Annotated in this window: 42 protein-coding genes (1 of these 42 cut by a window edge); 35 read left to right on the top strand and 7 right to left on the bottom strand. The window is 33.7% G+C overall.

The features are described from left to right. The 9 genes from QL232_RS21500 to QL232_RS21460 form a co-directional block, all read left to right on the top strand. Nucleotides 1-812: the final stretch of a hypothetical protein gene (locus QL232_RS21500; protein WP_281615712.1), read on the top strand. It extends 1,624 nt beyond the left edge of the window; 812 of the gene's 2,436 nt are visible here — the last part of the coding sequence; its start codon lies beyond the left edge, outside the window; its stop codon occupies nucleotides 810-812. Continuing rightward, complete coding sequence (locus tag QL232_RS21495) at nucleotides 784-1,905, top strand: response regulator (RefSeq protein WP_168885143.1); 1,122 nt, start codon at nucleotides 784-786, stop codon at nucleotides 1,903-1,905. The genes QL232_RS21500 and QL232_RS21495 overlap by 29 nt, the downstream gene beginning before the upstream one ends. A 70-nt stretch (nucleotides 1,906-1,975) precedes the next feature. Further along, on the top strand, nucleotides 1,976-2,305 hold the full coding sequence (locus tag QL232_RS21490) for a hypothetical protein (RefSeq protein ID WP_168885142.1): 330 nt from the start codon (nucleotides 1,976-1,978) through the stop codon (nucleotides 2,303-2,305). A gap of 13 nt (nucleotides 2,306-2,318) precedes the next feature. Next, nucleotides 2,319-4,058 (top strand): hypothetical protein, encoded by a 1,740-nt coding sequence (locus QL232_RS21485; protein WP_281615711.1) that lies wholly within the window; start codon nucleotides 2,319-2,321, stop codon nucleotides 4,056-4,058. 138 nt (nucleotides 4,059-4,196) lie between these two features. Next, nucleotides 4,197-5,243, top strand: coding sequence for a glucosaminidase domain-containing protein (locus QL232_RS21480; RefSeq protein WP_281615710.1), 1,047 nt, complete (start codon nucleotides 4,197-4,199; stop codon nucleotides 5,241-5,243). A 91-nt stretch (nucleotides 5,244-5,334) separates the two neighbouring features. Further along, nucleotides 5,335-5,838 carry a hypothetical protein gene (locus QL232_RS21475; RefSeq protein ID WP_281615709.1) on the top strand — a complete coding sequence of 168 codons (504 nt, stop codon included), beginning with the start codon at nucleotides 5,335-5,337 and terminating at the stop codon, nucleotides 5,836-5,838. A 12-nt stretch (nucleotides 5,839-5,850) separates the two neighbouring features. Next, a complete protein-coding gene (locus QL232_RS21470) occupies nucleotides 5,851-6,669 on the top strand; it encodes a hypothetical protein (RefSeq protein WP_281615708.1) in 819 nt (272 codons plus the stop codon). Nucleotides 6,670-7,326: 657 nt separating this feature from the next. After that, nucleotides 7,327-10,827: a T9SS type A sorting domain-containing protein gene (locus tag QL232_RS21465; protein ID WP_281615707.1), complete on the top strand. Its 3,501-nt coding sequence runs from the start codon at nucleotides 7,327-7,329 to the stop codon at nucleotides 10,825-10,827. 222 nt (nucleotides 10,828-11,049) lie between these two features. Further along, entirely contained in the window at nucleotides 11,050-12,582 is a 1,533-nt protein-coding gene (locus QL232_RS21460; protein WP_281615706.1) for a caspase family protein, read from the top strand. Here the strand turns inward: QL232_RS21460 and QL232_RS21455 are convergent. After that, nucleotides 12,579-13,025: a hypothetical protein gene (locus QL232_RS21455; protein ID WP_281615705.1), complete on the bottom strand. Its 447-nt coding sequence runs from the start codon at nucleotides 13,023-13,025 to the stop codon at nucleotides 12,579-12,581. The genes QL232_RS21460 and QL232_RS21455 overlap by 4 nt on opposite strands. Before the next feature lie 265 nt (nucleotides 13,026-13,290). Between QL232_RS21455 and QL232_RS21450 the strand changes: the two genes are divergently transcribed. The 3 genes from QL232_RS21450 (at nucleotide 13,291) to QL232_RS21440 (ending at nucleotide 18,428) form a co-directional block, all read left to right on the top strand. Beyond that, entirely contained in the window at nucleotides 13,291-16,785 is a 3,495-nt protein-coding gene (locus QL232_RS21450; RefSeq protein WP_281615704.1) for a T9SS type A sorting domain-containing protein, read from the top strand. Nucleotides 16,786-16,951: 166 nt separating this feature from the next. Next, nucleotides 16,952-17,746, top strand: a complete 795-nt coding sequence (locus QL232_RS21445) for a DUF2071 domain-containing protein (RefSeq protein ID WP_281615703.1) — start codon at nucleotides 16,952-16,954, stop codon at nucleotides 17,744-17,746. 232 nt (nucleotides 17,747-17,978) lie between these two features. Next, nucleotides 17,979-18,428 (top strand): cold shock domain-containing protein, encoded by a 450-nt coding sequence (locus tag QL232_RS21440; RefSeq protein ID WP_168885132.1) that lies wholly within the window; start codon nucleotides 17,979-17,981, stop codon nucleotides 18,426-18,428. Nucleotides 18,429-18,468: 40 nt separating this feature from the next. Here QL232_RS21440 and QL232_RS21435 read toward each other — a convergent pair whose 3' ends face one another. After that, a complete protein-coding gene (locus tag QL232_RS21435) occupies nucleotides 18,469-19,419 on the bottom strand; it encodes an AraC family transcriptional regulator (protein WP_281615702.1) in 951 nt (316 codons plus the stop codon). A 221-nt stretch (nucleotides 19,420-19,640) separates the two neighbouring features. Between QL232_RS21435 and QL232_RS21430 the strand changes: the two genes are divergently transcribed. From QL232_RS21430 to QL232_RS21385, 10 genes are all read left to right on the top strand, one after another. Further along, entirely contained in the window at nucleotides 19,641-20,765 is a 1,125-nt protein-coding gene (locus QL232_RS21430) for an acyltransferase (protein ID WP_281615701.1), read from the top strand. Nucleotides 20,766-21,040: 275 nt separating this feature from the next. Continuing rightward, nucleotides 21,041-21,982 (top strand): AraC family transcriptional regulator, encoded by a 942-nt coding sequence (locus tag QL232_RS21425; RefSeq protein WP_281615700.1) that lies wholly within the window; start codon nucleotides 21,041-21,043, stop codon nucleotides 21,980-21,982. Between the two features lie 289 nt (nucleotides 21,983-22,271). Beyond that, nucleotides 22,272-24,566, top strand: a complete 2,295-nt coding sequence (locus QL232_RS21420; RefSeq protein WP_281615699.1) for a polysaccharide lyase 6 family protein — start codon at nucleotides 22,272-22,274, stop codon at nucleotides 24,564-24,566. A 50-nt stretch (nucleotides 24,567-24,616) separates the two neighbouring features. Further along, a complete protein-coding gene (locus tag QL232_RS21415; protein WP_168885127.1) occupies nucleotides 24,617-24,991 on the top strand; it encodes a cupin domain-containing protein in 375 nt (124 codons plus the stop codon). Between the two features lie 261 nt (nucleotides 24,992-25,252). Beyond that, entirely contained in the window at nucleotides 25,253-26,017 is a 765-nt protein-coding gene (locus tag QL232_RS21410) for an SDR family oxidoreductase (RefSeq protein WP_168885126.1), read from the top strand. Between the two features lie 89 nt (nucleotides 26,018-26,106). Continuing rightward, nucleotides 26,107-27,693, top strand: coding sequence for a polysaccharide lyase family 7 protein (locus QL232_RS21405; RefSeq protein WP_281615698.1), 1,587 nt, complete (start codon nucleotides 26,107-26,109; stop codon nucleotides 27,691-27,693). A gap of 461 nt (nucleotides 27,694-28,154) precedes the next feature. Then, nucleotides 28,155-31,304, top strand: coding sequence for a TonB-dependent receptor (locus QL232_RS21400; protein WP_168885124.1), 3,150 nt, complete (start codon nucleotides 28,155-28,157; stop codon nucleotides 31,302-31,304). A 14-nt stretch (nucleotides 31,305-31,318) separates the two neighbouring features. Then, on the top strand, nucleotides 31,319-32,686 hold the full coding sequence (locus QL232_RS21395) for a RagB/SusD family nutrient uptake outer membrane protein (RefSeq protein ID WP_281615697.1): 1,368 nt from the start codon (nucleotides 31,319-31,321) through the stop codon (nucleotides 32,684-32,686). A 61-nt stretch (nucleotides 32,687-32,747) separates the two neighbouring features. Continuing rightward, complete coding sequence (locus QL232_RS21390; RefSeq protein ID WP_281615696.1) at nucleotides 32,748-34,043, top strand: polysaccharide lyase family 7 protein; 1,296 nt, start codon at nucleotides 32,748-32,750, stop codon at nucleotides 34,041-34,043. Between the two features lie 30 nt (nucleotides 34,044-34,073). After that, a complete protein-coding gene (locus QL232_RS21385; RefSeq protein ID WP_281615695.1) occupies nucleotides 34,074-37,925 on the top strand; it encodes a fibronectin type III domain-containing protein in 3,852 nt (1,283 codons plus the stop codon). Between the two features lie 154 nt (nucleotides 37,926-38,079). Here the strand turns inward: QL232_RS21385 and QL232_RS21380 are convergent, their stop codons facing one another. After that, complete coding sequence (locus QL232_RS21380; protein ID WP_168885120.1) at nucleotides 38,080-38,784, bottom strand: FadR/GntR family transcriptional regulator; 705 nt, start codon at nucleotides 38,782-38,784, stop codon at nucleotides 38,080-38,082. Nucleotides 38,785-39,340: 556 nt separating this feature from the next. Here QL232_RS21380 and QL232_RS21375 point away from each other — a divergent pair. Beyond that, nucleotides 39,341-40,753 (top strand): DUF1214 domain-containing protein, encoded by a 1,413-nt coding sequence (locus QL232_RS21375; protein ID WP_281615694.1) that lies wholly within the window; start codon nucleotides 39,341-39,343, stop codon nucleotides 40,751-40,753. A 64-nt stretch (nucleotides 40,754-40,817) separates the two neighbouring features. Here QL232_RS21375 and QL232_RS21370 read toward each other — a convergent pair whose 3' ends face one another. Then, nucleotides 40,818-41,408: a hypothetical protein gene (locus QL232_RS21370; RefSeq protein WP_281615693.1), complete on the bottom strand. Its 591-nt coding sequence runs from the start codon at nucleotides 41,406-41,408 to the stop codon at nucleotides 40,818-40,820. A 260-nt stretch (nucleotides 41,409-41,668) separates the two neighbouring features. On the opposite strand from QL232_RS21370, the gene QL232_RS21365 reads away from it, so the two are divergent. After that, nucleotides 41,669-42,595, top strand: a complete 927-nt coding sequence (locus QL232_RS21365; protein ID WP_281615692.1) for an AraC family transcriptional regulator — start codon at nucleotides 41,669-41,671, stop codon at nucleotides 42,593-42,595. Between the two features lie 301 nt (nucleotides 42,596-42,896). Here the strand turns inward: QL232_RS21365 and QL232_RS21360 are convergent, their stop codons facing one another. Further along, the gene (locus QL232_RS21360) at nucleotides 42,897-43,718 is read right to left on the bottom strand and encodes an SDR family NAD(P)-dependent oxidoreductase (protein ID WP_281615691.1); all 822 of its coding nucleotides are present in this window, start codon (nucleotides 43,716-43,718) and stop codon (nucleotides 42,897-42,899) included. 520 nt (nucleotides 43,719-44,238) lie between these two features. Here QL232_RS21360 and QL232_RS21355 point away from each other — a divergent pair. The 5 genes from QL232_RS21355 to QL232_RS21335 all read left to right on the top strand — a co-directional run bounded on the left by QL232_RS21355 (nucleotide 44,239) and on the right by QL232_RS21335 (nucleotide 49,711). After that, the gene (locus tag QL232_RS21355) at nucleotides 44,239-44,754 is read left to right on the top strand and encodes a glycine zipper domain-containing protein (RefSeq protein WP_235958346.1); all 516 of its coding nucleotides are present in this window, start codon (nucleotides 44,239-44,241) and stop codon (nucleotides 44,752-44,754) included. Between the two features lie 115 nt (nucleotides 44,755-44,869). Next, nucleotides 44,870-45,502 (top strand): hypothetical protein, encoded by a 633-nt coding sequence (locus QL232_RS21350; RefSeq protein WP_281615690.1) that lies wholly within the window; start codon nucleotides 44,870-44,872, stop codon nucleotides 45,500-45,502. Between the two features lie 35 nt (nucleotides 45,503-45,537). Next, the gene (locus QL232_RS21345; protein ID WP_281615689.1) at nucleotides 45,538-47,139 is read left to right on the top strand and encodes a mechanosensitive ion channel family protein; all 1,602 of its coding nucleotides are present in this window, start codon (nucleotides 45,538-45,540) and stop codon (nucleotides 47,137-47,139) included. A gap of 150 nt (nucleotides 47,140-47,289) precedes the next feature. Beyond that, entirely contained in the window at nucleotides 47,290-48,408 is a 1,119-nt protein-coding gene (locus tag QL232_RS21340; protein ID WP_281615688.1) for a BamA/TamA family outer membrane protein, read from the top strand. Nucleotides 48,409-48,487: 79 nt separating this feature from the next. Continuing rightward, the gene (locus QL232_RS21335) at nucleotides 48,488-49,711 is read left to right on the top strand and encodes a TlpA disulfide reductase family protein (protein ID WP_281615687.1); all 1,224 of its coding nucleotides are present in this window, start codon (nucleotides 48,488-48,490) and stop codon (nucleotides 49,709-49,711) included. 97 nt (nucleotides 49,712-49,808) lie between these two features. On the opposite strand, the gene QL232_RS21330 is transcribed toward QL232_RS21335, so the two are convergent. Then, nucleotides 49,809-50,369 (bottom strand): outer membrane beta-barrel protein, encoded by a 561-nt coding sequence (locus QL232_RS21330; RefSeq protein WP_168885111.1) that lies wholly within the window; start codon nucleotides 50,367-50,369, stop codon nucleotides 49,809-49,811. 329 nt (nucleotides 50,370-50,698) lie between these two features. Here QL232_RS21330 and QL232_RS21325 point away from each other — a divergent pair, with 329 nt between their 5' ends. The 5 genes from QL232_RS21325 (at nucleotide 50,699) to QL232_RS21305 (ending at nucleotide 55,199) form a co-directional block, all read left to right on the top strand. Beyond that, on the top strand, nucleotides 50,699-51,073 hold the full coding sequence (locus tag QL232_RS21325) for a hypothetical protein (RefSeq protein ID WP_168885110.1): 375 nt from the start codon (nucleotides 50,699-50,701) through the stop codon (nucleotides 51,071-51,073). 160 nt (nucleotides 51,074-51,233) lie between these two features. Then, nucleotides 51,234-51,797, top strand: a complete 564-nt coding sequence (gene ahpC, locus QL232_RS21320) for an alkyl hydroperoxide reductase subunit C (RefSeq protein ID WP_281615686.1) — start codon at nucleotides 51,234-51,236, stop codon at nucleotides 51,795-51,797. Between the two features lie 239 nt (nucleotides 51,798-52,036). After that, complete coding sequence (gene ahpC / locus QL232_RS21315; protein ID WP_168885109.1) at nucleotides 52,037-52,600, top strand: alkyl hydroperoxide reductase subunit C; 564 nt, start codon at nucleotides 52,037-52,039, stop codon at nucleotides 52,598-52,600. A 126-nt stretch (nucleotides 52,601-52,726) separates the two neighbouring features. Then, nucleotides 52,727-54,307: an alkyl hydroperoxide reductase subunit F gene (gene ahpF / locus QL232_RS21310; protein ID WP_281615685.1), complete on the top strand. Its 1,581-nt coding sequence runs from the start codon at nucleotides 52,727-52,729 to the stop codon at nucleotides 54,305-54,307. A gap of 178 nt (nucleotides 54,308-54,485) precedes the next feature. Further along, on the top strand, nucleotides 54,486-55,199 hold the full coding sequence (locus QL232_RS21305) for a hypothetical protein (protein WP_281615684.1): 714 nt from the start codon (nucleotides 54,486-54,488) through the stop codon (nucleotides 55,197-55,199). Between the two features lie 55 nt (nucleotides 55,200-55,254). Here the strand turns inward: QL232_RS21305 and QL232_RS21300 are convergent, their stop codons facing one another. Beyond that, on the bottom strand, nucleotides 55,255-55,686 hold the full coding sequence (locus QL232_RS21300) for a PepSY-like domain-containing protein (RefSeq protein WP_281615683.1): 432 nt from the start codon (nucleotides 55,684-55,686) through the stop codon (nucleotides 55,255-55,257). Between the two features lie 291 nt (nucleotides 55,687-55,977). Here QL232_RS21300 and QL232_RS21295 point away from each other — a divergent pair, with 291 nt between their 5' ends. After that, nucleotides 55,978-57,546: a 7TM diverse intracellular signaling domain-containing protein gene (locus QL232_RS21295; RefSeq protein ID WP_168885105.1), complete on the top strand. Its 1,569-nt coding sequence runs from the start codon at nucleotides 55,978-55,980 to the stop codon at nucleotides 57,544-57,546. Nucleotides 57,547-57,671: the final 125 nt, after the last annotated feature.

Raw genomic sequence — 57,671 nt, 5'->3', positions numbered from 1 at the left:
GAGAGGCTTATGTACATTCAAAAGCAAAAGAAATTGGGTTGGAAAAAGCTAATCTAGCCTTGAAGGAAGACTTTTATAAAGAATATAGGTCTCTTCGTCATAATATTGGCCATTTACTTTCTACCATTCAATCGAGCATTGAGGTGATTGGAAATGTTCTTGAAAATGGGAATTATGATATTGACTTAGCTACTGTGATCAATAAAAAAAGACAGGTGACTTTTGGTGATCAAGTGAATAAAGTAAAGAAAAGTAGTGGCGATATTTATAATTGGCTGAAGAGCTTCGAGGATCAACTTCGACAAGATTATCCATTAGAAAAAGTACCGATACCGGAAGTGATTTCTTTTTTAGAGCGACGTTTCAAAGACCGTAAAGAATTTACATTTGAGTACGAGAAACCCAAAAAAGATATTGATATCAATATTTATCTCAACAAAGATGCTTTTGTAAAAGTGGTAGATAATGTTGTCCAAAATGCTATTCATCATGGGTTTGTGGATCGTACTAAAAGCTATGCTTTAAAAGCGGAGTTTAACCTAATTCAAAATCAAGAAGGAACGAACCTTTGCTTGGAAATTAGTAATAATGGAGAGCCATTTCCTGATGACTTTGATTTTAATGCTTTGATTGAAAGAGGACAAACGTCGAAACGAAATTCTAATACAGGTCTTGGAGGGAATGATATTTATAGAACAATGAAGGCCATGAAAGGAGAATTTGACTTATATTTAGATAGGAATAGCGAATATTCTGTATGCTATAAGTTATTTTTCTCTTGTGATGTTAGAAATAAAGGTACTATTAGTTGATGATCAACTGGATCAATTAGAATCGTTTATTGTAAATGCAGAAACGAAAGGTCTGGATATTTTCGAAGTAAAAAGCCTGGAAGAAGCCAAAGAAGTGATTTTAAATAAAAAGAATCACTTTGATGCTGTGATCTTGGATGTTCGTTTTTACCTCGAAAAAGGAAGTACTAAAGTAGGGCAAAAGGCCTATCAGGAAGCGGTGTCTTTTTTTACTACCCAAGAGATGAAGTTCTTTACCTTCACCGGTGTAAAAAATCTGGAATATGATGAATCTTTTAGAGAAACATATGGTTTCGATGAGGACGATAGTGAGTTTTTCTTAAAGGGAAAGGACGACAACCGCCTTATAGAACGAATAAAAACCTTTGTACAGGAAGAGGCGGTGAATTGGAAGATTCGCAATGAACATTACGAGCTTTTTAAACTTTGTTCTGATCAATACTTAGGGCAGCATACAGAAAAAGAATTGATCACATTATTATCCATTATTCAGGATGATAGTGAAGTGAATAACAACTTGGAAGTCTACCTATTCAATCCCATCCGAAAGTTATTGGAAGATCTCTTCAAAGTGTTGTATAGAAAAGATTTAATACCCTTGGCCTTAGTACCCAACGGACAAGTGAGGTTAGGACCTTCGAATAGATTTTGTGCAGGATTCGATGTAGACGGATTCGAGCTAAATCAACCTTATTTTCCAAGATTAATTGCGGATCAAGTGAAGTTTATTTTGGCCGTTACCCAGCCTGCTTCTCATCGATCGAGTTTGGATGGACACTTAGAGTTGAATACTCAAAACTATCTTCTTAAAGGCGTATTGTATCAGCTGTTTGATGTGCTATGTTGGTTTAAGTCTTTTATAGATACCCATCCACAAGCGAATAATTGGAAAGAAGTAGTTTCCCAAAATTATAAAGGGATTATAGAAAAAGATCAATTCGGAAATTACCATTGTGGTGAGTTTCTATTGAATAAACGCTTTGTCTATGATCACAATAAGGAAGGAGACGAAATAGAAGTAACGCAATTTGAAAAAAACACAAGTCCTACTACAAGGAAGAGGTATCCTTATTTTGTGAAGTATTATTTATAATTGAGATTTCACTTACTATGGATGCTATCTAAAACAGTAGGATGCATTAGTAACTGAAAATTCTCAACAAATGAAGCAAATTAAAACTTTATCATTCTTGCTATTAGTATTTGCTACACAATTTTTTTCATGTGGAGACTATTGTAGTAATGGAACTATCAGAATATATAATTATCACCACAAGGGAGGTAAAGTATATTTTGAGGGAGAAAAGGTAGGAGAAATAGAAGGAGCATTCAACGGTGAACCCGGGATGTTTATTTTAACTATTGAATCAATGGAAGGCTTTGAAATCTGTGGGCTCTTAGAAATAGATCGCAGAGGATTTTTTACTTCAGACTACGAGAAAGAAATTTGTCTTAGAGAGTGTGGAGGCTTTGAGCAAGTATTTACCTATTAACTGAATAATATTAATGTTACAGACCGTATCGAAGAAAGTGTTTTTTTTTAGTCTATTACTTTTTCTTGCTAATTATCAAACTTTCGCCCAATCTATCTATCATAAAACGTATGACTTTGGTGGCAATGTAGAGTCTGAAGGAAACCTTGTTCTCCATGAAGAAGTAGATACTGCTTCGCTCTCGATCACATTGTTTACATTTCGTCATGCTTACGATTCAAGTCAATATACATTGATAGGTTCTTGGAAGTTTTATGATGCTTATTCAGGTGACAAAGAATTAGAGGTGACTTTTCTAAATGATACTACACAGTACGAACAGCAATTTTATAATGGAGTCTTAGCAGAGGAAGGGTTGCTAGTCAATAATAATAAAGTAGGTATATGGAGAAAGTATGAAAAAGCTTATACCACATACGCTGACTATAAGGATGGAAACGAAGAGGTCATCGAGAATAAATCCTACTCAAAAAAGACATCCATCTTGGTCCGACATTATTTTTATAACCAAAAAATTTCAAGAAATGTAGGAGACGAAACTTCGTTTTATGATGATGGGTCTCTGAAATACAAAGCACATTATAACCAAGAAGGTAAAATATTAGGGAAAGCACTTTCTTACTATGAAGATGGAAAACTGAAAACGGAAAAATATACAGAAGGTACTATTCGATATGAGAAAACCTATGATAGGAAGGGACAACTGAACTATTTAGGAGAATTTAATTGGGAGAGTCATTGGGAAAAATCGACGGATTTCTATCAAGGCTCTGACAAAATTAAAGTGATTACAGAACGTAGTCCAGATTATAGAAATAAGGTTATATACTTATATAGCAAACAGTCTGAATTACTGAAAAAAGAAGTGGTATTAGATTCACTAATTTCGGTGACTTGGCGTGATGTGGAATATAACTATACTGATCATTCGAAGTATTATCAAATCTTTACTTCTGCTAATGGAAATAGATTATTTGTTATAAATCCACATTCAATTCCCGCATGTAGGCAATGTGACTTAAAAGTATATCTAATTGTTGATAAGAATAACAAAGTGATAGATCAGCATTATCAGGTAAATGATCAGATCCTTTTAAATGGGGATGATTTTTTGACAGCAGATCTTGATAAACACATTCTGGAAATAGAAACAAATGACAAAGGAGAGGTGAAAAGTGTGATGTATTCGAATAGAACGATGCTACGGTATTACTTTCATATTCAATTTTCAGACAATAAAATCAGTAGAGTTTATAAATCAGATTGGGATCATGTTGTACAATTTGAGCTGATTGTCAACCCTCGAAACAACAAGATCAGAAGAGATTATTATAATGAGGATTATAAATCGATCTACTGGAATTACACAGCTAAAAATCCAATCAAGTACTTTTATGTTGACTTTAAATGTTTGGTTCTCATGGACGAGTATATTCCTTCTAATCAATTTGAAGATTTGAAGAAACGCATTTTCTATGATGAGAAGGTGATTGACTTCGTGAAGAAAAATTTATACTGCTATAGGTTTCAAAATATGAGTGATCAAGAAAAGGAGACTTATTCTTCAATGCATGTAGTAGTATTCGATGATGACCCAAAAAAAATGAACTATGAAATAATTACATCTCCAACGAACCAACCATTGCCAATTCTAATTTTAGATGAAAAGGAACAGCCTATCTTTGGAATAAAGAACCTTAATTTTTCAGTAGATCAGTTTTTATATTTTTTAAACTCTATTGTTGGTGATTAATACTCAAATATTAATTATTTAAATTTATTATTGAGCTGATTTTTTAATAAAATATTGATTTTTATTGTGTTTTTCTGTTGGTATGCTTTGTGGATATTGTGTAAGTGAAAATAAATTATTTCACTAATCTCTTTAATCATGAAACTATTACTTTCACTAAGCACATTGCTCTTACTCTCATTGACTACAATAGGAGCTGAAATCGAATGGATCACTATTCAGGAAGCTGAAAAAAGAAATAAAACAGAAGCAAGGCCCATACTTATAGATATTTACACAGATTGGTGTGGCTGGTGTAAAGAATTAGATAAGAAAACGTATGCAGACCCAATTATTATTGATTATATCAATGAACATTATTGGGCGGTGAAATTTAACCCTGAAACCTCCGGAACTTTTACTTTCAACGGTGAAGAATACGGAAAGGATGAACTAGAAGGAACACCTTTTCATGAATTTGAAGTGTTTATTTCTGAAAAGCCTTTATCATACCCGACTACTGCATTTCTAACATCAGATAATCAACAATTTGCTTCATGGGGAGGGTTTTTAGAAAAAGATAAAATGCACTTATTACTGAGTGTTGTTCGCTTAGGGAAAGAAGCAAGCGAAGAAGATGTAGCAGCATTTCTAGAAAACTATTCATCTCCTTATCCTTCTGAAGAATCGGAATGGGAAGAGGCAGAGGAAGAAACAAATACAGTACAACTCTATGAAGGTGAAGAAATAAATGAGTTGGGTGTTATTCAGAATTTATCACACAAGAGGTATTTCAATCCGAAATTTGAAATGTATGCTCTTGCTGTAGAAGAAGAATACAGTCTTCCTGCTGAAATTATATTAGCGTTAGGTGCTTATTACTCAGATTTTGGTAATAATGATATGGCAAGATTTACGAATAATCATTTTAGCCTAACGATTTATAAAGATTGGGATTGGGGTACTTATAAAACTGCCGAAGGAACAGTCTACAGAGTATATCCATCCGTTGAGGAAAGCTATAACGACGTTGCTCAATACATTTTAAAAAACTATAGAATACCAAAGAAGTTTTTGAATGCCGATAAAAGCTATGAGGAGTGGACTCAGCTATTGGTAAAAGTGGGTTACATCAACCAAGACGAAATGGCCGAACTGAATGAGATTATTATAAAATATCAACTGGAAAATGTCCAAACAATGTGACATAGTTAGTTGGTGATTAACCGACTCTTTACCCCCAACCTGCCATATACGTTATGGCAGGTACTTCTTTCTTTTCACTCTAATGAATGATATGATGCGTACTCTGTTCTTTCTACTGTTTTTTACTGTTTCTGCTTACTCACAAAATATCGATGTTTACCCCATTAAAGTAACAAGAAACTTCTTAGCCACATGCGGAAATCAAATACCCAAAACAAGTCAAATGTTTTTAGAAAAACAGGTGAAGTTATCCTTGAAAAATAAAGATGGAGAATATCATGTAGAAGTATATCGATTATTGAACAATGGTCAGTATAGGAAGGTGTATGAACTGAAATACGGTAAACTCTTAACTAGTGAAGAGAAGGAATATTATACCCTTCATCAAGGAAAAGGAGCCTTTTTTACAAGCGATAATTACTTTGAAGGTTACCATGATTCTATTATCGAATTCACTATACATCAATTTAAACCAGGATATAGATGCGATTGTCTAGATGAGCCAGTTGTGTTGTTTACCTTTTCAATGTTTGGAAAGTCTATTGTGATGTATGTTAGACAGAAAGAGCTAGAGCAAAATAAATTCTTGATTTAATAAGTAGTGTTTATGAAGTCTTTTATGGTAATAGTATTATTGTCTTTCGTTTCAATCGATTCTTTTTGTTTGAGTTATGGATTTGAGCGCCCCATTAACTTTAATAATCCAGAAGAGGTATACTATTATAATTTTTGGAAAGAATTAGCTGAGGGTGAAAATCAATACATTTCAATTGAAGGACTATTTGATCTTCATCACAACAGAAAAGTAGATCATAAAGAAAGGGAATTTGAAGAGTTAACTTTTATGATTCCTGTATTGAGAAACAACAATGAACCTTACCCAGAATTTTCTACTACTTTTTTTAATCGAAAGACACAAAGAATTGGTATTACTTATAATAGTCAACTTCAAGGAACTGGTGAACCTTATTGGATGAAGGTCGATATCATTAATTTCAACCTAAATGAATCGAATACTTTATTAGGAATAGAGATAAACGAAACTGTATTTGATTTACAGCACACCTTTATAGTAAAAGAAATACAAGACTACACTTCATTAAATATTGATTATATCAAAAGTTGGGAAAAAGAACGTAAGGCAAAGCAAGCATTACCACCATTCATTCAATTTCTATTTTACAATATGTTAGAAACAGATAAAGATTATGTCTTGTCCTTTATCTACTGTACTGAGTGGGAGTTAAAACCAACTGAAGAAGATATCACATGGTATAAAAGATCATTTTCACTTTCAGATCATTTTAAAGTGATATCAAGGCAAGGAAAATCAGATCATTTTTATTTTGTTCAGATGAAAGTACCTAAACATCGGGTTCCAGACCTCCAAATGATTTATTTAGTAGATAGAACTATTGAATTATAATAAACTAAAGGAATTAAACTGATATTTTAATCGCATCAGTAGATTCCTTTTTTTTACACTTTAAATATCAATTTCCTTGATGGAAAGAAAAGGTTTCGTATACGTAGTTGGAAGTGGATTTATAAAGTTTTTGATTTCAGTTGTCAACGGAAATAAATGTGTTTGATAAAATAATGGAATACTATAGCGTTTATAAGTTTCAAACTGTTGTGAAATATTTTTTAAAGTAAGAAGAATATAGTGTTTTCGGTGTGGTTTTAAATGTGATTATTTTAAGATTGTAATTGTCTTTTTTTACGTTGTTTTAATCTAAATTATCACATCTCTAGTATCCCAGTAAAGTTGAATAAATAGGGGAGGTATTGCTAATTTTATATTATTTATGACTTCGTTAATATACTCTGTTTTTGAATTACTTTATAGTTTGGTAAATAATTGGTAATTAGTGTTTTGTGGTTGAATTTTTAATGTTAAAAATAGAGAAAAATAGTCGATTTTTTATCCTTTTTATTACTGTAGAATTAAAATGTGTTATTATTTAGATCTCTCTGTGTTTTTGGTGATGATTGTCACTATTTAGCTTAAGGTGTAATTATAATTTTGCGATTAATTACATGTTATACTTAAACAAGTGAACTCCGTTTCATTTTAAACGCTATGCAAACAAAACAGCTACCTTTTCTCGTTGTATTGTTGTGTCTCTACTTCTCTCTTAATAATGTATACCCACAACATTCATCGACAAAATTACCAGGATCAGGACTAGTTTTTCATTTATCTTCTGATCTAGACATAACGGTGAATGCTGATAGAAAAGTGACTTGGATCGAACAAGTCCAAAATGTTTCTTTTGTAACTGCAGGAACTACTAACCTTAAAGTAGTCGATGTAAAACATGATGGCATAAATACAGATTTCCATGCCGTAAAATTTATCGGAGGTGGATACTTAAAACCACAGCTCGATAATATTAGATATTCGGGTGTAAAAAGAGTATTTATTGTCTATAAATCTACCATGAAACCTTTAAATGATGGTAGTACAGATCTTATGATGCTTTTTGGTGACCGTTTTACTCAAGTAGCTTTAGAAACAAGAAACCAAAAAGTGAATGAAGCAGAATATATTCCTTATACTTTTAGCTTTGATGGTAAAAGTGAGGAAACTGCTCTTGCAAAACATGCTGTCAATTTTAATTCTTTATCGAAAGACTATCATGATAATTCAGATCCAAGAGATGATGCATGGTCTTTCAATGAATGGGAAATTGTAGAGGTAGAATATAATACACCTCGTGATTTAGTGCATGGAATAAATGGAGATGGTAACTGGAGTAGAATTGAATTAGGTAGATTGGTTCATAATACTACGATGTTCTTCCAAGGAGAAATTGCAGAAATTATTGTTTATGATGATTCATTTATTGATAGACAGAACCTTAAAGAATACATCAAGAATAAATACAAAATTCAGCAGCGTCAATGGTTTACTACTGCATCAGCTAAATCTTGGGACGGGTCAGACTCATGGTCATTGGACAGTACAAGTTTTACTGTAGGTGATGCTCCATATCCTTATCCAGTAGCAGGAGACAAGGCTTATATAATGGAAGAGGATACAATAAACATCATGGGAGACCATGTGAACGTAAGCGAGTTGACTATTGGTGAAAATGCTGTAGTAAATACTCGTGAGTTTAAGTATCATAACTTCCATTCCTTCAAAGGTAAAGGAACGTACATCACTTACGCGGATGAACTGCCTAACTGTGATTTATTAATGGAAGAACCATTTTATAAAGAAGGTGGAGGTATTTTTCATTTCTCAACAGCTGATGTAAACAACCATGGTAATGTCACTTTCTCAGATGATAGATATGATTCATTAAACTTTAATAGTGTAATTGTCAATGTCGGCTTTTTTGAATTTGACTTTGGTAGATATGTACATGTTTTTGATACAATGAGAGTAAACAACTCTACATTAAAGCTTACTCATAATATGGAAGTGAACTCCAACTTTATTCTGACTTATCCTGCAAAAGTAATGGATGATGGGAATGAAAGAGAGCTAATGCTTAGAGGACATTTTGTGAGCAATGATGGTTGTGTGATTGACATGGAAAATACATTGGTGAGATTTGAAGGTCAGAACTCAAAAGATGATTTTAATAGTTACTATCAACAATTTCAATTTGGTGGACCTACAAAGGTTAAAAAAGTAAGAATCGATAGACCTAGTGTAAGAGATCAGGTACAGATTCGATCTTCGAAGGTGAAATATCAATTAGAGTTTAACCCCAACACACCAAACAATGGTATTGATAGTGAAGGAAATTACGATCCGAGTTTATTCCGTATCGAATTAGTCAGAGGTCGTTTGAGATTTTCTGATAACATTAGCCATGAATTGATTACTTCTACTGTTGAAGGCGAACAACCGATTCGAAAAATTTCAGCAGATATGAATATCTGGATTTCAGGAAATAATAATAAGATTAATGTCAATACTAAAGATACAGCTTCGATCATTATTGAAGACGGAGGGTATTTGGTTGCTATGTCTAATGCTGAAACTGAATTCAACAAAACGAATTTAACAGTAAGAGGTCAATTACAGTTAGGTACCTCTAATGGAGGAAATAGTAATGGCTTCTTAACAGTAGGTGGAGATGTTATTTTCGAGGGTAAGAATAGTAAGTTAAACTACCGTTCAGGTGTATTTACTATTCATGGTAATTTGAAGACTACTTCGAAGCTACAAAAGATGCCGGGTATTAGTGATCCTATAATAAAATTCGCAGGTACTAATTTGTCTCATATTTCTGTAGAAGGTTTCGATGACAACTTTAGATTAGGACAGTTAATTATTGACAAGTCGGTAGTTAATCAACCTGGAGTAGTGATAGAAAACCATGAAGTGTATACCAATAATGTCATCTTCAATAAGGGACTACTTGATGCCAATGGTTTCTTAATTTGGGATACCACTACAGGGCAGAAACAAACTTCTGTTATCAATCAAGAAAGCTATATTATTGGTAAGGCTTCCTTTATTGTAGAAGAAGGTGGTAGTGCATATTTTCCAATTGGTGGAATCAATGGGTTTTATTTGGCAGGGATTGGGCCTACTCCTTTGTCTGGTACAAATAGAACAATAAGAACAGGTGCTTCCTTAATCACATGGGAAGCAATGTATGTCGATGAAGCAATTGGTGGAGATATTCCTAGCCATCAATACTTCAGAAAGTACGAAGAGGGCATGTGGCGTATCAACCCTAATAAGACAACTTCTACAGAGTTAACACTCTTCATGGGGAATATTGATATCGCTAATGAGGAAGGTTTGTCTAACCACCTAAGAGTTTTAACTAGAGATAACTCTTCTTTATTGAATAACTTGGCTTGGCAGCATAAACCAGGCATTGGTGATTCTCCAAAAGAAATTAAAATGGATAATACACTAGGTAATGAAAACAGGCTATTAGCGATAAAGACAGAAGCGTTTACTTTCACTAATGCAGGTGAAATTCCATTGGACTTTTCAAAAAAAATGTCTGGACTTTCGAATTATGAATTTACACCAGGGTTATCGATAGAGAAAGACTTACCTGTTGAATTGATTGACTTTAAAGCTGAAATTAACGCAGGTGTTGTTGAGTTAAATTGGTCGACAGCACAAGAGTTTAATAACGATGGGTTTTATATTGAGAAATCAGTAGACAAACAACATTGGTATGAAGTAGACTTTATTAAAGGTCAAGGGACAACTTCTGTAAGAAACGATTATAGTGCTGTAGATGCGTCACCTTATCAAGGGGTTTCTTATTATCGTTTGGTTCAAGTGGATTTAGATGGGAAAATGGAAGTTTTCTCGCCACTAGAAATTTCTTTTGGACAATCGGTGGCAGCAGAGTTTTTAATGTACCCGAACCCGAACAATAAGGGAGTACTGAACTTTAAGTTTTATGAAACATCTTCTTCTACTATTCAACTTAATATTTATACACAATTAGGAGAAGTAGTGAATCGTACTGAAGTAGATGCTTTAACCAGCAATAGTTTAAAAATTGATACTTCTCAGTTAGCCTCAGGAGTATATATAGTAGAATATATAAATAAAAAAGATAGACAACTTAAAAAGTTAATTGTCAATTAGATATCGCATTCTGATAGATGTCGATAAAATTAAGTATTCAGAGATAATAGAACTTTAAAGTAGATTCGAAAAGTATTGGGAGTATCCACCTTTTACTTTTCAATCTACTTTTTCTTTTATCGGAAGGAGTGATTTTGAGTGTAGGTTTCTGTACTAAAAATTTAAAAGTTGATTGTAAAGTCATAACTTTAAATAAGAAACTCGACTTTATTTGAATACTCCATGCAAATCAGACTTTTACCTATCACTGTTCTTTTTCTAATTTCTTTTTATTCCTTTTCTATAGCTCAAGGTTTACAGCTAAAGCAAAATACTGTTGAAAGTAGAACTTTTGCTCTACTCATCGGAACGGATAAATATGATGGGAAACCTGATTGGGTAGACCTTAACAATCCGGTATATGATGCAGAAACAGTTGGAGCCATCTTAGAAGAAGATATGGGGTATAATACTGAAATATTACGAAACCCTACGTCTAATCAGATACTATCGACATTGATACGTTATCATAAAGTATTAAAAGCGAATGATAGGTTTTTTCTATTTGTGGCAGGGCATGGAGATTATGATGACCAAATCTTTGATGATGGGTTTATCGTTGCCAAGGATTCAAAGCCTTTAGCCGATGATATCAATCGTAAAACCTATATTTCTTACAATACCTTAAACAGTCTGATAAATAAATTACCAGCAAAACAAGTGTTAGTTGTATTAGATGTTTGTTTTAGTGGTTCTTTTAATGAGAAAATGAAGAACTATAGATCAGCTTATAGATTGAATATTTATGATGAACTGGAAGCAGTACAATTTGCTGAAAGAAAATTAAAGCTAACCACAAGGTCTGTCATTACCTCTGGCGGATTAGAACCTGTATTGGATGGAGTAAAAGGGCATCATTCGCCATTTGCCTATAAATTTATTGAAGCATTAAGAGTACTGCCATCTCAAAAGTCTGTGATTACAGGAAGCGACTTGTATAGTTATGTGTCAAGAATGGAATCTCAACCAGTAGTCGGTCATTTTGGGGATCATGAACCTGGAGCAGATTATATATTAGGGGTGTCTAATTCTAAAGCAGGGATTGTTCTAAAAAAAGAATATACACCAAGTGTGGAAGATTTTCGATCTAGAAGTTCTGTCCCTACTTATGCTTTAGGTAAGGTATACGACCTTTCGAACAATGAATTATTACCAGCTAAATATTATACTCAAATTCTATCAGAACCATCATTTAATGAGTTGCAGGAGAGCATCGGAGTTTATAAAAATTATCCTGAACTCACTTTAAAAGTTGAAAAGGTGAATATCAAAGGGAAGGAATGGTATCGTCTATTAACAGGTGGATATAACGATCGAAGTTATGCAGATAAGCAATTGCAATCATTAAAGAAGAAGTACCCTCAAGATAAACATATCCAAGGAGCATTTATTAAAAGTAGCCAACTACCTACCGACGATAATATTGAGCTGAATGAGATTTACAATACTGATTTGATACTTCAAGATTTCTCTGGATATGGTATTCAAATATTTTCAGATACATCTTTGGTCTATTCATTAACCAAAGCAAGAGTATATAACGATAAACAGTTGGGAACTCCTTATATCCAAAAGTCACATGTAAAGGGTAAAACATATTACAGAGTGATATTAAACCATTATGCAACAAAAGAAGAAGCAGTCAAATATCAACAGTATATAAAATCTCATACAGAAGATATCAATCTTAAAGGTGCGTTTTTAAGAACATACTAACTCCTTTTTCTCATAGAAAGAATAAACATAACAATAGATAGAGGTATAAAAATGTAATTGCCCGTTGCACCAGGAGCTGTCTCTTCAGTGATAATTGGTTTCATATACATCATTACTAAACGCATTGCATATTCTATAAAAAGAAAGATATACATAAGCGGAATAAGGCTTTTGTAACGGAAGATGATGATAACATAGAATACACCCATTATGAGTTGTGAAAGCCCCCATAACGCAAAAATAAGAATGACAGTTTGAGCAGCAGGAGTAGAGTAACTATCTAAGGGAATAGTAGCGATACTTTGTGCTCCTCCATCTGTAGCAAACATATGAACTAGCGATCTTCCCACTGTCATTACAGTGATCAAGTAAAAGACATAAAGAGCTAATTTATGTCCTTTATATTCATTATTTATTGTTGCTGGGAGTACTTGATTTATCATTTTATTTTAAGGCTATTTTTATGAAAACTAGTCGATTTTACTATTAAAATAAGGGTTTTTTATGTTTTTGCCCTCACTTTTCTTTAGAAAATTATTTCTACCTTTTTAACTTTTTGTTGTTAAGCGTTTAAAAAATGTTGTTGTAGGTGTCTCTTTGAAGATTAAGTGAAATTCGTCACCATTTATTGAAAGATTATCCTCTAATATTACCGTTAAGAATTTTTTAGAATAAGCCAGAACGGAATTAAATTTCACTTATTATACTATGCGAACAATACAACTAACACTACTTATATCTTTGTGTCTTTACTTTTTTTCTAACACTGTATACTCACAGACTTTGCCAACATCAGGTCTAGTTTTTCACTTAGATTCTGATCAAGGCCTAACGGTAGGAGGAGATGGAAAGGTAACATGGGTAGAACAAATTCAGGGGGCTTCTTTTGTCAGTGATGGAACAACAGACCTTGAAGTAGTCGATGTAAAATACAATGGTCTAAACACAGACTTTTCTGCCGTTAAATTTTCAGATAATGGTTATTTAAAGTTGCAATCGAATGTGACTTATTCAGATGTAAAGCGTGTCTTTATCGTTTACAAATCTAGTTTCAAACCTCTGTATAATAATAGTACAGATTTAATGATGCTTTTTGGAGATCGTTATACTCAAGTAGCTTTAGAAACAAGAAGTAGAGTTGTAAATGCAGGATTGGGCAGAGAATATGTTCCCTATACTTTTAGTTTAGACGGAAATAGTGAGTGGAATCCAACAGCAAAGCATGCTATCAACTTTAATTCCTTATCCGATGAATATCATGATAATACAGATCCAAGAGATGATGCCTGGACCTATAATGAATGGGAAATTGTAGAGGTGGAATACATTACTTCAAGAGATTTAGTACAAGGAACAAATGGAGATGGAAATTGGAGTAATATTGAGTTAGGTCGTTTAGTTCATAATACAAGTATGTTCTTTCAAGGAGAAATTGCTGAGGTTATTGTTTACAATGATTCATTCAGTGATCAAGACGACTTAAAAGACTATATCAAGGATAAATACAAGATTCAACAACGTCAATGGTTTACAACAGCTTCAAGTACATCTTGGGATGGTACCAATGCATGGTCACTAGATAGTACCACACTTGATGTGGGGAATGCACCCTATTCATACCCTGTAACAGGAGATAAAGCTTTTGTAATGAAAGGGCATACAATAAATATGATTGAAAATCATGTGAATTTAAATGAGTTGATGATTGATGAAAATGCAGTCGTTAATGCTCGTGAGTATATCAACCATAATTTTCACGCGTTCAAAGGTACAGGTACATATAGAACATATGCTAATGAGTTACCCAATTGTGATTTACTAGGCAATGAAACCTTCTATCTTGAAGGAGGAGGGATTTTCCATTTTTCAGCAGATGACCTCAATAATAATAGTGATGTAGCTTTGTCAGATGATCGTTATAGTACCTTCAATTTTAATAGCCTTATCGTGAATATTGGAGCTTATGAATTTGATTTTGGATCTGATGTACACGTCTATGATACGTTGAAGGTATATAACTCAACGATAAAGTTGACGCATGATATGGAAGTGGATTCCAATTTTGTACTCTACTCTTCTTCTAAGATCATTGATGATGGAAATGATAGGGAGTTAATGATCAGAGGGCATTTTAATATTTCTGATGGTTGTGAAGTAGATATAGAAAACACACTAGTAAGATTCGAAGGTGAAGGGTCGAAGGACAATGATAACACCTACTATCAAAGATTTCAGATTGGCGGCCCTACAAAGGTCAAAAAGGTAAGAATAGAAAGACCCGATGTAAAAGATCAGGTACAGATTATATCTACTAATGAAGCCTATCAGTTAGAATTTAACTCAGCCACCCCAAATAATGGTCTTGATGGTGATGGGAATTACGATCCAAGTTTATTCCATATCGAATTGGTAAAAGGTCGATTGAGATTTGCCGATAATGTACAACATGAACTGATTACCTCTACAGTTGGTGGAGAAAACCCTATTCGAAAGATTACTGATGGTATGAATATCTGGATTTCAGGTAGTAATCAAATCAGTGTAAATACAATAGATACAGCATCTCTTATTATCGAAAATGGAGGTTTTATGACTGCCGTTTCAACTTCAGAAATTGCATTAAATAAAACCAATCTAACCATCCAAGGAACATTACAATTAGGAATTTCTAATGGAGGTAGTACTAATGGCTTATTGACTGTAGATGGTAATGTTACTTTTGATGGAAGCAACAGTAAATTTAATTACCGTTCGGGAATCATGACACTGACAGGAAACTTCTTTAAAGGTACAGAGGTCGTAAAAAGATCAGGTGCTAGTGATCCCGTAATAAAATTTTCGGGGACAAGACCGTCTTATATTTCTGCTGACTTTGATACTGATTTTAGAATTGGTCAGTTAATCATCGACAAGTCAGTAGGCGGAAGTCAACCAGGTTTGGTAGTACGAGACTATGAAGTATTTACCAACAATGTCATTTTCAATAATGGTTTACTAAATGCAAATGGACTATTGACTTGGGATACTACTACAGACGAAAAACAATCTTCTGCAATCAGTAAAGACAGCTATATCATAGGTAAAGCATCGTTTATTGTAGATCAAGGTGGAAGTGCTTACTTCCCAATTGGAGGAACAAGTGGATTTTACCTTGCTGGTGTTGGACCAGCGCCTTTAACCGATTTTAATCGAACTGTTAGTGCTGGTGCAAATCTAATCACATGGCAAGCAATGTATGTAGATGAGGCCATTGGAGGTGATATTCCAAGTGATCAGTATTCTAAAAAGTATGAAGATGGGATGTGGCGTATTAATCCAAATAAGGCAACATCAACAGAAATAACGTTCTTTTTAGAAAATGCAGATATCACAGAGGTAGATGGGGAAGATAAGTCGGATAACCTTAGAGTGCTAACCAGAGATAATTCTTCTTTATCGAATAATATGACTTGGGAACACAGGTCGGGCATTGGTAACCCGCCAAAAGAATTTAAACGAGACGATACTCCAGGCAATGAAGATAAACTATTAGCTATAAAGACAGAGGCTTTTTCTTTTAATGCCGGAGAGATTCCATCAGGAGCCTCAGGGTTAAGAGTGATGTCAGGGCTTTCAAACTATGAGTTTACTCCAGGCCTATCTATCAACGAAGATTTACCAGTCGAATTAATCGATTTTACAGCTGAAGTGAATACTGGTATCGTTGAATTGAAGTGGTCAACGGCTCAAGAGCTAAATAACGATGGTTTCTACATTGAAAAGTCAGTGGATAAAAAACATTGGCATGAAGTAGATTTTATAAAAGGACAAGGGACTACTTCAGTAAGAAATGATTACAGCACAGAAGATACTGCACCATTTCAAGGTACTTCTTACTATCGATTGGTACAGCTAGATTTTGATGGAAAAATGGAAGTATTCTCTCCTCAAGAGATTACTATTGGAGAAGTGGCTACTGGAGAGTTTTTAATGTACCCCAATCCCAATAAAGGTATTCTTACTTTTAAGTTTTTCAATACTTCATCCGATGCTATTCAGTTAAATATCTATACACAATTAGGTGAAATAGTAAACCGTATTTTAGTAGATAGCTCATACAACAATAGTTTACGATGGGATACTTCTCAGTTAGCCTCAGGGGTATATATCGTAGAATATATCAATAAAAAAGAAAGACAACTTAAAAAGTTAATTGTCAATTAATCAACTATTTTCAATAAGTATATATCGATTTATTAAACTAAGTACTAACAAACATCTTCTTTATCTAGTAGATTCGAAAAGTATTGGCAGTTACTGTCAACTACTTTTCAATCTACTTTTTTATTTTAAGAGAAATAAATGAGTTTTCAGCACTAACTTAGTGTACATGATATCAGCCAAGACACTCCAAGAACGAATTACTCAGAGACCATCCAAAAGCGGTATTGATGTGAACACAATGCTTGAGCATTTTGCGATCATCAGTTATAAAGTTCCTATCAGAAAGATTGAACACTTGATTCCAAAGCCATTTAAACTATGGAGTTTTAAAGATGAAGCGGGCGATGAATTTGCTTTGGTAAGTGTAGTTCCTTTCAAAGATATAGATTTTCATTTTTGTCAACTGTTCCCTTTTTTAAAGTTCAATTTTTTTCAAACCAATTTTAGAACTTATGTAATAGATGAGCGGGATGGATCTTATGCGGCTTGGTTTTTTGGAACAACTTTAGGCTCTGTGACACATATACTACCCAAATACTTTTGGAATATGCCTTGGGAGTACGGTAAGTATTCATCAAGTTTTGAAATGGAAGGTGAGCATTACAGAAAGTATCAAGTTGATTTTTCTTCTTCTCTTGGAAAAGGACAAATAGACCTCATTGGAACTACAAAAGAGATGAATTTATTAGAAGGTTTTAAAGACCTCGATGAGCAATATTTAATTCTAACTCACCCCGTAAAAGGTTATTACAACTTACCAAAAGAGGAGGTTGGTACGTATGAGATATGGCATCCAAAGTTTTCATTATATCAGGCAAAACCTCAAAATTTGTACTTTGGATTTCTGGAGAAATTGGGTTTTTTATCACTAAAAGAAATGAACAACCCACACTCAGTACTGATTACAAACCAAATTGAATTTGACATTTTCTTACCACCTATGAAATTAAAAATATACTAACAAATTGAACATCTGTTATTTAATTGGTCTATTATCTTTACAAACGTCAACTTTATTATGATGTCAGAATGAATATCCGTACCTTTATAATCGCATAAGGTATTCGTATTTGAATACACATGACTACATATTTATTTTCATTTTTCATCTTGAATTTGTAAAACAGTTTAATTTATTAAATGTTCATTCTTATATAGTAGTTATACTTGGCAATTCACTTTAAAAGATCGAAATGGCAAAATCGCAACAAGCATTTAATAAATTAGAGAAAGAGAAAAAAAAGCAGAAGAAAAGACAAGAAAAGCTAGCCAAAAAAGAAGCCCAAAAAAAGAACAAAGGTAGTGGAGATTTGGAAAGCATGATGGCCTATGTTGATGAATATGGCAATATTGTTGATACTCCACCAGATCCAACAGAAAAGAAAGAAGAAATAAAACTGGAGGATATTCAAATTTCAGTATCTAGAAACAATGAGGCTCCTAGTAAGAAAAAAGGAAGAGTAGATTTCTACAATACTGAAAAGAAATTTGGTTTTATCATTGAAAAAGAGAGAAGAGAAAGATTATTCTTCCACATCAATGATGTAGATCCAAACTTTGATATTAAAGATAAAGATTTTGTTGAATTCAACGTTATTGATACTCCTAAAGGAAAATCATGTGTTGATATTACCAAGTCATAATATATATAAGAACCACTTTTCAGAACGAAAAGTGGTTTTTTTATTTTCCTTCTTTTCTCATAGCACTTGGAGTCATACCAAATTCATCGACAATGGATTTAGAGAAATGATTCACGTCTGTAAAAGCATATTCGTAAGCAATTTCAGTAAATGTTTTATTGGTGTTAGTAATTAACTCTTTTACCTTAAAGAGTCTTTCATCTTTAAAGTATTTGTAGATCGTTTTACCAAAAAGTTCCTTAAAAATCTTTCCTAGTTTAGTATGGTTGATTCCATATGCTAACGCTAATTTTTTGATATTAGGGCGTTGTGTAAAATCTTTATTAATATCGTTTCTGATGGAAAAAGCAGCATTTATCTCGAAGTCCGTAAACAGAACATCATCACTCTTTTCATTAAATTGGTACAATGTATTGTGAAGAATCACTTTCAACTCCATCAACTTGTGTGTCACAAACTCTTTTCTGAATTGTTCGTGGATGTTATTGCGTAGTTCTTGTGTAAAGGAACTTTTCCATGCAGTGATATTTTCATTTCCAGAGTGATAGAAAAAATGATCTAACGTATCAATCACCTGTAGTAAATACTCAGAGATATTTCCTTTGTTAAATGCATAGACCATTTGGGTCTTTGTTACTCCTTTTTTAAAGTTGATGGCCATCTTCTGTGTTCCTTTTGCAAAGATAAACCCATTAGGGACACTAATTTCTCTCTCTTCCTCTTCTTTATAGTAAATAACATCTCTCGCGAAAATACTTAGTGTGTATTCGTATTTGGGGTCATGTACAATTTGAAATTGTGTATCTTCTTTTGCTGTATATTCAAAGCCTGTAATTCGATATTGGTCTGTCTCAACAACGATAAATTTTGCAGTAGATAATTCATTATCAATACGCAGTTCAATATCAGATACTTTTTCACCGCCTAATTTTTGTTGTATAAAGTCAATGTATGGAATCTTCGGGCGGTCTTTACCATAAATAGTTTTCATAGTTATTTTTTAGGTGTATTATTTAAAATACACGATTAAAAATAGACTTTTTGAATAAGTACTGACTTTCAGATTTGTATATAGAATTGTTAGCTTTTTTTCATTATAAATTTATACTGAGAGCTAATGATATCTGAGGAAAAAATTCTTATTTTGAACATCATAAATAAGTATTGTGATAAATTGTTTTATCGATATATTAACTCAACTATAAAGTCATAATGATTAAATCTACTAACAAACATTTCGAGATTTTGGACGGTCTCAGAGGTGTAGCAGCAATTATTGTCGTTCTATTTCACATACTGGAAGCATTTGCATTAGGAAACAGATCAGATCAAATTATTAATCATGGTTATTTGGCAGTAGACTTCTTCTTTGTTTTATCAGGTTTTGTGATTGGTTATGCCTACGACAACCGTTGGGATAAAATGACCCTAACAGAATTCTTCAAAAGGAGAATCATCCGATTACAACCCATGGTGATTATCGGTTCTATTATTGGAGCAGTAACATTATATGCACAAGCATCTCCAGAACTATTTCCATTAATTAACGATGCTCCAATATGGAAAGTATTGGTAGTAATGGTCATTGGGTTTACAATGATTCCTGTAGGCCAATCTATGGATGTTAGAGGTTGGCAAGAGATGTATCCTTTAAATGGACCGGGCTGGACTTTATTCTTCGAATACATTGCCTATACGGTGTATGCTTTTATTCTTAGAAAATTACCGAACATCATATTAATTATATTGGCAATTATCGCAGGTGCTTTATTAATGCATTATGCTGTAACAGGAGAAAGAGGCGATATGGCTGGGGGCTGGGCTCTCAATGAAACAGAATTGAAAATTGGTTTTATCCGATTAACGTATCCGTTTTTAAGTGGTTTATTATTGTCTAGACTGATGAAACCAACCCATATTAAAAATGCATTTTTATGGTGTAGTTTAATTATGACTGTAGTGCTGTCTGTTCCTAGAATTGGAGGAGAACAAATATGGATGAATGGTTTATATGAGGGCTTAGTGATTTTAATAATCTTTCCTCTTATTGTTTACCTTGGGGCAAATGGAGAAATTAAGAGCAATAAAACAAAGAAGGTAGCGAAGTTCCTAGGGGATATATCTTATCCTATTTACATCACTCACTATCCTCTAATCTATTTATATACAGCTTGGGTATTTGATGAAGTATTAAAGGGAAAAGCATCTTACGAAATGGCTTTTGTATACGGTGCATTGACATTTATACTTTCGATACTTATTGCTTGGGTAGCTGTGAAGTTCTATGATGAACCACTTAGAAAATGGTGGTCTTCTAAGTGGTTAAAGAGATCATAAAGAAAATAGAAAAACTGGAATCCCCTAAAGATTGAAATAAAGTTCTTTAGGGGATTTTTTTATTGTAAATAGTCTACGATAGCGTAGAAAGCATTTAAATTTATTCTGTTGTTTATGACTTTGATCGTTTAAGTATTCCAATTTTATCTTCTCTTTAAGAAGGGACAAAGCACTTCAGAAGCCCTATCGTTATTTGAAAAAAATAAAAATTGAGTCTAAGGCTCTTTTAAAAAGTGATAATGTAGTATCTTATTGTATCACAAAAGATCACTACTTTGAAGGAACTTTTACAATATTGGAATATCAATTTACATGGAGAGATTCAGGATAACATTCTGAAGTTTGATAATCATGTCGGAACAGGACTTGTCGATTATTACCAGTTTAATGAAAATTTCAAAATGGTAAGAGTGGATGCCATTTTATATCAAAAATTAGAAGGAAGTCCATATGTGTATGATGATGAAGAAGAGTTCATCACAATCATATTCGGAGATGCCTCATCTATTCTTTTCGGAGGCAAAATTAATATTCCATTGAATGGAGCATTGTTCTCGAATAAAAAAAGAAACGTCACTTGGGGGTTAGCTATCGATCAACCCTTACAACTCGTGATTTTAAGAGTAAAGTTCGACTACTTTTATAAGATGATCGGGAAATCCCAAAAACTTGCGAAGTATATCCAGCCTGATAAAGAATATATAGTCTTTGAAGAAATGAGTTTAGCGATCAAAGGCGGGTTCTATAAATTATTGGATATAAAAACTTCAGATTATTTAGACGAGTTGTTGTTTTCTTGTACCTATTATTTATTCCATTTATTAATCGATCAATTATCGAAAAAAGATACTTCGAGTGAACATCACGAAACTAGAATTCACTTTCATGGGTTGATACAAGTAAGGGCGATGATATTAGAAAATATAGGTCCTCCAATTGAGGTTGACCGTCTTGCCAAGTTAGCAGGGTTAAGTAGTAGTGGATTGAGGATTCAGTTCAAAAAAACTTTTGGCCAACCAATTTACCAATTTCAGCAACAAGTGAGGTTGGATCAGGCAAAGGACCTTTTAATAGAAGGGAAAAAGACAGTGAGTATGATCTCTGTAGATCTAGGTTTTTCAAATATGAGTCATTTTGCGTCTGTTTTTAAAAAAGCTTTCGGCATTACACCTAAACAGTATCAGAAAAAACAAAAAGAGGAGCTTAAAAACCCTTAAATACACATTGTTATAGCTGTTTTTTCTTTATTTATAAGAATTGTTATGTCGAAATACCCTATGTACTTATCAAATACTAAATAGTATTTTATTTAGTTGATAATTGAATAATACTCAGAAAATAAAAAAAAATATTCGACTTATAAGAGTATTTTTTACCCATATTTAGGATAATAAAAAATCATTTATCATATTTGGTCAACCAATAACCAGTAAAGTTAAAATTAGACTTCAATCTAATATTGGCTGGACACAATGACTTCGAATTACTCAATCTAGAGAATCTGAAATGAAAAATTATACTATCACAATTTTTTGCATAGCAGTACTAACAACTCTTGGAGCGATGTCTTTTGACACACTCAAAGAGAACAAAGTGACGACTATTGATGAACTGGAACAACAAATTAATAATGCTGATCCAGGGGATACCATCATTATGGCCTCACAAGTATGGAAGGATGTGAAGATAAAATTTAAAGGTAAGGGTACAGCAGACCAACCTATTGTTTTGACTGTTGAAAAAAGAGGAGAAACAATTCTTGCAGGTAATTCATCTTTAGAGATTGGAGGTGAACACTTGGTGGTAGATGGTTTAGTATTCAGAGAAGGATATGCTAAAGGTAGAGTGGCGATAAAATTTAAAATAAAAGATCAAGTGGCAAAATATTGCCGTATGACCAATGTCGTTGTGGATCATTATAATCCTGCAGATCGTTTCGAAAAAACGTCTTGGGTTGAAGTGTATGGTAAAGAAAACGAAATCGATCATTGCTACTTTGGAGGGAAGTTGAATGCAGGTGTGCTTATGGCAGTTAAGTTAAACAACTTAGAGTCAAGAGAAAATAAGCACCACATTCATCATAACCATTTTGGATACCGTCCGAAGTTAGGTTCGAATGGAGGAGAGACATTAAGAGTAGGTGTTTCCACTTATTGTAATGAGTCATCACAAACGATTATAGAAAACAACTTGTTTGACAGATGCTCAGGAGAGGTAGAAGTGGTTTCCATAAAATCTTCAGAAAATATCATAAAAGATAATTTATTTGTGGCTTGTGATGGTGTGTTAGCATTAAGACATGGCGATAGAAATGTCGTATCGGGTAATTATTTCTTAGGAGAGGATTCTAAGAATGCAGGTGGAGTAAGAGTGATTAATGGTGGACATACAATTAAGAACAATTACTTCCAAGATTTAAAAGGAAAGAGATTTTTCGGAGCTCTACCGGTAATGAATGGAGTTCCGAACTCTTTACCTAATAGATATATCAGAGCACATGATGTAAATATTGAAGACAACTACTTTTTTAATTGTGATCATATAGAGTTGTGTGTTGGATCAGATAGAGAAAGAACACAAACACCAGATCATATCACTATTCAGAACAATACTTTCTACTATACTGATAAGAAAGAAGTATTTACAGTATTGGATGATATTTCAGGTTTTACTTTTAAAAACAACAAATATAAAAATGATGGCTCTCCTCTTAAATACAACAAAGGGATGAAGCCATTGAAGGAAAGTTTTACAAAAAATGAAGCAGGTCTTTATGAGAGTAAATCATTCCAACCAAAAGTTCCAGTAACAAAAGAGGTGTGTGGACCGAGTTGGTATCAAGCATCTAACACTGTGAAAGCATTAAGTAAAGAACACTACAAAGTAGAGGATTATACTTCATTAGTAGAAGCAGTCGAAAAAGCACAGAATGGAGCAGTGATAGAAATAACATCAGAAAAGATAGTTTTTGAAGATGCTATTCATCTGAAAGTTGAGTTAGCCATAATAAACAAATCAGAAAAAAGGGTAAAGCTTTATTATGAGAATAACCCTAAGCAGAAATCATTTTTTGTGATTGAAAACGGTGGAAGCTTGACAATTGAAGGCTTAGATTTGAATGGTAGATCTCAAGTTGGCATTGCAAAAGCTGGGATATCAACATCAAAATCACCAATGATTCAACATTATAATTTAGTGATTGATAACTGTTCCTTCCATCACTTTGAAGCTTCTGATTATTGTGTTTTTAGAGCTTACACAAGCACTTTTGCGGATCAAATTGTAATCAAGAATTCAGAGTTTTACAATATATCAGGTGTTGCATTAAATATTAATGGACAAGCTGAAAACAAGGGTAGATATAGTGCAGAGGAGGTAATTATTGATAATTGTAAGTTTGAAAATGTGATGACCGGAGCAATGGAAATAACAAGATTAGGGAACGATGAATCGACAACAGGCCCTTATGTTTCACTAACAAATTGCGATTTTATCGATGTTGGAAATAAAGAATTAGGAAGTGCAGTGTTGTTGTGGGGAGTACAGAAATTAAATGTAGATCAACTGTTTTTCTTTAATTCTGGCAGATCAGGTAGAACAATACGTTTTGAAGACCCTAATTGGGCAGTAGCAAATATCAATAACATCTTAAGTATTGAATCGGGAAGGTTCGAATCTTATTACCCAAGATTGGGAGAAAATATAACAACAGTTTCTTCTGAAATGTCGAAAGAACAGGCTTTATCCAAGAAGAAATCGATGCAAATAGGGTTTCAAGAATCTGCGAAAAAAGGATCTTAAGAAAAGAAATTAAGCGATACTTTAGAAAGTAACATACATATTTCAACATTATGGAAAAAATACAAAGTCAAGCATTTTTTGTGTCATCAGAAAATGAATGGGAAGAGTTAGGAAATGGAATTAAGCGTCAGATTATTGGTTATGACAATCAATTAATGGCAGTAAAAGTTCTTTTTGAAAAAGGTGCAGTGGGTACACCACATGAGCACTTTCATTCACAAGTAACATATTGCGTATCAGGTTCTTTTAAAATGAGAATTGGTGATCAGGAAAAAGTAATTAATGCAGGAGATGCATTTTACTGTGAGCCACATGTAGAACATGAAGCTTTATGTCTAGAAGATGGTATGTTGATCGATACTTTCGGTCCGGCAAGAATGGATTTCTTAGACGGTTCAAAGCCAGCATACCTTGTAGGTAAATAAGGATAATATTTAGTAAGAATATATCATAGGTCAACAAGTAGTGAGTGTGTCATAAAGCTATCCAATAAACAACTCACTATTAAAATTAGCAGAGAGCAATAAGTTTAATATATCGTTAGTATCATTTCGTTTAGCGTAATTACGGTAAATCGGACTGGAAGCTAACACATTGAAATTGGAGTATTTGATTTCTTTCTCTTTGCAATCTAATTATTGGAAAAACTAACAATAGAATATTGATCAAATCAGAAATTTAGAATTATGGATTTATCAGGAAAAGTGGCCATCATTACAGGTGGTGTGCGTGACATAGGACGTTGCATTTCTTTAGCGATGGCAGATGCTGGAGCGAACTTAGTAATTAACTACTATGATGCAGAGGAAAATGCAGAAGAAAATGCATTAGAAACAGCAAGAATGGCACAGGCAAAAGGAGTTAAAGTAGTAACTGTTGCAGGTGACTTAATGAAACAAGAAGATGTAGACAATGTAGTACAAACTGCGTTAGATACATTTGATGGACAGATAGATATACTGGTAAATGTTGCTGGAGGTATTGTAGGGCGTAAGAAAATTGAAGAACAAGACGAAAACTGGTATAACTTATTGATGGACTTGAACATGAAAACTGTTTGGTCTATGACAAGAGCCGTTCGTCCACATTTAAAAGAAGGTGCTTCTATCGTTAACTTTGCTTCTCAAGCAGGTAGAGATGGAGCAGGAGCAGGAGCTTCATTATATGGTGCATCAAAGGCAGCAGTAATGGGATTCTCTAGAGCAATGGCAAAAGAATTAGGTCCTCATGGTATCCGTTGTAACGCAATTTGCCCAGGTATGATTGCGACAAAATTCCATGATGATCACACACCAGATCAAGCAAGAGTAAATGTAGCAAACGCTACAGCACTTCGTAGAGAAGGAAATGCTGAAGAAGTTGCTGATTTGGTTGTATATTTAGCATCAGGTAAATCGTCATTTATATCAGGAAATAACATTGATATTAATGGAGGTTTAGCATTCTCTTAGTAGAATGTTTACCTATACTCCACCTCCTTTTCGTTTTCGGGTGGAGTATAGCTTCCTTAGTAGTTTTGATCACAATAAAACAGACAACTATGAAATATTTTTTATTGTTATTCTTGTTATGGCAATCACAAGTGTTTGCTCAAAAACCGGTTCTAATTCTCAATAGTGGATTTGAAGACGGTTTAAAGAATTGGGAAGTAAAAGGAAAAGTTCAGAAGTCTCAGGACACTCAACAAGGAGTTGGAGCAGCCAAACTAGCAGAAAAAGGAGCAACAATCTCTCAATTTATAAGAGTTACACCAAAGACAGACTATAAACTGACTGTCAGTGTTAAAGGAAAAGCAACCGTTTTTGTTTCCGTAAAAGGGAAAAAAACAGAGGTGACAACAAACAACAAAAAATACGCAAGCACTGAGATTACATTTAATTCTGGTAAAGCAAAAAATATAATCATTGGTGCAGAATATCTTTCTGAACAATCTAGGCTAGATGATTTCAAAATAATAGCGACATCTACTTCAGAGGAATCTCAAACTTTTAATCCAATTATCGTTGTCAATAGTGGTTTCGAAAGTAAGTTCAACTTCTGGGAATCTACAGGAGAAGTTTCTGCTTCGAATGTTGTCAACAGTGGAGTGAAATCTGCTAAGATGGATGGAAAAGCTGAGTTGAGACAGAAAGTGAAAATATACCCATCGCAAACGTATCGCTTGGATGTAGCTGTAAAAGGTAGAGGACAGATCTTTGCTGAAGTTAAAGGTGAAGAAGTAACCAAGGATTTTGATACGAAAGAGTTTGAGGTCGTTTCTTTAGAATTTTCAGCTTCAGCAAAAGGAAAATATGTAACGATTGGAGGTAGGTATACTGAAAAACAAGTGAGATTCGATGATTTTAAAGTAACGTTATTGAATCAGGAAATAGATCCCAACCATCAGTTTCCATCAGATGTAATTCCATCTTTAACAGACTGGAAAGTGACATTACCTATCGATGGACAAGGAAGGGATAATCAAAAACAGTTTGATGTAGAAACAAGAATTAAAAATCCTCTGGAAATCGCCGATGGTGCCATTGTAGACTTTGAATACAAGCCCTACTTTTATGCTAAAAATGGAGAAGTATTCTTCAGAGCACATTGTGCAGGGGTAACAACAAAAGGATCAAAATATCCACGTTCAGAACTAAGACAGCGTTCTGGATATGGTAACCTGTATTGGTCTATGGATCTTCCGCAATACCTAGAAACAGAATTGCGCGTTACATCTGTTCCAGTATATAAACCAGAAGTTTGTATCACTCAAATTCATGGCCCAGATGATGAGCCATTAAGAGTACAATACCATACTAGAAAAGGTGTTTATATTGTTTGGAATGAAAACAATAAAGATTACGACAATGCTGTACCTTACAAGTTAGGGGAGCAATTAAAAATAACTGTATCAGTAGATAAGGGATACATTACTTGCCATATTCAAAACTTGGATCAGAATAAAGAATACAAGAAAATATGGAAGTCTATGGATAAGACGGGATACTTTAAAGTAGGTTGCTATACCCAAGCCTCAAAGTTCCAAAGTCAAATCAAGAGTGGAGCAAGAGACGAACCGAAAAACTCGTACGGTGAAGTAGCCGTTAAGTCTATTGTGTTAAAAACCACTTATTCACCCAGCAAATAATAGAAAGGAATAACTTTTGATCCACTAATGTTTTCGTTTTTCCGTAACATTATGAACACTAATTTTTGATTGGATAAGGTCATAAGTTATTCCTACTACCATAGTAGAATGAATTGAAATTACTTCAAATCTAATATTACTACACTTCTTTCATCTGACGATTATCACAAGGAATACTTATTTTAGAATAAAACACGACAATTATTTATTGATTACAGGCTATTTATTGTATCCAATACAAAATAATTGGCAGTAGTACTCTTTCTGTAATTATTTGATTTTCAGTTGAAAAAGTCTTATAAAGGAATTAAAAGTCATCTTCATTAATATTTATTAATAATTATGCGGAAAAATGTTGATAAGTGTAATTTTTTCACTTAAATTGCTGTAAATAATTTTTTGGTTGACCAATATCCAATTTCACTTAAAATATGATGAACATAAGATAAACAAATACTTACATGTCAAAAACATCACTATTTAAATGGTTAACTCCATTAATATTTTTTCTCACAATACTATCAACCTCTTCAGTCTTTGCACAAACAACAATCAGAGGAACAGTAACATCATCTGAAGACCAGCTTCCGATACCAGGTGTATCTGTATTAATAAAAGGAACATCAAAAGGTACAATCACTGACTTTGACGGGAAGTATGCTTTAATGTGTAATCAAGAAGATGTGTTAGTATTTAGATACATCGGTATGGAACAACAAGAAGTTTCAGTAGGTACATTAAGTACTGTCGATGTAATTATGAATGTGTCTACAGAGCAATTAGAAGAAGTTGTGGTTGTAGGTTATGGTACACAAAAGAAATCACATTTAACAGGAGCAATATCAAAAGTAAAAAATGAAAAATTAGATCAGATTCCAGTATCCAGAGTGGATGAAGCCTTAATTGGTCAGGTATCTGGTGTGAACATTCAAATGACTAACCCACAAGCGGGTTCATCACCAACGATTCAAGTACGTGGTGTAGGATCTATCGGAGCAGATGCATCTCCAGCAGTAGTTGTAGATGGAGTTTTAGTAGATTCAGATTACTTGGCATCATTAGATATGAATGATGTAGCCTCTATTGAAGTATTAAAAGATGCTTCATCTGCAGCAATTTTTGGTTCTCGTGGTGGTAATGGTGTAATTATGATTACGACAAAATCAGGAGAATCAGGAGCAACTAAATTTAACTTTAATTCATTCTACGGTAGAAAATGGTCGATTAGAAGAGAAAACTTCCGTCCAACTGTAGCAGAGACAAAGTTAAAAGCAGAAACATATATCCAGGAAATTGAAAATAACTTCCCAGGATTTGAGGACGATGAGCAGTTATATGCTGTTTACAGAAAAGCGTTAAGCACTGTTGAAAGAATGGAACACATGCAGCGTATTTCTCAAGGTGAAGAAAAAGATTGGCAAGATATCATCTTCGAAGATGGTAATATTCAATCGTACTCTTTGAGTGCTACAGGCGGATCAGAAAATACAAATTATCATATCTCAGGTGCTTACTTGCAAGATGATGGTGTGTTACTTACTGACTCTTACAACAAAATGAACGTACGTTTTAAGTTGAAGAGTAAGTTAAACAAAAGGTTAACTTTAGGAGTAAACTTTAACCCTACAAGAGAGGAAAAGCGTGTATTCCCGACATCAATTCATGAGTCGTTACGTCAGTCTTCTTGGTTACCAATTGTACACGACGAACATACTATTCAGTTTGTTGATAGAAATAACTTCCCCAATATTGCAGTGGGGGATTATACTCAGGAATCGCATTTTAATAATTATCCTGATCCAGAAGATCCAACAGAGACACTTCCAAATGTTAGTGTAACAAACAACTCTAACCCTTATGCGAATATCGTTGAAAGAAACTACCAAGAAAAGACTTTCAGAATTTACGCTAGTGCTTATTTAAAGTACAAGGTAGCAAAGGGATTAAACTTTAGATCTTCGATTGTATCTAACTACAAAAACAGAGTTAGAGACTATTATGATGGTACTAAGGCGTCAAGAAACGGTGCAGCAGATGCTCGTTTACGTTATAGAACATATAATGACTTAGCATGGATTAATGATAACTACTTTAGTTATAACAGAACATTTGGTGGTTCGCATGATATCAGTGCTACATTGGGTATGTCATTAGAACATAGACAATACGAGTTTACAGAGACAATTGGTACAGGCTTTACCAACGATGCTGTACAAACAATGAATGCAGCTTCTACAATCGCTTACGGTGATCATAATAAAGCAGTACAGACATTACATTCAGTATTCGCCCGTGTTAATTATGCTTTCAAAGACAAGTATCTATTATCACTTTCAGTACGTACTGATGGTAGCTCGAAGTTTGGAGCAAATTACAAATACGGTGTGTTCCCTGCAGCTTCATTCGGTTGGAGAATTACAGAAGAAAACTTTATGAGAGATGTGAACTGGATCTCAGTATTGAAACCAAGAATCTCTTATGGTGTAACTGGTAACAATTCAGGTATCGGATACTACGAAGCTTTAGAGAGAATGTCTCCATCAAGTGCAGTAATTAATGGTACAGTATCTTCTGGATATGCTCCTTCTAACATTGCACAACCTGATTTACGTTGGGAGCAGCAAGTAGAATTGAACCCTGGTTTTGACTTCGGTTTCTTCGGAAATAGAATATTTGGTTCATTAGAATGGTACCGCCGTACTTCTTCAGATTTATTACTTACTCAACAAATTCCATCAATTACTGGTTTTGATGAGCGTACAGTAAACTTAGGTAAGGTACAAAACCAAGGTTTTGAAGTAGAACTTAGTGTAAAGCCAATCGTTGCCAATAAGTTCCAATGGACATTAACAGGTAATGCTTCTACAAACGAAAATAAATTAGTTGATTTTGGTGGAGTAGACAGCTTAATCACAATTGTAGATAGTAAGCGTCCTGCAAACTGGATTGCAGTAGAAGGACAACCAATTTCATCTTTCTATGGATATAAAATAGATCATTCAAAAGGTGATAATGGTAAAGTACCTTTCGAATATTTATATGAAGGTTTCTGGCCAATTGGTGGTACTTCGCAAATGGGATATGTTCAAGACTTAAATGAAGATGGTAAAATAGATGAAAATGACCGTACGATCATCGGTAATCCTTACCCTAACTTTATCTGGTCAATTACCAACTCATTCCAAGTAGGCCGATTTGATTTAAGCTTCATGTTCCAAGGATCTATGGGCGGACAGGTATTGAATATTGACCCTCAATACTACGAATACCAAACAATGCAAGGACAGCGACCAAATACAGCTTTCTTTGATGAAATGGATCAAGTGAGAGAGAGAATCTTAACAGACGACTTTATCGAAGATGCTTCATTTATCTCATTGAGAAATGTAAACGTTGGTTTCTCTTTCCCTGAGAACTGGATTTCAAAAGTTGGTTTAAATAAGGCTAGAATTTACGGATCGGGTACCAACTTGTTATACTTCATGTCTGATGATTATTCATCATTCAACCCTGAAGGTATTCGCGATGAAGGTCCATTGAACTATGGTTACCAAAGAGGTTCTGCACCAATTCCTCGTTCATTTATTATTGGTATTAACGCTGAATTTTAATCCACGTATTTGAGATGAAATATATAATTAAAATATTTTTTACAGTTGTATTCTTATCATTACTATCAAGTTGTAATGATTTCCTAACAGAATACCCCGTATCTGAAGTAGGTGTTGATAACTACTTAAGAAACGATGACGAAGTAGAGACTGCTGTTCTTGGTATTTACAGTGGATTGCAAGATGTAGTACAAGAAGAATATGCTCTTCTTGAGATGAGGTCTGACAACGCTGGTACAAGAAGTGGTGTAGGTGATTGGGCACAATTCGAAACATTTACGGTATTAACTACTAACTCTGTAGTGGCAGCATATTGGAACGCTTGTTATACGACGATCTATCGTTCAAACCTTGTGTTAGCCAATATTGAAAATGTTGCGGATTCTACAAAAAGAGCACAGTTCGAAGGTGAAGCAAGATTTGTTAGAGGCTACATGCATTTTAACTTAGTGAGACTATTTGGTAATGTACCACTAGGTGATCGAATGGTGGCTGAAGGAGATGTTGATGGTTACGTTCAAGTTTCTGAAGAAGAGGTGTACAGCTTAGTAGAATCTGATCTGAAATTTGCGGCAGAGAACTTGCTTTCAAAATCTGAAATTGATTTGGGTAGAGCGAATAAAGAATCTGCAGAGATGATGTTGGCACAATACTATCTACAGATTGGAAATTATGATGATGCAAAAGCACTCTTACAAGGGATTATTGATGGAGGTAACTTCAGTTTAACAGCGGAATATGACAATATCTTTTATCAAGAATTAGGTAATGAAATTATCTTTCCGATCTCATTTATTGATGATAATACCGATAATTCTCAAACGTTCTCTTACTACTTCCTATACGAACAAGGATCGCATAACTATGCTACAGATAACATGATCGCACTGTATGAGTCACAGCCTGGTACTTCGGGAGAAGATACTAGATATACGACCAATATTGTAGATCATAGAGGTGAAAGAAAAGGATGTGGTAAATTCTTGACCAACTCTAGTAATATCCGTCTTGCAGGAAATGATTACATCTTGTTACGTTATTCTGATGTGTTATTGCTTTACATCGAAGCACTAATCGGTGAAGGTTTCCAAACATCAGATGCAACAGCTTTAGATTATTTCAACACAATTAGAGCAAGAGCAGGTTTGGATCCGATTGCCAATATCACAAAACCAACTTTAGCTACAGAACGTCGTAAAGAGTTCCTTTATGAAAACAAGCGTTGGTTTGATTTAATCAGAACAGGCGATCTAGAATATACAATTACGAACTTCATGAATGATCAAGGGTTAAACTTCGATAAACGTCACTTACTACTTCCAATTCCTCAAAGAGAAATTGATACAAGTAAAGGACAATTATCTCAGAATCCTGGTTACTAATATTTATTATCCATGAAGTCAGAAAATGGCTTCATGGGTAGTACAAAACAACAAGACTTCTATGAAGAGTACTATACATTTTTTTAGCTTCATATGTTTATTTCTACTTTTTAACTGCGCTGTAGATGATAGTGAGTTAGAGATTCCTCCTTTACCTGAAAAGGAAGAAACTGAAACTCCAGAGCCAGAAGTGGAAGACGAAGATACTACGGTAATTGACCTCGAATTATTACAGATTATCGATCAAGGTTTGGAAATGCAAGACTTTCCAGATTGGGAAAAGGTGGGTACAATTAGTAATACTGAAGAGTCTAATGGTGGAAACAATGCTGCCAAAGTAAGTAGTGAAGGAGATCAGCTATCACAACGCATAAAAGTAAATACAAACGTAACTTATGAAGTTTCCGCTTATGTAAAAGGAGGCATCAACTTATTTGTAAATCAAGACAATAGTCTACTGGAAGACACAACGGTTGTTTTTGATGATTATGAAGAACTGAAATTAGTATTTACTTCGACAGAAGAGTACATCACAATAGGAGCAAAGTTTTATGAGCAAGAAGGTCGAATTGATGATTTTTCTATAGCCATTTACTCTGGAGATTCTTCTCCAATCGTAGACCAAAAACCTACAGATGTAATTCCTTCATTGGTAGATTGGAAAGTGACATTACCAGTGGATGAAGATGGAAATGATAATTCAGCAATCGATCATGTAGATAATAGATACAATGATCCTTTAGAAATTAATGATGACGATCTCATTGGTTACGAATATCGTCCGTATTTCTTCGCCGAAAACAACGAAGTAATTTTTAGAGGGCATTGTGCAGGAACAACTACAAAAGGATCAAAATACCCTAGGTCTGAACTCAGACAAAGAGTAGGAGGTGGAAATAATTACTGGTCTGTTCATGACGAACAATACCTAAAAACAAAACTTAGAGTTACTCACCTTCCTGTAGTAAAACCTGAAGTTTCTATGGTACAGATTCATGGACCTGAAGATGAACCACTGAGGGTACAATATTCAACTGGATCCAATGGTTTACATATCATTTGGAATGAAGATAATAGAGAACAAACAGAGATAGATTACGAACTGGGTGAGGTTTTAGAAATTGAAGTGATAGTGAACCATGGTGATATCACTTGTAAAATTAAAAACCTCGATAACGGTCAGTCTTATGAAAAAACATGGACATCTATCGATCAGACAGGATATTTTAAAGTAGGATGCTACACACAATCTTCAATTTTCTTGTCTCAGTTCAAGTCTGAATATGACGAAAGCGAACCCTTGGATGCTTACGCAGAAGTAGCGGTTCAATCCATAGAGCTAAAAGAGACTTATTAGAAATAGTATGAAAGAAATTGATTAAATAACATGAAAACATTAAACAACATTTTGATTGGATTATTCTTATTCTTTGGAGGAATAGGAATGGCTCAGGCACAGCAAACAAGTGTTCCTCATGAAGCTGATGAGAATGGGGTATACATATTTCAAGCCACTCAATATTTCGAAATGGAAGCAGGTACAGATGCTTACGATGGAGAAAATTGGTTGCAAGGAACAGACGAAACAGTAGGTGACTATCTTTACCTAGAAAATACAACTTCTGATAATAGAAACGAGGTTTCTGCAGATAGAGAAATTAGCCCTTCAGTTGTGTATAAGATCAATATGCCAGAAGCACAAACGGGTTTTGTGTGGGCATTGATCAACGAGGGATCAAAAGATGGAGGTCGAATTTATGTAAACGTAAATGATCTTGATCTTGATAAAAGAAAAGTAGGAGAATTTGGTAGTGCTGCTAAATCAAGAATTTCTGAAGAAATGGCAGGGCAATGGCAATGGATTTTAATAAATAACCAAGCCAATAGCAGTGTTGTGAAAGCAGGGGAGAATGTTATTGAAGTTTTTAAAGCAAGACCAAACCTTAAGATTGCAAAAATCGCTTTTACACCTAAGCAAGAAATTAATTTAATTATCAATGCTCCAGAAGTAAAAGTAACAGAGAATGATGGTACTAATGTAACGATATCATGGAATGAGCCTACTTTAACAGGAGAATTATATGATTTTACAGAAGAGATCATCACTCCAAAAAGTTTCTTCTATAGAGTAAGTATTGATGGTGAATCACAAGGTGATCAATTAACAACAACAAGCTTATCGATCCCTGTGGCTGATTTAGGAACAGCAAAAGAAATTTCTGTAGAAGCAGGTCACTTATTTAGAAAAAATAGTAGTTCAAATATTAACTCTTACTCTACTCCAACTGTAATTAGTGTAGATGCTTCATCTATGCCAGACAATGGAGGTGAAGACGAAGGTTTACCAATTACGGATACTCCACATGAGGCAGATAAGTTCGGTATTTATATGTTCTCTGCAACAGAAGTAGCAGAGGCAAAAGAAGGTTCAGCTTTCGGTGCTCAAGATTTTACTGGAGAAAAGTGGTTAAAAGGAAATGATCCTGAAGTAGGAGACTATGTATACTTAGAAAATACTACGTCTGATAATAGAAATGAGACTTCTTCAGAAAGATACGCTAGCCCATCGTTAGTATATAAGATCAACATGACTGAAGCACAAACAGGGTATGTTTGGGCATTGGTAAATGAAGGATCTAAAGATGCAGGACGTATTTACGTAAACGTAAACGATTTGGATCTGGATAAAAGAAGTGCAAACTCTTATGGTAGCGCAGCAAGGTCTCGTATCTCAGATGCGATGAAAGGTGAATGGCAATGGATCGTTTTGAACAACCAAGCGAATAGCGGTGTTGTAAAGGACGGTGAAAATGTGATTGAGATTTTTAAGGCAAGACCGAATATTAAGATTGCAAAGATTGCTTTTACTCCTAGACAAGATATCAACTTGATCTTAGATACTCCGATGCCAAGAGTAACCGCGAATGATGGTACGAATATTACTTTATCATGGGATGATCCAACAATAACAGGTGATTTATACAATAACAGTGATGTTATCTATGATCCTAAGTCATACTTCTACAGAGTTTTATTAGGGGGAGAAGAAGTAGCTGCAGATTTAACAGCAAAGAATATTCAAATTCCTGTAGCAGATTTAACGGAATCGAAAACGTTTTCTTTAGAAGTAGCACATGAGTTTAAAAAGAGTAGTTCTTCTGTTCATAGCACTTATTCTATTCCAGGAGAGATTGATATTGATGCTTCATCACAACCAAATGATCCAGGTGAAGAGCCAGATTTAGAAGCACCATCGGTACCTACTGATTTAACATCATCAGATGTATCTCAAAATAAATTGACACTATCATGGACAGCTTCAACAGATAATGAAGGAGTATCAGGATATCAAATTATACAAAATGGGCAAGAGTTACCGGAGAAGGTAACAGGTAGTACTTCAGTAACATTATCCAACTTATCTCCAGATACAGAATATACTTTTGCAGTAGTCGCTTACGATGCAGCAGGTAATAAGTCTGCAGCCTCTACAACACACGTTGTAAAAACTGAGGCAGTAGAACAAAACCCTGATGGTGATTACCAAGATTTTATTCATCAAGCGGACGAAAATGGAATCTTCTTGTTCGAGGCAGTTGAATTCGCATCAAATTTACCGGGTACTGATGAGTTTGAAGGTCAGAAATGGTTAACAGCTACAGACCCTGAAATTGGTAGATATATGTACTTATCTAATACAGATACTACTACAAATTCAAACAAGGTATCTGAAGATAGAGCAAAAAGTCCAAGATTAATGTATCAGATTAGTATGCCAGAGGTACAAACTGGTTTCATCTGGGCATTGGTACAACAAGGAGCTACGCACTCTGGTAAATTGTATGGTAATGTAAACGATATTGATGTTGACGAAAGAACAGCAGGTGAATATGGCAGTTCGTTTGGATCTAGAATTTCAGAAGACTTAGTAGGTAAGTGGCAATGGATTCTAGTGGGTTACCAAATCAGAAATAATAATGCAGAGATGCTAAAAGCAGGTATCAATGAGATTGAGTTATTTATGGCTTATCCAGATATCAAAATTGCAAAATTGATGTATGCACCTAAGCAAGAGATCTTACCTATTATTAATCCGGTGAAGGTGAGAATCCAAGCAAATGATGAAACTACTGTAACATTATCTTGGGATGACCCAGTACTTACAGGTGAGTTATATGATTATAACCTTGATATCTTTACTGAAAAAGAATTTACTTACAGAGTTCGTTTAGAAGGATTGGAAGAAGAAGATGTAGTAGGAAACGAGTATGTGATTTCTAAAGAGAATTTGAAGTCTGCAAAAGTGTTTACCATTGAGGCAGGGCACTTATTTAGAAAGAACAGTTCTTCGAATGCTCTCTTCTACTCAATGGAATCTACTGCTTCTGTATCAGCAGACAGTCAACCTGACTTTGAAGCACCAACTGCACCAACGGATCTGATTGCTTTAGATGTTCAAGGTACAAATGTGGCGTTATCATGGCAACCTTCTACAGATAATGTAGGTGTTTTAGGATACTACATTTACCAAGATGGATTGAAAATTCAGGAAGTAACTTCTACTTCATATAAAGTAGGTGGACTTAGTGTATCAACAGAATATACATTTGAAGTACAGGCATTTGATGCCGCTGGTAATGAATCTGATAAATCTACAGCATTGGTAATTACAACAAACGATGAAGACGAAGTTGTTGGAGATAGACCAAATGTAGTAAAAGATGTAACAGCATCTCAGGTTACAGCAAGTTCATTTACTGTAGGTTGGGCTCCTTCAAATTCATTGAATGGAATTACAGCATATTATGTATTTGTAAGAGTAAAGGGTGAAGAAGAGTTTAAAATGGTAGCTCATTTAAGTGGTGAAGTTTTTTCTTTCAACCTAACAGGCTTAGAAGTAGGAACAGAATACGAAATCGTGGTAAGAGCAGAAGACGGAATGGGATATGTTTCTGAAAACTCTGATGTTATCTCTCAGAAAACTTCTGATGCACCATTATCGGTAGAAGATGGTTTAGCTTCTAAACTAATCCAGAAAGTATATCCGAATCCATCAGTAAGTGATGTAAATATTGAATTTATTTCTGAAGTGAATTACCAAGTGATTGATTTAACAGGACAGACTTTAACATCTGGTACTGCTCAAAAAGTGACTGTTGATTTACCTTCAGGTTCATATATCCTGATTGCTTGGGATAAACATGGCAATAAAGAAGCAACAAAACTCTTGTGCTTCTAAAATAAAGAGAGACATATAATTTGAAGACCGGTGAAACCCCTTTTAAAAGTAGCTAATATTACTTTTAAAAGGGGTTTACTTTTTAGATAGACTCATAAAAAAAGGAATGAAAACCGAAGTCTTCATTCCTTTTTTTGTAGATCAAAACTTACTATTATAAATCGAGATCATATTTTTTCTTAGCTGCATCTACAATAGGAGCTAAGTGTTGTTCCATAACTTCTCTAGCTTTAGCAGAGTCGCCGCTTTCGATAGCATTATAGATCTCTCTATGTTCTTCTATCGCTTCTTGTCTACTTTGTTTAGTACAAACTCTCTCTTTTTCAAAGTGGTTAAGAATATCAGGAGTAATGATACTCATTAAACTTTTAAGCGTAGAGTTTTTAGCACATCGACAAAGAGAAAGATGGAAAAGGAAATCCTTTTCAGTGATATCTTCCTGGTTTTCCTCTACCGCTTTTTCATAAGCTTCAAGGGTTTTTAATACTTTATCAAGGTCGTCTTTTTCTCTTCTTTTTGCCGCAAGTCCAGCGATTTTCACTTCTAAAAGAACTCGGGTTTCGATTAATGAGAAAAAGTCGTTGTTGTCGATTTCCAACATATTAGAGATAAGTCCTTCGATGGCCTTAGCTCCAAGTCCCACTACTACAGTTCCGCTTTGAGGTTGAGTTTTAAGCAGTCCAAAAAACTCCATTTTTTTAAGAGCTTCTCTCACATGACTTCTACCAACACCAAACTGCTCACTTAGTTTTCTTTCTGGGGGTAATGTATCATTAGGTTTTAAAACACCTAATTCAATCATTTCTTTTAGTCTTCGAATAATAATACTTGATGGTTTCTCCACAAGTATTTTTTCCATTTCTATATCCATCTTAATTTATAGTTTCAGACGTAACATTAGAAAAAATATTTGGATCGGATAGTTGAAGCATGAGTACTGTCAATTTGCACTTTTTTAATGTGTCTTGTTTATCGTCCAAATGTAAGTATAATTCATTATTGGCTATTCCTGATTAAGTTTTGATAGAGTGTAAATTTGAAAATCAAATAGCCTTTAATGGAAAGTATATGTAAAACTCAAAAAACGAAGCATTTTATACTTAAATAAAACCTTTCCTTTGAGCCGTAAATGTCCTAATATCACTTTTTCAATTATATAAATTTACGAAAAATTATTTAAAATTGGTATACCAAATATTCGTTTTCGCAAATTTATTATTCAATCAAGCAAGCCTTTTCTAATTCTATCCCAAAACTATGTGGTGATATGATATTTTATAAAAACGATAAAATTTATCATGAATATCTTTAGATATAATATAATTTGTTGTTTTTATAAAAGAATTTGTTGATTTACTTACCACATTCACCGTTCAGTTTATTGTAATATTTAATGATTTGAATAAACAATAATTATGAAACGTAGCATTTATCTATCATTTATGGTATTCGTATCTGGTTTAATGAACTTGGCGAATGCACAAAGCAATACAGGCACTGAACAATCCGAAAAAGTGAAGTTATTAACGGAAGCTTATTTATATGGTTATCCTGTACTAACCATGGCAGAAACATTTAGGTCTGTAACAAATACAGAACTTCCAGATCCTATTAAGGGGAAGTCACCAGTGAATCAGGCGGCAACTTTATATCCATTTCCAAAAGCAGGTTTTACAGCCGTAGTGAGACCAAATTTAGATACATATTACAATATGGTCTATGCTAACCTTGAGAATGGCCCACTATATATTCATTTACCTGCAACAAAGAGGTATTATCTAATTCCTATACTTAATGCGTATGGCGATGTAGTTCAGTCTTTAGGATCAAGAACTACCGGGCAAGATGATTTAGACATTGTACTTGTAGGACCAGATTTTAATGGTGAGTTACCCAAAGATCTTTTGGTGATCCGTTCAAATACAAACCTTAACTGGATGCTTGGTAGAGTACAAGTTGATAATGATAAAGATGGAAAATCAGAAGTAAAAAACTTTTACAATAAAATGATTGTACGTCCACTTGCTGAAAGAGGTAATTCAAAATATAAAGCACCAAAAGGAACATATAAACCTGCCAATGAGGTAGTACCTATGAAAGCTGTTGATGATTTAGAAATTACAGCTTTCTATAATAAAATGATGGAATTATTATTAACGAATCCACCTCAAGAAGCTGACAAAGCTTTTATCGAAAAGCTTTCTGAAGTAGGTATTACAGCTGGTGGAAATTTTGATATCACAGCATTCACTAGTGAAGAGCAAAAGGCGATAAAAGCTATTCCATCAAATGTTCAAAAATTATTTGCTCACTTAACAGCTCATCCGGATAAGAGTTTAGTACAAAATGGGTGGTTTGTAGTGACAAAGGGATTAGGAGAATACGGAACAAACTATGCCTTGAGAGCTTATGTTACTAAAATTGGATTTGGAGCGAATACAGCAGAAGATGCGATTTATCCAAATGCAGCAGTAGACGCAGATGGAAATAAGTTTAATGGATCAAATCAATATATCTTGCATTTTGATGCCGATAAATTACCTCCTGTAAAAGGTTTCTGGTCAATCACAATGTACAATAAAGAAGGCTTTTTGGTAGATAATACCATCGATCGATACAATTTGAGTAATAAAAAGGAACTACAATATAATGAGGATGGTTCTTTGGACATTTATATCCAAGCAACTGCTCCAGAAGGAATGGAGTCCAATTGGTTACCATCTACAACTGCTGGGGTTGAATTCGAATTAACGTTCAGAATGTATTGGCCAAGTGAAGCAATTTTAGATAGAACTTGGGTAATGCCAGGTGTAAAAAAAGTAAACTAAGTCACCTGTAGTTATTTGAAAATAAAATGGAGATACTCTTAATGCTTAAAGTATCTCCATTTTTTTATATAAAGCTAACTATAGTAACTAAACTTAATAAAAACATACTGACCCCAGTTAATTTTAGAGGGTTAGTGGGGAGTCTCTTTTCTTCTAGTAATTTTCCGCCAATCCATCCAACAGAGAATAGAATAATGGACAGTAGAAGCATATGAACTGTAAATAGGTAAATCGTAGAATAATGATACTGAATGGTGCCTAAGGAATAGCTATTGACAAAAGATGCAAAGAATAAGCCTATTATTACTAGATAATAATGCCCTTTTGGAAACATATAGATCATCACTCCTAAAAGAAATACACTGCTGATAATTACCCACTGAATAATACCTTCATCTATATTATTTAGAATACCGAAAATGTATCCAAACAAAAAGAAAAAGAAGGATATACTCATGATTAATGGTACATATTTTTTGGGAATCATTAGACGGGAAACTAACCCAATTCCAGCGATGGCAGCAAGGTAATTTGCAGTCATCAGAAAATTTGTAGGTCGTCCTTCAACTCTCAACTTGGCTTGAATGATATCTATGATGATAAACAGAACCAAGAAAACAAGTAGTTGTTTGTAATTTTTTCTATTAGGTTTCATGGTGAAGAATGTCAAACGGATATAAGATTGTTGTTGTCGTATTAAATATCTAACCTAAAAACACAGCATCTACAGGAATTGTTTTTAGATCTTTTTGATGATAATAGGGTGTCAGTTACACTATGATGTGGCAAATATAGAGATATAATATTTCTGTGAGTTATTTCTTGTAACATTATTCACATATTAATTGATTGTGCCTTATCAGAAGTCTTGATGATTTTTTGTAAATTATTATAAACGATCATGTTAGATATAGTATGCATAATATTCTGAATTATTGGAGAGAATTAGTTGGAGGTCAACAAAAAGATGGAAAAATCACCATTCCTTCAGAACATGGAGAGGGCACATTAGATGCTTATAAATTATCTTCAAATTTTGATGTAGCAAGGCTATGTTTTAAACTCAACAAGGATATCTCAGGAGCTACTTTTATTATGGAAGATGATGAAGATTTTTATCCTATCATTTTTAGTCATAAGTCTTCTGTAATTTTCGAAGGGAAGTACCAATCGGTCTTAAATGGAGCATTACTCTCTAACAACAAACAGAATATTCGATGGACTTTACCAGCCAACCAAAGAGTTGAAATGGTATTTATCAGAGTAAGGAAAAGTTACTTTCGGGAAATTGTAGCAAAATCAGAAGCATTACAGAAAGTTTTCCCGGAAGGAAAAACATTTACCGTATTTGAAGAACTAACTACGTTAATAAGGGGAGCGTTTTTTAGAATACTAGAACAGAAAGAGTCTCTATTGTTTACTGAGTTTCTTGAGGATTTTGTCAGGTTTATTTTTCACCTTTTGATGGACCAAATTTCCTCAAGAGAAATGATAAAAAACGAAGAATATACTTCAATCAATATTCAACTGGTATTTAAAGCCAGAGATATGATACTTAATAATAATGGTACTCCTTTAGATGTGGATCATATTGCTCGGGAATGTGGAATGAGTAATAGTAATCTAAGGTTACAATTTAAAAGTACTTTTGGTATCCCAATTTATCAATTTCAACAACAAGTACGTCTTGACTCCGCAAAAGAACTATTAAAAAGAGGTGAAAAGTCTATAAGGATGATCGCAATGGACTTAGGCTTTTCAAACTCCAGTCATTTTGCTTCAGTTTTCAAAAAAGAGGTAGGTACAACACCCAAACAATATCAAAAACAATTACCAGAGTGATCTAACAAAATTTATTGTTTTTCTGACAGAATCTCTTAGTACATCTTTAATAAGTACCGTTTTTATAATTGTACTTAGCAAAAACAAAGTTGATTATTTTAGTACACTCTCTTAGATCTATAACCTGATACATTAATGATTGATTGACAATAAAAATTAGGTTAGGATGCTATGAACTAATCCAATTAAAATGAAACTTCAGTTATTCTAGAACCAACTTGATTTGTGTTAGACGATATCAAAAAATGTTGAGTTGATAAGTTTAATATGATCAATAAAACAAAGAAGTTGTCTTTAATTACTAAGACAACTTCCTTTGTTTTTTTAGCTGTGTCATATCAGCTGTTACAGCCAACAAATCCTTTATTTTATTTTTTTGATAAGCATCTGAGTGAGCTTGGTTGTACTTGCCTGCATCATTGTCAAAGTACTCTCCAGAATGTTGGGCATGTTCTTCACTTGTAGCTAAATCGTACAAAATTTGACTCCCTTTATCTGCAGAAGACCAAAACTTGCCATATGCTTCTTTTACCATATTTGTATTCAAAAGAGATCCCGGGTTGACAGGAATAACAGTAATATTCTTTTCTTGTTGAGCAAGATCAAAACTCCACATGGTTAGTGCTAGTTTACTTTGTGCATACGTAGAACTTTCGTTTTGCTCTGCTTTTCCTTTTAGTAACTCTAATGATACAGGAGTTTGTGCTGCAGAACTTAAGTTGATGATTCTTGGATGATTACCTTTTTTTAGAATAGGAAGTAATGCATTGGTTAGAATATAAGGGGCGTAGTAATTTACGGCAATTCTTAGATCAATGCCTTGTTGATTACTAGCTAATGTACTTTTAAACACACCTGCATTATTAATAAGTACATCTAAATGATCGAGTTGATTGAGAATGTCATTTGCTAGCGATTGGACACCTTTAGTATCAGATAAGTCACCAATAAATCCGTTGACATGTTCATTTGTTGATAACTTTTTGATTTCCTCAACAACTACATTCAACTTATCAACATTTCTTCCATGGATATAAACAGTATGTCCGTCTTTTGCCAACTGTATTGCAGCAAGTTTTCCTATGCCATCGGTACTACCAGTAATAAGAATAGTTTTCTTCATAATTATTTAAATTGATTGATACCATAACCAATTTAATCCAATAATTGTTGATAAACATCAGAGGATGAGTAGAAAAAATGAGAAAGCTATTTTTTAAAAAACAACAATCAGCAAATGCATTTATTTTTTTGAGAACTGCCGTTTCTATTACTGTACACTACGAAAAAGTTCAACATAGCGAATAAAACCTCTAAAGACATTAGATAGATGAAGTAAAGTAGTGTAGTAATATCCGTATAGGAAAATAGGTGAGTTAGGTAATTTTCTAACTATAAAAACTGTCTAAATTAAGTAATAGGGTACCGTTTTGGTACCCTTTCTTTTTATCTATACTTTTTAAGTAATCTATCATTTTAGTTAGTAAAGGTATTTTATGATAATACAGGATAGGAGTGTTTATTGTGAGGTGAAATACTGAAAACCAATAAACATTTTTTGCAAAACCACAGCGTTTTTTTGAATACAGTATAGAGACTGAATTCGTTTTTTAAAAGGTATAGATATTAATAATAGCTTTAAAATGAAAAAGTCACATATAGCTGCAGTTGCTGTTTTGGTTGTAGCAATACTTTACTTATTTACGCATCATAGTAATGCGAAACAAGATGCAATAATTTCCGAGAAGTTTGGGATGTATATAGTACCAACAGACGGACAAAGTGCTGCAAACATTACTAAAGACCAATCGGAGTGCTACCAATGGGCGGTAAACCAGACAGGTTATGATCCTGCCAACCCACCCCAAATTACACCCACAAAAGCAACCAATAGTGCTGATGGAACGGTAGTAAAAAATACAGCAGTAGGAGCTGGAACGGGAGCCGCAATTGGAGCTGTTGCTGGCGATGCAGGAAAAGGTGCTGCAATAGGTGCTATTGCAGGAACTGTTAGAGGTGCGAAAGTAAAGCACGATCAAAAAAAAGAACAACAAGCTGCTAATAATGCACAAGCTGAGCAACAGTTACAGCAAATGGATGCTCAATTTAAAAAGGCTTTTTCTGCTTGTATGACCGGCAAAGGTTATACAGTGAAATAATGCTATTTCTAAGATAAATCAATACTCCAGAAACTCTCTAAGAGTTACAGTATTATCATTAACCATAAAGTACCTGGCTAATCATTTTCGTATTAGTCAGGTGGATAATTTTTTTATGAAAAGGCTACTTTTTTTTATTTCTTCAATCAGCCTTGTTATTACTTCATGTCAACTTCAAATTGAAAACCCAATAACAAAGGCTAGTGTTAGCTTACAAGCTACCGGTTTTAAAATGGCGAAACCTATTAAAGGAGCCATTCATCATAATTTAGATAATGTTGATTCTGTTTTTATAGGAGTTCAATCGTTACAATTACAAATTAATGATTCTATTATCGTTTTAGATCAGCATCCAACATGCTATTTGGATCTTTTGAATTTCCACTTTACTGATACCTTATTATGGAGTAATGAGACAGTTCCATATGGATATTTGGGAGAGAATATATTACTACAAATAAACCAAAATGATCAAAATGATTTCGTCGTAGAAGCGGATGGAAAACATAAGAGTTTAGAATTACATGGTAACCACTTCACCTTTCGATTATTAACTGAAAGTCAACTGGATTATGGAGACAAGTATATCATAAAACTAGATATGATGAACAGTGTACAAATGGAAGAGATCTCTGATGTATCTTATTATTTATTTCAAGGACAAAGAGGAATTCCTGCTTCAGGTACTGCCCGAATCATTAAAACTGAGGATTACAACGAATATTCAAGACGAAACCGGCAACAATAAAACCTATTTTCAATCACCTAGACTTCTTTTCAATAATGCTTAACAAAATTCATCTTTTCATTCTTCTGTTGTTCTGGGGAATTACCTCGGTAATGGCAGATAATGTAGTAACAACCGTTCAGGAACTATCTAGTTATCCAACGGATCATGACTTTTATAACTTTGCCAAAGTAGATAGTATCGAGTATTCTTTAAGTACTCCTTACCATACTTTGCATACTCATATAGATAACCTTGATGAAGATAATTATCACCCTGGAGTGGCAGCAATGGCGTTTCCCAAGTATAATTTAACCTTTAAACAACGGAAACAACTGGCCATTGAACTTAAATTGATTTTCTTTCAAAAAGGGATCTTTATTGATAATGAAGATATCCCCTTAACGAAGAATTATATCGATAAAAAATCAAATACGAATAGATATTTTGTTAGTAAGAATCTCCCCAATATTTACCTAGAGAAGCAGGAAAATGGAGAATGGATGTATTCGATCTATTCTACCCAAAGAATCCATACTTTATTTAGAGAGTTATATCCTTCTCTAACCAGTAACTTGGTGCTTTTTGCTTCAAAACCGAAGCAATCATCTTCAAAGTTTTTAGGAGTGAAACTGTGGCAATGGGCATCTTTAGCGGTATTAATTATCTCTAGTTATTTGTTTTATTACTTTGGAGTATGGTTGACAAATAAGTTTTTAAAAGACTTTTTGGCGAAGATCAATCAAGAAAACTTAGGGAAGCTGATTGTATTAAAGTTGAGAAACCCGATAGCTATGATCATGATTATGGTGATATGGTACTATATGGTTCCTTTTATTTTACTTTCCGAACAAGTGACTTACGTTGCCATGAATATCATAAAGCTTATTTCGAGCTTTTATGTTATCATATTGCTCTTCTACATTGCAGATATTTTCGTAGTTCGAATTCAATACTTTTCACATAAATCAAGTAAAGTAGACAAGAACTTAATTCCGGTGATAAGGGTTTGTTTTCGTATCACTTTTATAGTCATCGGTATATTGTTTGGGTTATCCGTTTTCGGAATAGACGTTTCTAGGTTAATTACCGGTATTTCTTTTGGTGGTGTAGCTTTAGCTTTTGCAGCCCAAGATACGGTAAAAAACTTCTTTGGTTCACTTATGATTTTTGCTGATAAACCTTTTGTCGTAGGAGATTGGGTAAATATCAAAGGACAGGAAGGTATCGTAGAAGAAATTGGCTTTAGAACGACAAGGATCCGTACTTTTCAAGATTCATTATTGAATATTCCTAATGGAACAGTAGTGAACACAGATGTAGATAACTTTGGAAAAAGAGAATATAGACGTTATAAAACATACTTGTCTTTACCTTACAATACCACTCCAGACAAGATCGAGGAATTTATTAAAGTAGTTAAGGATATTATTAAGCAACACCCTAGAACTAGAAAAGACTTTTACGAAGTGCATATGAACGAATTTTCAGCGAGTTCATTAGATGTATTATTGTATGTTTTCTTTAGTGTAAAGGACTGGTCAGAAGAATTAAATGCAAGAGAAAAACTGATTCTTTCCATTCTTAGAAAGGCAAAAGAAATAGGTGTTGATTTTGCTTTCCCAACACAAACATTATACATGAAAAGAGACGACTAACTGATATGTGCGTTCTTATTTTTCTGAAATATAGCTTTTTAGTTCTCCATCATGAATTGAAAAGCTTTTTTGTGAAATAAAATTAAATCATTCGATTGAATAGTTTTTATATTTATCTTTGAGATTACTGTAATGCTATGAATCTATACTATGAAAAAATTAACATGCTTATTCTGTTTGGTGTTTTTTGTGATAGTGAAGACATCAGCTCAAAGTAAGAAAAGGGACTTTAAATATTCTATTTTAGGTGGACCAGCTTATTCTCCAGACTATGGTTTATTAGTTGGAGGAACTATGTTATGTACTTTTAGAACTAGTAAAACCATCCAGCAACGGTCTGTTGTTCCGTTAAGTTTTACCATTTTAGAAGAAGGGCATGATGTTATTATTAAACCTCAGTTATACTTTGCAAAAGGAAAAATAAGAGTATTCTCTAATTGGCAATACCTCAATAAGTTCAATCACTTTTATGGAATTGGATACGAAGAAAATATTTCAATAAAAAGAGGAGACCATACAACAAGGTTCTTTCAGAATTCAGTAATTATAAGAAACGATATACTTTTTCGGATCAATAAGACACCGTTCTTTTTAGGACCATCTATCGATTATACTAATCGAATACTTACACATGTATCAAAGGGGGTGAGAGAAGATTTAAGCTACATCGAACAAGGAGGTACTGATAAAGGAGCCGTTTTTAATAATGTAGGAATAGGTGTACGGCTTTCTTACGATACTAGAGATATTCCATCTAATGCTTGGTCAGGAATTTATTTTGACTTTTCAATGCGGGTATATGATAAGGCATTGTCAAGTTCTAGTGATTGGGATTACATCAAGTTAGAATACAGACAATACAAAAAATTACCAAGATTAGGAGAAAGAAAGGTATTAGCTTGGACTGCTTACATGAGAACAGCATCAGGGAATATACCATTTACAGAACTATCAACAATAGGTTCTCCATTTGATCTAAGAGGATATTATAAGGGACAATTCAGAGATAAAACTTCAGCTTATGTGATGGTTGAATTTCGATCTATGGTCAATTCTTCATCAAAGTTTCTCTCAAAGTTTGGCTATGCAGTATGGAGTGGTGTAGGAACCATTGGTCCCGATATTTTTACTCCCAAAGGAGTACTTCCAAACATTGGTTTAGGTTTACGTTTTGAAGTACAACCTCGAATGAATTTTAGAATTGATATTGGACATGACCCTATTCAAAACCAGCAGCTTATATATTTTAATATGACAGAAGCATTTTAATGGAGATGTTTTTAGTATTCATATTTTTATCTAATTTTATCATGTTAATAATCAACTAAGCAAACGTTTTTTTCAATCTATGAAATTTATTTACCTACAATTGGTGTGGCTAGGACTACTATTTTTTTCATTAATAAGTAATGCCCAAGAATCTGAGCATATGACAGAAGCCTTTCAAAAAATGAAAGGAGATGTGGTGATTCAATATAGAAAAGTGTTTGATCATGATATTTCAAATTTAAAGAAGAATGATCCCAATTTTACATCAGAAAGAGTAGTTTACTTCAACCGAAAAAAGTTGGTCAGCAAGCTTACTTATGTAAATCCCAAATCAGCTTACTTAGAAAGTTTAACTTATGTCGACTTTAAAAGAGAGCAAGTATATTACCTGAAAAAGTATAGGCAAACCAAATCAGGAGCAGGCTACTATCAGAGTTTTTCAGAAGACGAAAAATTAAAACCTGCAACTTTAATAGAAGGAGAGTCAAAAGAAATAGCTGGATATAATTGCAAGAAGTATGAAGTAATCATTAAAGGTGAAAAGAAATACTTGTATACAACCGAAAAATTTGGTTTAAAGAATGTCCAGAATTTTGATATTGATGGAATAGAGTTCTTTATGGAATTGCCTAAATACTCTAAAAGATATGGTCATTATAAATTAGTGGCAGAGAAAGTTATCTTCACGAATTTGGACAATACAGCCTATAACATCGAGGATTATTATGTTATTTCTAAAGAGGAGTTTAAAAAGAAAGAACAAGAATCAAAGGATAGAGCAGCTCAGATAAAAGATAAGGCTAAGAACGATTTCTTAGGAAATAAGGCCCCAGATATTCGTTGCTCTACAACGGATTTTGATAAAGTGAAGACCAAAGATTATCGAGGTAAAGTGATTGTTTATAACTTTTGGTTTTCGACTTGTAAGTCTTGTATTATGGAGGTACCGAAGTTAAACGAACTTTATAATAAGTATAAGGACAACTCTGATGTTATCTTTTTAGCACTTTCACTTGATCCCGCTTATAAAATTGAAAAGTTCAATCGGAAGTATAATTTCCAATATCCTCAAGTGGAAGAGGCAAGAGAGTTGGCACATAAATTTGAAGTAGCACTTTATCCAACAAATATTGTTATTGATAAGGATGGTAATTATATCAATTATACAATTGGATATAAAAAAGACATTGTAGATAGACTATCCTATAGTATCGATAAAGCTTTAGCAAAAGAATATATTCCGCCTGTTGAAGATGAAAAATCGGACAAGAATAAAGGAAAGAAGAAAAAGAAATCATTATAAAAAAACACCTTATCGTATAGTTAATATCTATGCGATAAGGTGTTTTTCCTTAAGCTTATCCTTTATTGAAAAGGTATTATTCTAAATGTAGGATAGCTTAGTTTTTATCTTTGTTTCCACCAAGGTGAATAGCAGTACCTAGAGAAAGAGTTGATATTTTTTGGCTGCTAGAAAGGTTAAGTGCTTCCCACTCCATACGGATCTCGAAAGTTTTACCTAAAAGAACGCCTGCACCTACACCCCACATAAATGAAGTATCTTTATAGCTTACCATTTCGCCACCAGTAATTTGGTCTTCATATTTTCCAAAGAATGCACCAGCTTTAGCAAAACCGAAAACAGGTCCAATATGGATAGTACCTTTTAATGCAGCATCCCAACCAGTGATATTGCTATCGTAAGCATAACCACCTTCGTTACCTTGTACAGTACCTACGCTACGGTAACCACCTTCTAATCCTAAGAATCTATTTCCAATACCACCATATACTTTCCAGCTACCAGTGTTATCGTTTACTTTAAAGTTATCTCCTTCGATGCTTTTTAGGTTATGATTGATGAATGAGTTACCTCCTGAGGCACCTACGTAAAATTGAGCTTGTGACGATGCCGTGATACATAACAGGGCAAACAAAGTCAGTAATAAACTTTTTTTCATTTGATTATTTGATAAATTGATTATTTTTAAATTACATCTGAGCTTATTAACGTGATGATTATCAGTATTTTTGTTTATAATTTGTTTATGTTTTTTCAAAATCTGATTATATGGTGTTAGAAAGTGCTTACCATCAAAAACAAGAAGCACTAAGTCAAGAGAGATCCCAGATGTAACCTTCTAATAAAATCAACTTCAGTATTGGAGAAGAGTCGAAAAAATAATTCCTCTTAATTAAAGCCTGCATTATCTAAATAACTATAAATAAGCCTATTTGCTAATAGAGAATTACTTAAATTTAAACATTTAAAAATTGACAGTAATATTGAATGGAAAAGAAAGAACTATTAGCCAAAAAGTTATTAGCATGGAATATTAAACATTTAATTTCTTCCTCAAAAATTACCAAATATGATATTGCTATATCCTTCGCACCAGAATTTACGATAAAGGTGAATGGAAGAGAGTACGAAGTAAATTATGAATCTTACCTTAATTACCTTCTAGGTTTTAAATCAACAATAGATTCTATTAATTACAATGTACAAGAATATGTCTGTAATAAAGATAATGTAGTGATAGTGATGGATCCTGCAATTACGAGGCTAGATGGTTCTGAAGATCATTTTTCAACAATGCTAATGTTGAAATTTAATGAAGAAGATAAAATTACGAATTGGCAAGAGGTGTATGTAAAGAAATAATAGTACTTCAATACCTTGAAAGACAAGAGATGAATATAGGTTTATAAATTTATTCTATATCAGTATAGATATTATCACTTTGACTTATTTTGAGATGCCTATTAAGTTTGTGTCATCAAAAAGGAAATAAAACAATAATTTTATAATCTCATATTATCATATGTCACAAATCGGAAAACAAATCGTAGACTTCAAAGTACAATCATTCCAAAACAACGGATTCGAAGAAGTAACTAAAGCAGACGTTTTAGGTAAATGGTCAGTATTCTTCTTCTACCCAGCAGATTTTACTTTCGTATGTCCTACTGAGCTTGAAGATTTAGCCAACTTATACGAAGAATTCAAAGCTACAGGTACAGAAGTATATTCAGTATCAACAGATACGCATTTCGTACACAAAGCATGGCATGACACTTCAGAGACTATCAAGAAAATCAACTACCCAATGTTAGCAGATCCAACAGGAGTGTTATCAAGAGGTTTTGATGTAATGATCGAAGAAGATGGTATGGCAGAAAGAGGTACTTTCATCGTTAACCCAGAAGGCGAGATCGTATCTTACGAAGTAGTAGCAGGTAACGTAGGTCGTAATGCTGAAGAGTTACTAAGAAAATTAAAAGCTTTACAATTTGTAGCTGCTAACCCATCTGAGGTTTGTCCTGCAAAATGGAAAGAAGGTAATGAGACATTAAAGCCTAGTATTGATTTAGTAGGTTTAATCTAATCATCAGAATATATCCATAAGAATAATAGCCATTGTAGTTTTATTACTGCAATGGCTTTATTCTTTACTGGCGGATGTTACTTTTATAAGGTATATAAGCTTTTCTTATAAGAAAAAATGATTGATTATAGTTTTTTATTATAGTGTTATAAAAACAATCAATTTTACAAATATAGAAAGTCGCCGTATGTTTGTATCGTAATCAATCAGAAAGAAAACTTTTAAACTAAACATACATTATGTCACAAATCGGAAAACAAATCGTAGACTTCAAAGTACAATCATTCCAAAACAACGGATTCGAAGAAGTAACTAAATCAGACGTTTTAGGTAAATGGTCAGTATTCTTCTTCTACCCAGCAGATTTTACTTTTGTATGTCCTACTGAGCTTGAAGATTTAGCGAACTTATACGAGGAGTTCAAAGCAACTGGAACAGAAGTATTTTCAGTATCAACAGATACACATTTCGTACACAAAGCATGGCATGACACTTCAGAGACCATCAAGAAAATCAACTACCCAATGTTAGCAGATCCAACAGGAGTGTTATCAAGAGGTTTTGATGTAATGATCGAAGAAGATGGTATGGCAGAAAGAGGTACTTTCATCGTTAACCCAGAAGGTGAGATCGTATCTTACGAAGTAGTAGCAGGTAACGTAGGTCGTAATGCTGAAGAGTTACTAAGAAAATTAAAAGCTTTACAATTTGTAGCTGCTAACCCATCTGAGGTATGTCCTGCAAAATGGAAAGAAGGTAACGAAACATTAAAGCCTAGTATAGATCTAGTAGGTTTAATCTAATATCAAATAGCTTTTCTAATTAATGGAAAAGTACTTTTAATTTACACTCACTCTGATAAATATATAGAAAGCCATCGTGTGTGGTGGCTTTCACTTCCTAACCCCCATTTGAAAAAAGAAACCATCATGTTAGAACAAGCATTAAAAAGTCAAGTAACAGCCCTTTTTGGTAACCTAAAAAGTGAATATACATTAAAGGTAGAGGTAGCAGAAGATCATTCAAGTAAAAATGATTTGGTAACTCTTTTAGAAGATGTTGCTTCAACTTCGGATAAAGTCACTTTAGATGTTCAGAATGGTGAAGGATTATCATTACGAATAGTAAAAGATAACCAACCGTCGAATATTGTTTTTAGAGCAGTACCAACAGGTCATGAGTTTACAACACTTTTAATGGCTGTTTTAAATTTAGAAGGTCTTGGTAAAAATCTTCCTGATGATGGTGTTACAGCCAAAATCAAAAGTATTAGTGAAAAAGTAGTCATCAATAGTTACATCTCTCTGACTTGTACGAACTGCCCAGAAGTAGTTCAGGCACTTAATGTGATGGCTATCTTAAACCCAAATATTGAGCACAATATTATTGATGGTGGTATTAATAAGGAAGAAGTTGAAAAATTAGGTATCCAAGCTGTACCAACTGTATTGGCTAATGGTGAGCAATTTCATGTAGGAAGAGCATCATTAGGAGAATTATTAGCAAAATTAGAATCAACAGTAGAAACGAAAGTTGATCCAGCACATGTTATCGAAAAAGAATACGATGTTGTAGTTGTAGGTGGTGGACCCGCAGGTGTAGCTTCGGCAGTATACTCTGCGAGAAAAGGATTTAAAGTAGCAGTAGTTGCAGGTGTAATTGGTGGTCAAGTAAAAGAAACAGTGGGTATCGAAAACATGATTTCAATTACAAAAACGACTGGAGCTGAATTAACTGCCAACCTTTATAGTCATCTTAAAGATTACTCTATCGATATTCTTGAAAACCGTATGGTTGAAAATGTTGAAGTGGTAGATGGTTATAAAAAAGTAACAACTTCTATGGGTGAAGTCTTCACTACTCCTTCTTTAATTATCGCTACAGGTGCAAGTTGGAGAAAATTGGGTGTTCCTGGTGAGACGGAATATATCGGTTCAGGTGTTGCTTTCTGTACTCACTGTGATGCTCCTTATTTTAAAAATAAGAAAGTAGTTGTAGTTGGTGGAGGTAATTCAGGCTTAGAAGCTGCCATTGATTTATCTGCGATTGCTTCAGAAGTAACAGTTTTAGAGTTTATGGATACTTTAAAAGGTGATCAAGTATTACAAGATAAAGTAAATGCTCTACCAAATGTTACTGTAGTGAAAAATGCAGCTACTTCAGAAGTAATTGGTGATGGAAAACAAGTAACGGCACTTCAATATAAAGACAGAGCTACAGAAGAAATTAAATCAATTAAAACAGATGGTGTTTTTGTACAAATTGGTTTAAAAGCAAATAGTGATGTTTTCAAAGAGATTGTAAAGACAAATAGAATGGGTGAAATCGAGATTGATGCTCACTGTAGAACAAATCAACCAGGTATTTATGCTGCCGGTGATGTATCTATTGTTCCTTACAAACAAATTGTAATTGCAATGGGAGAAGGCTCTAAAGCGGCACTTTCATCTTTTGAAGATAGTATAAAGAACTTACAGACTGTAAATGCTCAAGAATTGGAACTGGCATAAGCAGACAAAATTAGGTTAGATGAATATATAAAAAGGCTGTTGCATTAAATATGTAACAGCCTTTTCTCATATAATACTAAGCACAATAAGTATTAATCAATTTGGAGCATCCTTTTATTACAAATTAATATTATAGATCTTTGGCACCGTACGGATTTATCATCTCTAAAATATACTCATGTACAAAATTCAAAGAATAGATCAGGACCACGCTATCTTGGTAACTGAAGATGAAAGTATTCCTTTATTGAACCATGCTGGAGACCCAATTTTATCCACACCTGAAGAAGTGACTAAAATGTTGATGGATGACTTCAATGAAAGTGATATGTACGATGAAGAAGGACATTTCATTCCGCAAAGAAGTTATATCTATTGTAATTTAAGCTCACTGACTGCACTTAAATTAGAGGATGAAGATGAATTAGAATATGATATATCTGAAGTGATACAATGGGATAGGGCATTCAGATTAAATGCAAGTAATACAGAAGAGGCAAAGGCAATTACCGAACTGAAAGCGTATTTAGGAGATGCTTATATTAATTTACCCTTGGCAGAAGACCAGGATATGGAGAATCTTGCTGAAGGAGATAAAATTCCTCAAGCAACTATTGAACAAGTAGAATCATTAATGAAACCTTTTAAATTGAAAGAGATCATGGCATTGGACATGCTCAACGAACACTTTCAATTTACTAGTGTATCTTTAGTGATAATGTGGATTGCTCAGAAGATCGAAACAGAAAAGTTTGTACATTCCATGTTGTTATTATCGGGACACTATGATGCTGAAAATGGAATGGAAGTATTTAAAAGTTTAGATTGGGTAGAAGTATTAATATCCAAAATGAACAGATTTAATGAATACTTACAATCTAAAGATATATAAAACAAAAAGATCGAAGTGATATCGCTTCGACCTTTTTGTTTATTAAAATCTATCTTTATTCGTCATATCCCATAAAATGTCCACCGGCATCAAAAATTATTTCAACTCCGTTCGATACTTTAACTTCTTGAGATACGCCATTGTCTTCCCATTCGACTACATAATTTCCTGGAAAAGTATTTTCAACATATTCAGTAATATTTTCCTCTAAACAACTAGGAGGAATAGGCTGATTATTTAATGCTTCGATCTTATCAATATCTCCCTGACTATTAAATTCTAATTCATACCCAGAATCCAAAGTAACTTCATATCCATCGTCATCAATTTCTGATGAAGTGATTTGAGCATCTGGAAAATGCATTTCTATATAATTATAGATGTTATCTGGAAGATTGGCAGGGTTCACCTCCTGAGCAGTATCACAACCTATAAATAATGATGATATTAAGCAGGTGAATAAAAAGATAAATAAAGTTTTTTTCATGATTTTGTTTTTTCTAATGTAGCACATTGACTATGAAGAATACGTGGTTGTGATCATTGTTAGATTAACTATTTTACGTTTCTTAACTACTTATTTAATAGATATTTGTGAATAAAATTAAGGGTATAATAATTTGATTAAAAGGTGGTGAATAGTGTCTAAAATGGGAGAGTCTATGTTATTTTTTTCACGTATTATTTTATGTTATCTAAAAAAAAATAACATAAATTGAGTACATCTATCTACTTTCACCCTTTACTGGTTAAAGAATCTACACGACACTATTTAAATATGAACTACTCACACTTATTCATCTTTTTGCTATTTGCTTTTTCGTCTCTTGGTGCAAAAAATTCAAAACTTTCATTGTCATACATATGGGATCGAAACAATTCAATTCAAATCAGTACTATCGACGAGGTACCTTTTAATGACGTTCCAGGTCATCAGATTAATTTAAGTTATAGTCCAACTCCGGTATGGATCAAGGCTGAAATAGAATCAGATGAGGTGCGAAGAGAATTTCTAAAATTTAATAAGACACTTGTTGATAGTCTTACTTTCTATCATTATGATGCAAATAATCAACTTGTATCACAGCTTGGTGGAGTGAAAGTAGACAATTCGGAAACAAATGCTTCTGGTTTTTACTTTCCCATAACATTGCACAAAGGCTCTAATGTATTTTATTTCAGAGCAAAAAATAACTACAGTCATATCTATGGAATCACTTTGGTGGATCATATCGAAATAGAAAAGACTGAATTCATTCAAATAACAAAGTATGGAATCCTTTTAGGTATTTTCATTGTCATGGTATTATATAATGTATTCCTATCAGTGAATTTAAAAGATTCGATTTATGGGTATTATGCATTACATGCCTTCTTTGTATTACTTGGTGCCTTATCATTGGAAGGTTTCTTTACGCTAAAGTATCTAAATATACCAGCAGTACTTCTACCACATATCATTGCTGTCAGCGTTTGTACAGTTAGTGTAATTTCATGTGTTTTCTGTATCAAATTCTTGAAATTGAAACAGACCAGTAAGTTATACTATATGATAATGAGAACGGTAATGATAGTAGATATCGTCATTTTTGTTTTTGTTTGTACACTTCAAGCCATTGGTTTTGATATCACTTATAAGTTCCTAACGATAATGACAACTGTATACTGCTTCTTTGCCTTAGCAACTGGTGTTAAGTCAGTGCAACAAGGTAATTCGGTGGCAAAGTTCTATTTACTAGGATGGACAGTTTACTTTTTAGGTATCATTAGTCAGGCCCTTATCTTCTACGGAATCTTAGTTCAAAATATCGTAACTCAGAATTTCTATTTATTTGCTATCGTAACAGAAGTCTTGCTAATGTCTTTTGCTCTTGCAGATCGATATAGACAAATTAAAATAGAGAAGAAGAAGCTTTCACAAACATTGGCGACGAAACAAGACGATTTAGATGTAGTCATTTTAGACAATAAGAGAAGACATACGGTACATCAGAATGTAATGCTACAATTAAAAGAGATCTTGAATAACAAAGAAAATATAGAGAAGGAGGTAAGGTCGATGGTTATGGATCTTTCTCATCAAAATATCTCCGATGAGAAACAACTTCATTTCCAAGATAACATTAGCGAAGTGGATACTTTCTTTATTAAGAAGCTTAAAACAATGCATCCAAATCTTACTCCAGCTGAATTAGAAATTTGTTCTTTATTAAAATTGAATTATTCAACAAAAGAAATTGCAAGTTTTAGAAGTACTTCAGAAGGTGCGGTAAAAGTGAATAAATCTAGGATTAAGAAGAAATTAGGACTAGAAACAACATTAAATGACTACATAATCACAGTGTAGTAACACCTTGTAAAGGCAATGTAACTTATTGTAACCTCCCATTTCCTTGCAATTAGGGAGGTTTTTAGTTCCTTTGAAACATGAATTAATCACAACAGTAAATCAAAAGTGATTCATCATAAGAT

Origin of the sequence: Flammeovirga sp. SubArs3 (genome assembly GCF_947387565.1) — a bacterium.
Lineage (GTDB): Bacteria > Bacteroidota > Bacteroidia > Cytophagales > Flammeovirgaceae > Flammeovirga > Flammeovirga agarivorans.
The sequence above is the reverse complement of the archived record's forward strand: the minus strand, read 5'-3'. Positions and strand labels throughout refer to the sequence as shown.

Excerpts from the sequence above, each read along its gene's own strand:
- QL232_RS21345 (WP_281615689.1), top strand. The coding sequence starts at position 45,538 with ATGCTTAACAAAATTCATCTTTTCATTCTTCTGTTGTTCTGGGGAATT.
- QL232_RS21445 (WP_281615703.1), top strand. The coding sequence starts at position 16,952 with ATGATATCAGCCAAGACACTCCAAGAACGAATTACTCAGAGACCATCC.
- QL232_RS21450 (WP_281615704.1), top strand. The coding sequence starts at position 13,291 with ATGCGAACAATACAACTAACACTACTTATATCTTTGTGTCTTTACTTT.
- QL232_RS21340 (WP_281615688.1), top strand. The coding sequence starts at position 47,290 with ATGAAAAAATTAACATGCTTATTCTGTTTGGTGTTTTTTGTGATAGTG.
- QL232_RS21360 (WP_281615691.1), bottom strand. The coding sequence starts at position 43,718 with ATGAAGAAAACTATTCTTATTACTGGTAGTACCGATGGCATAGGAAAA.
- QL232_RS21415 (WP_168885127.1), top strand. The coding sequence starts at position 24,617 with ATGGAAAAAATACAAAGTCAAGCATTTTTTGTGTCATCAGAAAATGAA.
- QL232_RS21400 (WP_168885124.1), top strand. The coding sequence starts at position 28,155 with ATGTCAAAAACATCACTATTTAAATGGTTAACTCCATTAATATTTTTT.
- QL232_RS21405 (WP_281615698.1), top strand. The coding sequence starts at position 26,107 with ATGAAATATTTTTTATTGTTATTCTTGTTATGGCAATCACAAGTGTTT.
- QL232_RS21385 (WP_281615695.1), top strand. The coding sequence starts at position 34,074 with ATGAAAACATTAAACAACATTTTGATTGGATTATTCTTATTCTTTGGA.
- QL232_RS21440 (WP_168885132.1), top strand. The coding sequence starts at position 17,979 with ATGGCAAAATCGCAACAAGCATTTAATAAATTAGAGAAAGAGAAAAAA.
- QL232_RS21365 (WP_281615692.1), top strand. The coding sequence starts at position 41,669 with ATGCATAATATTCTGAATTATTGGAGAGAATTAGTTGGAGGTCAACAA.
- QL232_RS21355 (WP_235958346.1), top strand. The coding sequence starts at position 44,239 with ATGAAAAAGTCACATATAGCTGCAGTTGCTGTTTTGGTTGTAGCAATA.
- ahpC (WP_168885109.1), top strand. The coding sequence starts at position 52,037 with ATGTCACAAATCGGAAAACAAATCGTAGACTTCAAAGTACAATCATTC.
- ahpF (WP_281615685.1), top strand. The coding sequence starts at position 52,727 with ATGTTAGAACAAGCATTAAAAAGTCAAGTAACAGCCCTTTTTGGTAAC.
- QL232_RS21335 (WP_281615687.1), top strand. The coding sequence starts at position 48,488 with ATGAAATTTATTTACCTACAATTGGTGTGGCTAGGACTACTATTTTTT.
- QL232_RS21390 (WP_281615696.1), top strand. The coding sequence starts at position 32,748 with ATGAAGAGTACTATACATTTTTTTAGCTTCATATGTTTATTTCTACTT.
- QL232_RS21420 (WP_281615699.1), top strand. The coding sequence starts at position 22,272 with ATGAAAAATTATACTATCACAATTTTTTGCATAGCAGTACTAACAACT.
- QL232_RS21305 (WP_281615684.1), top strand. The coding sequence starts at position 54,486 with ATGTACAAAATTCAAAGAATAGATCAGGACCACGCTATCTTGGTAACT.
- QL232_RS21330 (WP_168885111.1), bottom strand. The coding sequence starts at position 50,369 with ATGAAAAAAAGTTTATTACTGACTTTGTTTGCCCTGTTATGTATCACG.
- QL232_RS21370 (WP_281615693.1), bottom strand. The coding sequence starts at position 41,408 with ATGAAACCTAATAGAAAAAATTACAAACAACTACTTGTTTTCTTGGTT.
- QL232_RS21470 (WP_281615708.1), top strand. The coding sequence starts at position 5,851 with ATGAAGTCTTTTATGGTAATAGTATTATTGTCTTTCGTTTCAATCGAT.
- QL232_RS21495 (WP_168885143.1), top strand. The coding sequence starts at position 784 with ATGTTAGAAATAAAGGTACTATTAGTTGATGATCAACTGGATCAATTA.
- QL232_RS21395 (WP_281615697.1), top strand. The coding sequence starts at position 31,319 with ATGAAATATATAATTAAAATATTTTTTACAGTTGTATTCTTATCATTA.
- ahpC (WP_281615686.1), top strand. The coding sequence starts at position 51,234 with ATGTCACAAATCGGAAAACAAATCGTAGACTTCAAAGTACAATCATTC.
- QL232_RS21295 (WP_168885105.1), top strand. The coding sequence starts at position 55,978 with ATGAACTACTCACACTTATTCATCTTTTTGCTATTTGCTTTTTCGTCT.
- QL232_RS21300 (WP_281615683.1), bottom strand. The coding sequence starts at position 55,686 with ATGAAAAAAACTTTATTTATCTTTTTATTCACCTGCTTAATATCATCA.
- QL232_RS21460 (WP_281615706.1), top strand. The coding sequence starts at position 11,050 with ATGCAAATCAGACTTTTACCTATCACTGTTCTTTTTCTAATTTCTTTT.
- QL232_RS21350 (WP_281615690.1), top strand. The coding sequence starts at position 44,870 with ATGAAAAGGCTACTTTTTTTTATTTCTTCAATCAGCCTTGTTATTACT.
- QL232_RS21410 (WP_168885126.1), top strand. The coding sequence starts at position 25,253 with ATGGATTTATCAGGAAAAGTGGCCATCATTACAGGTGGTGTGCGTGAC.
- QL232_RS21380 (WP_168885120.1), bottom strand. The coding sequence starts at position 38,784 with ATGGAAAAAATACTTGTGGAGAAACCATCAAGTATTATTATTCGAAGA.
- QL232_RS21435 (WP_281615702.1), bottom strand. The coding sequence starts at position 19,419 with ATGAAAACTATTTATGGTAAAGACCGCCCGAAGATTCCATACATTGAC.
- QL232_RS21465 (WP_281615707.1), top strand. The coding sequence starts at position 7,327 with ATGCAAACAAAACAGCTACCTTTTCTCGTTGTATTGTTGTGTCTCTAC.
- QL232_RS21475 (WP_281615709.1), top strand. The coding sequence starts at position 5,335 with ATGATGCGTACTCTGTTCTTTCTACTGTTTTTTACTGTTTCTGCTTAC.
- QL232_RS21325 (WP_168885110.1), top strand. The coding sequence starts at position 50,699 with ATGGAAAAGAAAGAACTATTAGCCAAAAAGTTATTAGCATGGAATATT.
- QL232_RS21490 (WP_168885142.1), top strand. The coding sequence starts at position 1,976 with ATGAAGCAAATTAAAACTTTATCATTCTTGCTATTAGTATTTGCTACA.
- QL232_RS21430 (WP_281615701.1), top strand. The coding sequence starts at position 19,641 with ATGATTAAATCTACTAACAAACATTTCGAGATTTTGGACGGTCTCAGA.
- QL232_RS21455 (WP_281615705.1), bottom strand. The coding sequence starts at position 13,025 with ATGATAAATCAAGTACTCCCAGCAACAATAAATAATGAATATAAAGGA.
- QL232_RS21485 (WP_281615711.1), top strand. The coding sequence starts at position 2,319 with ATGTTACAGACCGTATCGAAGAAAGTGTTTTTTTTTAGTCTATTACTT.
- QL232_RS21480 (WP_281615710.1), top strand. The coding sequence starts at position 4,197 with ATGAAACTATTACTTTCACTAAGCACATTGCTCTTACTCTCATTGACT.
- QL232_RS21375 (WP_281615694.1), top strand. The coding sequence starts at position 39,341 with ATGAAACGTAGCATTTATCTATCATTTATGGTATTCGTATCTGGTTTA.